The organism is Moraxella sp. K02 (genome assembly GCF_041154755.1).
Lineage (GTDB): Bacteria > Pseudomonadota > Gammaproteobacteria > Pseudomonadales > Moraxellaceae > Faucicola.
The window spans coordinates 1,441,782-1,499,452 of record NZ_AP031590.1 but is presented as its reverse complement, the minus strand read 5'-3'; the positions used below and the strand labels follow the sequence as shown (position 1 = coordinate 1,499,452).

Here is a 57,671-nt window from a genome sequence, read left to right as displayed (position 1 = left end):
TACAATCAACCGATTTTAAGCCATGACGCTACGGCCCACGCCGAAATAGTGGCAATAAGGCGAGCGTGTCAATATTTTGATAATTACCGTCTGCCAGCGGATTGTGAACTGTTTGTCACGCTTGAGCCTTGCACCATGTGTCTAGGAGCGATTATTCATGCCAGAGTATCGCGCTTGGTGTTTGCAGTGACAGAGCCGAAAGCAGGCATGATTGTCAGCCAACAGGATTTTAGCCAAGTGACGTTTTATAATCATTTTTTGACAGTAAAGCAAGGCGTAATGGCAGAGCAAAGCCGCGCGTTGTTACAGGATTTTTTTCGCCATCGTCGTGAGCAAAAAAAACAAATGCGCGAGCAGTTAAGGGTAAACCAATAACCAATGAGTCTCTCAAACCTATTCTTTAATATCAAAACCTTTCCTTAATATCAAAACCATTCTTTAAAATAAAAGCCATTGGATAAAAAAAGGCAACCCACCGGCTGCCTTGATTGATGCGAAAAACGGTTAGATTTTAAGACTTCAGCGCTCTCGATAATGTTATGACGCTTTTGGTATTAAACAGTTACGCTGCATCAGAAAGCCTTGCCAGCCAAAAAATCTAAAGTTACGGATATTGGCATGGTTTGTACCTTTTGGCTCTGCTTTAACACTGTCATAGTGCTCAGCAAACAGTTTTAGCGTATCTTGCTGGGTCAGGTGGTTGAGTAGCGCAAAGCCAAATACTTTCGCACTGCCTTCATTTTCGCCAGCCGCATTGTGCACTTCGCCATTGACAAACTTAGTTGGGCGATAGTCATAGTAACTATCGATAATAGCCAGTACGGAAGCAAAATCTAGCAATTTGTTTTCTAATTTAGCTAATAGTTTTGATAGTTCTAGCTTATCAATAGCGCTCATAGTTACTCCAAAAGTCAAAATAGCGACCGTCATTAACGATTAAAATAATCGTCCTCAAACGGATCAAACGCTGGGTTAAAATTATTGTTGGTTTGACCAAAACCGCGGTTTTCCACACGGTTTTCTAAATGACGCATTTGCTGATCGCTGTTGCGCAGTTGAGAGGGTTTACTGCGCTCTTGGGGAAAGGCCTCAAGACTGGCTGCCCCAAAACCACTGCGGTCTTGACCTATTCTATCATGGGCGGCAAAATCAACTGGGTGATTATCATAACCCATGCGTTCATGCCCAGTTCGTTCATGTAGAATTCTTTGATAAATCTCTTCACGGTGTACGGCAATGTCTTTTGGTGCATTGACGCCCAGTCTGACTTGGTTACCTTTTACACCCAGTACGGTGACACTCACTTCGTCACCTATCATTAACGTTTCGCCAACGCGGCGAGTCAAAATTAACATGCGTCACACTCCTTATGTCGCAACAAGTACCATCAATGTCCTATGATGATTCAACGATAAATTAGCTAAATTCGTCAAATATATTATCATGTATCATTGCCCAATGATACGTTAAAGACAGACTGCAAGGGCATAATTTAAGCGAGCTCATCATGCTTGGCGGCTATTTGCCAACAGTCAAAATAGGCATTGAGGGGTCAGTTGCGTTTGTGCCCAATAAACGAAATGCCATTATAAACGAAATGCGGAAGTAAAAAAAAGGTTAACACCCGCAAAACGCGGATATTAACCTTGTTTTTGTGGAGAATTACAAATTTATTATAATCCAGCAACCTTGCTTTCACCGTCTTCACGGTCAAGACCAAAAGCCGTATGTAATGCTTTAACCGCTTTTTCCAGTTGTTCTTCTTGAATCAGTACCGAGATTTTGATTTCGCTGGTAGAAATCATTTGGATATTGATGTTGTTTTCTGCCAGTGTTTCAAACATTTTGCTTGCCACGCCTGCATGTGAACGCATCCCAACACCCACCAGTGATACTTTAACCACATTGTTGTTGCTCACGATTTCTTTGCCGCCAATTTCAGCAAGATTGTCACCCAAAATCGCTAGGGTTTTATCAAAATCGCCACGGTTAACGGTAAAGGTAAAGTCGGTCAATCCGTTTTCTGCGATGTTTTGGATAATCATATCGATTTCGATATTGGCAGCACTGATTGGGCTTAAAATCGATGACGCAATACCAGGACGATCAGGCACTGCTAAGATAGATACTTTAGCTTCGTCACGGTTAAAGGCGATGCCCGAAATAATTGGTTGTTCCATGCTGTCTCCCTCATCGGTGGTAATTAATGTACCTACATTCTTTTTAAAATCATCATCGAATTTACCATCGGCGTTTTCATCAAAACTGGATAAAACACGCAGTGGTACTTGGTATTTTCCGGCAAATTCAACCGAGCGAATTTGCAACACTTTTGAGCCAAGGCTTGCCATTTCTAGCATTTCTTCAAAGGTAATTTTTGATAATTTTTTGGCTTTTGGTGTCACCCGTGGGTCAGTAGTATACACGCCGTCGACATCGGTATAGATTTGGCATTCATCGGCAGATAAGGCAGCAGCCAGTGCAACCCCGGTGGTGTCCGAGCCGCCACGACCTAAGGTGTTGATGTCACCTTTTTCATCCACCCCTTGGAAACCCGCCACCACAACGACCATACCAGCATCGAGTGCGGCGCGAAGCTGACTATCATCGATATGTTGAATACGGGCTTTAGTATGACTATCATCGGTACGAATCGCCACTTGTCCACCCGTCATTGACTTGGCGCTCACACCGATTTCATTGAGTGCCATAGCAAGTAAAGAAATCGATACTTGCTCACCGGTTGACACCATTTGGTCGTATTCACGAGCGTTCGGCTCTTTACTGATTTGACGTGCCAAATCAATCAAGCGATTGGTCTCGCCACTCATGGCAGAGACGACAACCACCACTTGATGACCATTGTCATGCCAACGTTTGACGCGCTGTGCCACATTTTTGATACGTTCGACACTACCCATCGACGTACCACCGTATTTTTGTACGATTAAAGCCATTGTCAATACACCCTATAATATCGTGCACGTTGTTTGCCATCGCTATCCAAGACTTGCCATACCAAGTCCTGATGGATTACTTAGCAGATTGTTTACAATGTCACGAAACGTAAATTAAACGGTACTTTATACCATATTTCCCAATTTTGGGGCAAGGCAAAATTGCCAAAAATCCCCAAATGACTGGCTGAAAATTGGATGGGTATCATGAACCAAAAGTTATCAGTTTAGGCAATCGGTTGTAGCGGTAGGGTTACAGCACGTTGCACGGCAGGACGGTCATGCAGGTTTTTTGCCCAGCGTTGTAGGTGGGTGTAGTTTTGCACTTGTAAAAACTCGCCAGCGTTATACAATTTGCCCAGTGCTAACTGACCATACCATGCCCAAATCGCGATATCCGCGATACTGTAATCATTACCTACCATAAACGTGTGAGTCGCTAGATGTTGGTCGAGTAAGTCCAGTTGGCGTTTGGTTTCCATGGTAAAGCGATTGATGGCATATTCAAACTTCTCGGGAGCATACGCGTAAAAATGCCCAAAGCCGCCACCGACATACGGCGCAGCGCCCATTTGCCAAAACAACCATGACAAACATTCGGCACGTTTGGCGGTGTCTGCTGGGATAAACTGCTCAAATTTTTCGGCAAGGTATAGCAAAATAGCGCCTGATTCAAACAGTTTAATCGGTGGATTAACGCTGTTATCCACCAGTGCAGGGATTTTAGAATTGGGATTGATAGCAACAAAATCTGAGCCAAATTGGTCGCCATTCATGATGTCGATTTTGTAGGCGTCATACTGTGCGCCTTCAATACCAAGCTCTGCCAATTCTTCAAGTAACATATTGATTTTGATGCCGTTTGGGGTGTTAAGGCTGTAAAGCTGCAAAGGGTTGTTACCAATCGGTAAGTGTTGCTCATGGGTCGCCCCTGCAGTGGGGCGATTGGTACTGGCAAATTTGCCACCGTTTTGGCTATCATTTTTCCAAATTTTGGGAGGCTGGTAATGATTGTCCATGATGTTTCCTTATTGATTATGAGTATTTTAAAGCTATAAGTGTGTTTTAAAGCTTTTTTGGTTGATAAGATGTTAGATATGATTATAGAAATGACTATAAGATGCGATTATAGAAACGATTATACACAATGTGCTTTAGGCTTTATGATACCGAATGTTTGGCTAAAGTAAATGGCGCTTTGATTAAGCCTGATTAAACTAACGCTTTATATAGCCGCGTAAAAAAAATAGCCGCATAAAAAAGCCGAATAAGTCATTCGGCGTTTTTTAGGGGTAGTTTTAATTAGGCAAGTCGTTCAGCCAACCAATTTGGTAGTGCTGCTAATACGGCTGGCAATCCTGCGACATCAGTTGCGCCGCCTTGGGCAAAGTCGGGTTTACCACCGCCTTTACCGCCAAGCTGCTCGCTTAAGTGTTTGATGATATCGCCCGCTTTGATTTTACTGGTTAAGTCTTTGCCAACACTGGCAGTCAAGGCAATTTTATCGTCAGCCACGCCAGCGAGCACCACGATGCCATCATGCAATTTTGACTTCATATCATCGGCAATCGTGCGTAATGCTTTACCATCCATGCCTTGTAAGCTTGCAATCAGCACTTTTTGTCCATTGATATCTTGCACGTTGTTAATTAAGTCTTTGGCTTGGCTGCTCGCCAATTTTTGCTGCAAACGCTCAAGCTGTTTTTCAAGGTCGCGTGTTTTGTCGGTCATTTGATTGACACGGTCGGCGATTTCGTCGCGCTTCGCTTTGAGCTGACTGGCAAGTTGATTGAGCTGTTTTTCACCTTGCTGCACATATTTGACTGCGCCCATGCCTGTCACCGCTTCGATACGGCGAATGCCTGCTGCGATACCTTGCTCACTGACGATTTTGAATAAGCCGATATCGCCCGTGCGTTGTACATGCAGACCACCACATAGCTCGATGGAGAAAGGCTTGCCGTCTTTATCTACCGTACCCATCGACAATACGCGAACCGTGTCACCATATTTTTCACCAAATAGTGCCATCGCGCCTTTGTCTTGCGCTTGCGTCATGCTGAGCATTTCTATAGTGGCAGGTTGGTTGGCAAGGATTTGTTGGTTAACGGTGTTTTCAATGGTGATAATGTCTTGCTCAGTCAAGGCTTTGTCATACGAGAAGTCAAAACGCAACACCTCACTATTGACCAATGACCCTTTTTGGGTGACGCCTGTACCCAGATGCTCACGAAGGGCGGCGTGCAGTAGGTGAGTGGCGGAGTGGTTTTTGGCACTCATGGCGCGTACTTGGCTTGCGACGCGTGCTTCGCTTGACTGACCCTGGCGGATACTGCCCATTTTGACCACGCCATGATGGATGATGGCTTGACCAGATTTTTTGGTGTCTTGGACTTCAAATACGCCGGTCTCGGTTTGGATATCACCTAATTCACCGGCTTGACCACCGCCTTCAGCATAAAAAGGCGTTGCCGATAATACGATGACGCCTTCATCGCCCTCCTGCAATTGCTCAGCCGATTTGCCCTCAAGGTATAAATGGGTGATAGTGCTGCTGTGCTCTGCTTTGTCATACCCCAAAAATTCAGTGGCACTGTCAACTTGAATCAATTGGTTATAATCAACGCCAAATTTACCTGCTTCACGGGCGCGGGCGCGTTGCTGCGCCATGCCTTGTTCAAAACCGGCTTCATCAATGCTGATGTCGCGTTCGCGCACGATGTCGGCCGTCAAATCGGCAGGGAAACCATACGTGTCATACAGTTTAAACACTGTTGCACCCGATAAAGTATCGCCAGATTTTAAGCTATCTAATTCTTGGGATAGCAGTTTGAGACCTTGTGATAAGGTTTTGGCAAATTGCTCTTCTTCTTTTAAGATAGCTTGCTCAATGTTGGCTTGCTGTTGCCGAAGCTGTGGGTAGGCATCGCCCATGATTTGGGCAAGTGGCGCGACGAGCTTATAAAAGAAGTTGTCATTAGCACCTAATTTGTTGCCATGACGAACCGCGCGGCGGATGATACGACGCAGCACATAACCGCGACCTTCATTGCTTGGCAGTACGCCATCTGCAATCAAGAAAGAAACGGAGCGGATATGGTCAGCAAGCACTTTGAGTGATGGCTCAGACTGTAAGTCGATATCGTTTGGCAAGCCAATCACTTGCGCCGCGTGTTGCATGAGATGGGTAAACATATCGATTTCATAGTTGCTATGCACGCCTTGCATGATAGCGCTGATACGCTCAAGCCCCATTCCCGTATCGACACTTGGCGCAGGCAATTTTTCAAGAGTGCCGTCTTTTTGGCGGTTAAACTGCATAAAGACGTTGTTCCAAATCTCGACAAAACGGTCGCCGTCTTCTTCAGGCGTACCTGGCAGACCGCCCCAAATATGCTCGCCGTGGTCATAAAATACTTCGGTACAAGGACCACAAGGACCTGTGTCACCCATTGCCCAAAAGTTATCCGATTGGTATTGACCACCTTTATTATCACCAATGCGGATGATACGCTCGGCAGGCAAGCCCACCACGTTATGCCAAATATCAAAGGCTTCATCATCGGTGTGATACACCGTCACGTAAAGTTTATCTTTGGGTAATCCAAGCCAATCATCAGATGTCAAAAACTCCCAACAAAATGGGATGGCTTGTTGTTTAAAATAATCGCCAAACGAAAAATTACCGAGCATCTCAAAAAACGTATGGTGACGCGCGGTATAGCCGACATTGTCAAGGTCATTGTGTTTACCGCCTGCGCGCACACATTTTTGCGACGATACCGCACGTTTATAATCGCGTTTGTCTATCCCTAAGAACACATCTTTAAATTGGTTCATACCGGCATTGGTGAATAGCAGGGTAGGGTCATTGTGTGGGACTAGGCTCGATGATGCCACTGGGGTATGACCATTTTCGGCAAAATAATTGATAAAAGCTTGACGTATATCGGCTGAAGAAAACGGACGGCTCACAGCGGCTCCTTAAGGTATTTCAAAATTAAATTTGGCATATATTATCAAAAAAATGTAAACATTGTATTTTAGCAGAATTCATTCGATGTGGATAATGCTTTTATAAACCGCACTTTTTAAAAACCCTATATGGCATCTAACACCGTGGGCATAAAGTATGGGGTTTGCAACGTTTTTCAGGGCGTTAAAAAAAGACCGATAGATACCATCGATCTTTTTTGACAATTTTTTTATAGCAATGTCGTTGGGGGCAAAAATTAGCGCTCTACTTGACTGACATCACGCACCGCGCCTGTATCCGCGCTAGTAGTCATCGCTGCATACGCCCGCAAGGCGGCTGACACTTGGCGCTCACGATTGACAGGTTTCCAAGCTTGGTTGCCATGGCTCACCATCGCCTCTCGGCGTTTTTCCAGTTCGGCAAAATCAACCGCCAAATGAATCGAGCGATTAGGGATATCAATCTCGATGGTATCGCCTTCATTGACCAGACCGATGGTACCACCTTCAGCGGCTTCTGGGCTGACGTGACCGATGGATAAACCCGACGTACCCCCAGAAAAACGACCATCAGTAAGTAGCGCACAGGCTTTACCCAGACCTTTTGATTTTAGGTAAGAGGTCGGATACAACATCTCTTGCATACCCGGACCGCCTTTTGGACCTTCATAGCGAATCACCACGATGTCACCTGCGACAATTTGGTCTGCCAAAATCGCTGCGACGGCGTCATCTTGACTCTCAAAAACACGGGCGCGACCAGTAAATTTTAGGATGCTGTCATCCACGCCCGCTGTTTTGACGACACAGCCACGTTCAGCGATATTACCAAACAATACCGCCAAACCGCCGTCTTGTGAGTAGGCAAATTCTTTGCTGCGGATACAGCCAGATTCGCGGTTGACATCAAGATTTGACCATGCATTGTTTTGACTAAAGGCTTGCGTGGTGCGTACCCCACCTGGGGCTGCAATATAACGCTCACGTGCCTCGGTATTATCAGGATTCATGATATCCCATTGGCTAAGCGCTGCTTTGAGTGAAGCACTATGCACGGTGGGGACATCGGTTTGCAGTAGGTTTGCGCGATCAAGCTCGGCTAAAATTGCCATCACACCCCCAGCGCGATGCACGTCTTCCATATGGTATTTTTGCGTTGCAGGGGCAACTTTCGATAGACAAGGCACACGGCGGCTTAGACGGTCAATATCCGCCATTTTAAAATCTACTTGCGCTTCATGGGCAGCGGCAAGCAAATGTAGAATCGTATTGGTTGAGCCGCCCATGGCGATATCAAGGCTCATGGCGTTTTCAAATGCCGCTTTGGTCGCAATTGAGCGTGGCAATACGCTGGCGTCATCTTGCTCATAATAACGTTTGGCAAGTGCCACGATACGACGACCTGCTTCTAAGAATAAATCTTTACGTTTGGCGTGAGTGGCAAGTAACGAGCCATTACCAGGCAGGGATAAGCCTAAGGCTTCGGTCAAACAGTTCATCGAGTTGGCAGTGAACATACCTGAGCATGAGCCACAAGTTGGGCAAGCAGAGCGCTCAGTTTGTGCCACATCTTCATCACTAATCAAGTCATCTGCCGCATCAATCATGGCGTCGACTAGGTCAAGTTTGCGAATTTTTTCACCCAATTCATTCATCACGGTTTCATGGGTGGTATGTCCATCGCCCAACGTGGATGCCAATACTTTGCCCGCTTCCATTGGACCCCCCGACACAAAAATCGTTGGGATATTGAGGCGCATCGCTGCCATCAGCATACCAGGGGTGATTTTGTCGCAGTTGGAGATACAAACCAGCGCATCGGCGCAGTGGGCATTGACCATATACTCCACACTATCGGCAATTAAATCACGGCTTGGCAAGCTATAGAGCATACCCAAGTGACCCATGGCGATACCATCATCCACCGCAATGGTGTTAAATTCTTTGGCAACACCACCTGCCGCTTCAATCTCGCGAGCCACCAACTGACCCAAGTCTTTTAGGTGTACGTGCCCGGGTACAAACTGGGTAAACGAGTTGGCAATCGCGATAATCGGTTTGTTAAAGTCCTCATCTGTCATACCCGTTGCACGCCAAAGTGCGCGTGCACCCGCCATATTGCGGCCAGATGTGGAGGTTTTTGAGCGATATTGTGGCATGGTTGTTCCTTATTTCTAACAGTCAATACAAGTGATAAATTTAGCACTTAGTGTACTCTGTCTCGACCAAAAGGGCTAGTCATGGCTCATGATAGATAGTTATAATTGGTTTTAAAGAATGGCATATTAGCCACCCTTATCATTGCTATATCACAGCTATCACTCAGCCGTATCTATCAACAGTATCTAATAAAAACTCATCAAAAGGATTTTATTTTGACCAATCCCACCTTAAGCATTACGGATGTCATCCGACAAAGTCTGGCATTTTTAAGTAAAGATAGCCTAAGCAAACATGATTTGAGCAAACACGATTTAAGCAAAGATAAAAATGCCGCATTAAAAAATCAGCCGTTCACTGGGCTGATTATTGGTGATGACACGCAGTTGGTTTTTAGCCAAATACAAGCCATTGATGAAACTATTGATCAAGCCGTGAGTTGGGAAGCGTTTGATTATCAAGCGTTTATCGCGCATCGGTTTGCCAAACGCTATGACTTGGCAGTGATAATATTATCAAACGATAGCGCTATCGACACCCAAATTATTCAGCGCTGTCGCGACTTGTTTGCCAAGCATTGTTTGGTGGTGCAAGACTTATCCCAGCCAGCAACAGGTATTGATGTGGTGAGCTTTGGCTTTAGCCGATTGCATGAGCAGCCGATTGTGGAAAATGACCAAGATCATCATATAACCAGCTACCAAGTATGGCAATTTAATCTGTTTGACTATAAACATTTGCCAGATTGGTTTAATAGCAAGTTTTGGGCAAACCCTGAATTATGGAATAAATTTCGTTGGTAGCGGTTGTAGACACAACTTTAGACAACTTGTTTTGTCACCACTAATCTTATCTTATAAAAGGTGATTTCTTCAGCTATTCGTTTAATCCAAAAATTAAACTACTTTGAGAATTTCGAGGAAAAGTTGGCTAAATTTACAGTAATACTGTTTACAAAAAGCGCGAGATTGATTTACTCTATCGAAAAGTAACAAACAAAATAGGTAAACGCGTTAAATAATAATTTTTGAGGAAAGACTATGAAATTAACGATACTAAAAGTAGTAAGCGCTGCTGCGATGATGGCAACCATCGCCTTAACAGGGTGTTCTGCCAAACGTACTGGCACGTCTGAAGTGGTGGTTGCGCCGATGGGCGTTCCCGGTGGTGTAGGCTACTATAACGGTGGCGCTGTGGTAACAAACTCGACGTCAGTCATCACTGCCGCGGGTGCTAACCCAAATACCGTGTATTTCGGCTTTGATAGCAGTGAAATCGACGCTCAAGGTCAAGCTGTGTTAAATCAACAAGCGCAATTCTTACAAGCCAACCCAAGTGCCCGTGTCGCCATTGCTGGTCACACCGATGAGCGTGGTAGCCGTGAATATAATCTGGCATTGGGTGAGCGCCGTGCCCAAGCCGCACAAGCCTATTTAGCTACGTCAGGGGTATCAGCTTCACGTATGGAAGCCATAAGCTATGGTGAAGACCAACCTGCCGATCCGGGTCATGACGAATCAGCATGGGCAAAAAACCGCCGTGCAGAAATTTCTTACTAAGTTTCTTACTAAATATTGCTTAGTGAATAAAAGACAAACAAAAAAACCTGTTGATTCAACAGGTTTTTTTGTGGTTAATAGCAGCTTATTTTACCAGTTGTACGGTACCGTTGGCAGTGACCGTAATGGTGCTATCGCCCGCTTGGAAGTTTTGGTCAGCGACTTTAGCACTGGCGGCTTCTAGCATCATTACACTGCCATACGCACGCGGTGCACGATAATCGCCCCCTTGACTAAACTCCAACGAAACTAATTGATAGCCTTTTGCGCCCCACACAGGCATTAGCGTTTGCGCTTGACGCTGGAAGTTTTTCGAAGCTTCCATCATCAATTCTTGCTCGGTGGCTTTGCGCGCGGCATCAGACACACTAAAGTCTAATCCATCAACCGTCATAAAACTTTGCAATTCGGCAATCAATTTGCTAGCTGCAACTGTGTCGGTGCTCTTTAAATTCAAGCTTGCAGTCCCCGTCCAACCAATGATTTTTTGGTTTTTATCATATTGCGGATAGGTGGTTTGGTTGCCCGTACTGACTTGCACTTGTGGGTATTTTTTGGCAATGGCTACCGCTTGGTTCAAGGTGGTAGCGATTTGATTAGCCACCTCACTACTTGATTTGTTTTGTACAGTTTTGCTAAGGGTAGCATTGATTTGGTCATTGCTGACTTTTTTACTCGCTGAGGCAGCAAAGTTAAGCAAGCCGTAGTTTAAAGTATTAGTCATTGATGGATTCGCAGGGGATGGGTTCACAGGGTAAGTAGCGGCTGAAACACTGGTAAAAGGTAATAGCGTCGCCACAGCAAGCAAGCTAGCTGCAATACCTTTGGTGACTGTATGATTGGCATGCATTTTATGATTGGGATGATTGTTAGTTGCGGTGCTTAAGTGTGTCATAGTGTTTCCTATTGTTTTTTTCCTAGTTTTTTCTAGTGCTTCTTTATATGGGTTGGCATGAATCTGTTGCTGATTAAACTACATTAGCTCATTCAATATGTTGTTGAATGGGCATTATAAAATATTTTGTAACATTTACAGCGAAAGAATTGTAGAAAAAGGGTAAAAAGGTGGACAAAAATTTACCCAAATGTTGCTTGGTGAGGGTTTAGCGTGTGTAAAAGTGAAATAAATACAAAAATTTGGCGTATATGATAAAAATAGTTTGCATTTGGTCGCCAAATTCTCTAGAATACCGCTTCGGTAACCCCATTGGTAGCTTCGCAACTAGCTGCTGTGAACCCCGCCAGGACCGGAAGGTAGCAACGGTAGCAGCCAGCCAGTGTGCCGAAGATGTGCTAGTGGGGTTATCACTTTTTTAAGTAGGTGTTTTTGATGCCTATTTCACTTGGTAAGTTTTTTAATTGCGAAAGAAAACTGACCAATAATGACTCATATACGCTAAGAGCAACGTCAATTTTCCAATTAATCTAGCTTATCCATCTGCCTATATATCACGCGCGCCACTGTAAGCGCTGATAATCTTCCGATGATAACCTAATATTTAGCATTGTATTTTTTTAAGCATTCTTGTGAATGCCGCGATACGAACTTTTTGATGGTTTTACTGTTTCAAAAGTTTTGATAAGTCTGACAGTAGGTTTTGTCGCTATTTTTATAGCGAAAATAAGTCTTACAGACACGATTACAATGCTTTAAAGCGATTAACACGATATTTGTGATTAATGATAGCTGATAATTTTGCCTATTCATTTTGCTTATCCATTTTGAAAGTGCAGTCAGCTTGAGGGCTTTTGCTTGTTGCGTGTTTTCAATCAAGGTTACCACCGACACTTTGATTAACTTATTTTTTAAGGACTTACATGACTGATTTTAATTCAACCACAGATTTTGCTGATAACTCAATCGATAATTTTTTTAGCCATACCCATAGCCAAGCCAACAGCAATCAGCCTACTGACAACGCCCCAGTTGACGACACAGAATCAACTGCGGCAACGTCTGATGATGCTAACCCTAGCGAAAATGGTTTTACTGCATTGGGTCTTTCAGGTTCATTACTAAAAAGTATTGTCGCAACGGGTTATACCACACCAACGCCTATCCAAGCGCGCGCGATTCCTGCTGCGTTAGCGGGTCGTGATTTGCTATTATCAGCACAAACAGGTAGTGGTAAAACTGCCGCGTTTGTATTACCAATTTTGCATCAATTAAGCGAACTACAAGCCAAAGAAAAAGCGGCAGAAAAGACCGCAAGTGGCAAACGTGGTCGCCAACAGCCAAAAGTCGTACAAGCCTTGATTTTGACACCGACGCGTGAGCTGGCCAACCAAGTTCAAGACAGTATCCGTCGTTATGGCTCAGCCATGAAAGATTTGTACAGTGTGCCACTTGTTGGTGGTGCGGCATACAGTGGTCAAATCCGTGCGCTAAAAAAAGGCGTACAAATCATCGTAGCGACGCCGGGTCGTTTGCTAGATCATATCAATGCCCAGCGTTTGAACCTATCTGATTTGACTATGTTGGTACTTGATGAAGCAGACCGTATGCTAGACATGGGTTTCGCCGATGATATCAATGCGATTTTGGAAGCCACACCCGCGCATCGCCAAACCATCATGTCATCTGCGACATGGGATGGTCCAGTCGGTAAAATCGCTGAAAGCTTTACCAAAGACCCAGAGCGTATCAACATCAAAGTTGAAACCGCACACATCGATGAAAAAGTGTATTTCTGTGACAACTTTGACCACAAAAATAAATTATTAGAGCAGCTGATCTGTGACCCAGAGCGTGGTCAAGCGATTATCTTTACTGCGACCAAACGCAGCAGTGAAGAAGTCGCTGAGCGCCTACAACAATGGGAACACAAAGCCTGTTATCTGCATGGTGACTTGCCACAAAGCAAGCGTAATCGTATTGTCTCAGATTTACGCAGTGGCAAATTTGACATCGTGGTAGCAACAGACGTGGCAGCACGTGGTCTTGATTTACCCAACATTACCCATGTATTTAACTATGATTTACCGCGCCAAGTAGAAGATTATGTTCATCGTATCGGTCGCTCAGGTCGTGCCGGTCGTACTGGTATTGCTATCAACCTATGTAGCCGCGATGACCGTCGTCAATTTGGCAATATTGCCCGTTACCTAAAACGTGATATCAATGAAGCGCAAGTTGAAGGCTTAGAACCGCGTTTTGTGGAAAAATTTGAAGGTCGTGGTAAGCCTAATGGTCGTGATGGTCGCGGTCGTGGTCGCAGCGGCAGTGATAGCCGTGGCGGTCGTGATGACCGTGGCAGTCGCTCACAACGTTTTGGTGGTTCAAGCGACAGACCTTCAAGCGAGCGTCGTTTTGCGGACAAGCCACGTTTTGACAACCAAGAACGTTATGGCAAATCAGCGAGCAACGACAGTTCAGCACGTTTTGAAAAACGTGAGCGTTTTGACAAAGGTCACCAAGGCAACAGCGATAGTCGTTTTGGGCGTGATGATGCGAGTGCGCCGCGTCGTCACCGTGATTCAGATAACCGTCATGGCAATAGTCAGGGCGATTTTCACCGCGCCGCTAAATCATCGGACAAACCAAGCTTTGACCGTGATTCACGCCAAGGCAATCGTGAGCCTCGCCAAGGTGAGTATGCAGATCGTCGCCGCGATGATAACCGTAGCTTCAACAAAGATGGCTTTAAAGGCTATCAAGGTGATAAACCACGTTACAACACTGACCGTAATAGCAGTGAGCGTCATGGCGAGCGTCCTAACCGCTTTGAAAAAAATGACCGTTTTGGTGACAAACCTTTTGCCAAAAAGACCGAACGCTCTAGCGAGTTTCGTGGCGATGACCGCACTCGCAAGCCACGTCCAGTCGTAGAAGAAACCTTTGGTCAACCGCTTAAAAAACGTAGCGACAGACCGTATCCGGCAAAAGATGGCCAACGTGCGGGCGATTCACGCTCAAACGGGTTTAAATCTGAGGGTTTCAAAAAATCAGATAAACCATTTGCCGGTAAATCGTCAAGATCGGAAGGATTTAAGTCATCATCTGACCGTTATGCTTCATCAACCAAGCCATCCGCTAAACCGGCTGGCAAGCAAGATGGTTGGGATGCGCCAAAACGTAGCCGCCGCAATAGCACAGGCAAACCGCTATAAGTTATAAGCAATAAAAAAAAGCACCTAATTGGGTGCTTTTTTTATGAGTGTTTTTCATGAAACTTAAAACTATTTAACATCATCGCCTGATTGGGTATAAATAGCGTCAAGCTGCTCAGAGGTAAGTAACTCTTGAGCCAATGGAAAAACTTCACGCTCTTCAAAGCGAATATGCTCGTATAAGGCATCGCCCAAATCGCGTAAATCTTCAATAGTCGGGTTGGCTTTATCGGCTAATCGTTTTAATTCTTCGTGTTGAGCCGTCAGTTGCTCACTTAACTCTATCACTTGTGGATTATCTTTGTGGTAAGTCATTAAAGGTTTCACCAAATAGTTTTCTTCCACCCCAAAATGCGCAGTAAATTCATCACGGATAAAAGCGGTTATTTTTTGCCATTGGTCTTGGATGTCTGCTTCAGAAGATGACATAGGAAATTGACCGGCTTTTAAGCCAAGATTGAGTCCCAAGTGATGTTGTCGTGATAGGGGGCGAAGTTGTTCAGCACGTTGCATATTTATTCCTTAGAAGTTAAAAGTTAAGCTTGGCAGAATTTACCAATTTTTTGGTATAAAGCTTTACATTGCTCTGGGCAAAGATTTTCCATATTTAAAAATGCATGAGGCATATCGGCAAAATGGACGAGTTGGGATGGCGCGCCTGCGGCTTGTAATACGTCATGATAGCCGATATCTTCATCACGTAGCGGGCAATAACCGGCCGTTAGGTGCAGTGTCTTTGGGGCTTGATACGGCGAATGATGCAGTAGGGTAGCCATATCAGTCCAAAATGGTGAGCTCAGCTCACGGTCATCATATGCTGAAAAATAATTGTCAAAATACCAGTGGATTTTGCTGGATTCTAGTAAATAACCCGTGCCATTTTCCTCAATCGAAGGCTGTGACATGGTGTAGTCTAGACTGGCATAAATCAAAATTTGATGGGTGATAGCTAGGTCTGTGCTCACACGGTTGGCAAGCCAATCTTGCACCAAGGTGGCAGTAATCGCACCGCCAGCGCTATCACCCGCTATGATAAGCTTACCGTTACAGTCATAACCGACTTGCTGTAGGGTTGCTGTTAAATAAGTTAAAATCGCGTGAGCATCATCAATCGCGGCAGGGTAACGATTTTCTGGCGCAAGGCGATATTCCGGCGCTACCACCACGCAGCCTGTTGCTTCGGCCAATTTTTTATAGAGTTTATCATACACAGTGACGCTACCTGCCATGCCGCCACCGCCATGAAAATATACCATTACCGGCACGTCAGCCGTTGCTTGTTCATTTGGCAGCGGACAGTTGCTCGGTACAAATAGCCTAAGTGGGACGTTATAACCCCGAAAATTGCTTGGCGTCACCAGCACCGTATCGATGATTTTTGCCATGTTGGGTGCGTCAGTGACAAATGCGGTTGTTAAATTGGCTAACGCTTCACGTGCGTTGATGGCATTGGGCTTAACCCCTTGCGCTAACAGATACGGCACAATCACTTCATGCAACTGTGTCAAATACGCTTGCATGGCAGCGGGCATTGGCTGTTTTAAATTCTCTGGCATAATTCAATCCTATTGATTTTAAGTTTAATTACCACAACGTGCTAAATATTACTGCAATTTTGTCATGGCTGGATAGTCATGTTTTGAAAAATACTGATGTTTTGGCAAATAGTCATGGGTCAAAAATATTACACTCTAGGGCGCCAAATTTGGCATTGAAGGCCTTGCCAATACCCCTCAATTCAGGTGATTGGGTTGAAAATTACAGTTTGAGGTTAAACTTCTTTTAACAATAAATAGCGCGCTTTAGTGCTAGTATAGGCATTTCTTTGACGGGCACTACTCTGTAAAAAGGTCACCTATGACTTCTCAACCACAACATGCCACTGAGCATTTGGATTCTTCCAATCATTCCACTGACGCCGATACTGATACTCACACACTAATATCAAGTAACTTAACTAGCCGCAATCCATCCCATAGCCAACCGCAAAATCAACTGCCTTCTCAACAACCGAATACCAAACCACCGATAACGCCACCCTCATTGATAGTCAAAATCATGATTGGCATGATTGGCGCGTTTGCATTTTTGCAAGTCTATTCGATTCAAGCGATTTTGCCGATTATGATGCAAGCATTCTCAGCGACCGAAACGCAAGTGGGCATGACAGTTGGCGCAACGGTGATTGCCATTGCCATCATGTCACCGTTTATGGGGATGTTGTCTGATGCTGTGGGTCGTAAAAATATCATTGTGGCATCCATTGCCTTTATGGCAATACCCACGATGATGATTGGGCTGTCTGACTCACTCTCCAGTATCATTATTTGGCGATTTATGCAAGGGTTGGCGGTACCTGGCATTACGGTGGTGACGATTGCCTATGTCGGGGAAGAGTACGCCGGCAAAGAGATGGCAAAAATGATGTCCTACTATGTCTCAGGTACAGTATTTGGGGGATTTTTAGGTCGCTTTATCTTGGGGCATTTAGAAGAGCTTATCGGCTGGGAAAAAGGCTTTGTGTTCATGGGCGTGTTGACGGTGTTAGGCGCTGCCTTGGTGGCTTGGTTATTACCGCGCTCACGTCATTTTCATGCCAACCCAAATTTTACATCGGCGCTGCACATGCTGAGTAAACATGTGCGCAACCGTTATGTGGTGACCGCAGGACTGCTTGGCGCGTGCGTGTTATTTTCATTAGTGGGCTGTTTTACCTATGTTAATTTACACTTGGCAGATACACCCTACAATCTATCGAGTGCAGGGCTTGCTAACATTTTTGCGGTGTATTTGATTGGGGTCGTGGTCACACCGATTGCAAGTAGTTTGATTGCCAAATACGGCGCTGCCCGTATGGTGCGCGTAGCGGTGTTGATTTCGATGATGGGCGTGCTGATGACACTGGCTGCGCCTATTTCTTTGGTCGTTGTGGCGCTTGCGGTGATGTCAACTGGGGTATTTATTACCCAATCGGCGACCATTACTTATATCGCGGTGAATGTCAAAGAAGGGCGGTCGCTAGCGTCAGGTTTATATTATATGGCGTACTACATCGGTGGTAGTATCGGGGCGTGGGCGTGTGGTCTGGCATATGCACAAGGCAAATGGTTATATACAGTCTATACGCTGCTGGCTGTACAAGTCATCGCTTTATTGATTGCGTTTTTTGGGTTAATTAAAATCCCAGTCAAAAGATAATAATTCATCACAAAAATAAACCCCAGTCAATGGGGCTTATTTTTTTAACGACTGTCAAGTGAACGCATTGAAGCATTCACATATTAAAATTAGGGTACAAAGCGATCATGGTTAGGATGTTCGCCAAATTCTTTACGGTACTTGGCTGAAATTTCATCCCAAACTGGCGCATTGTGTACGCCATTGGCGCGCGCATCATAGATAGGATCTTTGCCTTGTTTGACCTGTGCTTCATAATCGCGCAGTGCGGCAAATGCAGGTTTTTGCAAGAATAAGATACCAATGATGTTGAGCCAAGCCATCAAACCAACGCCCAAGTCACCCAGTGCCCATGCCAAGTCGGCGGTTTTTAAGCAGCTATAAATTACCACAAATAAAATCACTACTTTGAGTACAGGGATTGCCCAATTTAGCTTCATGCTACGAGTGAGATAACGGATATTGGTTTCTGCAATATAGTAGTACGCCATGATGGTAGTGAAAGCAAAGAAGAATAGCGCAACCGCCACAAACACTGCGCCAAAACCTGGCATGATGTTTTCCATCGCAGTTTGCACGTAACCTGGACCTGCGGCAACGCCTCTAACACCTTGATACAAGAAGGCTTCTTTGTTGGCGGGGTCTTGTACGTTGTACATACCAGTAATGATTAGCATGAAACCTGTCGCCGAACAAACAAATAGCGTATCGACATACACTGAAAACGCTTGTACTAAGCCTTGTTTGGCTGGGTGTGACACCTCAGCGGCTGCCGATGGGTGAGGACCTGTACCTTGACCTGCTTCATTTGAGTAAACGCCACGTTTCACACCCCATTGGATGGCAAGACCCAACACAGCACCAAACGTAGAATCCATACCAAACGCAGAGCGGAAAATCAACGCTAACACATCAGGTAATTGACCGATATGCATGATGATGATAACAATCGCCACGATGATGTAGGCAAGTGCCATAAAAGGTACAATCAACTCAGCAGAGGAAGCAATACGCTTGACACCACCAAAGATGATAAAGCCAAGTAGTGCCGCAATTACCGCGGCTGAAATACTAGGTGCGATACCCAGTGAATTGTTCATCGCTTCAGCAATCGAATTGGCCTGTACGCCAGGTAACAATAAACCACAAGCGGCGATTGCCGATATCGCAAATAACACCGCGTACCATTTTTGCCCTAGTGCTTTTTCAAAATAATAGGCTGGACCACCGATAAAGAAGCCTTTATCATCACGTTCTTTATAAATCTGCGCAAGTGTTGACTCAACGAATGCGGTACTGGCACCCAAGAACGCTACCATCCACATCCAGAATAATGCACCAGGACCACCAAAAGTAATCGCCGTTGCCACACCGGCAATATTACCTGTACCCACACGACCTGCGAGTGACATAGCGAGTGCTTGGAATGAGGACACACCCTGATCGCTGCTTTTGCCGTCCATCAGTAATCGAATCATGCGACCAAAATGGCGCACTTGTAAAAAACGACCACGAATTGAAAAATATAAACCAACCAATAAACATAGATAGATTAATGCGGGACTCCATACCCAATCATTAATCGCATTGACAAAATCTTGCATAACCTTATCTCCCACTACCGTAGAAAGCTAAAATCCCATAGGATTTTTGACTATTTGCCAATTGTTTAATTTATAGAAACGATAACCTATCACCCAATAAAAGTTTCTACAAACTTGCTGAATTATTACAGTCTCCTTATCTTATAAGAAACAATTGGTTTTGCAAATGGTAATGATAAAAATTGGCGATAAATAATGCGATAAAAAGTGATTGACTAACCTGTTTTTACCCCAAACATTTCACCGATAAGGTTGGTGGTAACCAATGCGACAACGCCCCAAATGACTACACGCACAATGGCAGGAAAAATTTTGGCACCGCCCAAATACGCCGATAACCAGCCCAAAAATGCTAATCCTATCAAGGTCACTGTGCCCAAACCGCCGACCAAATATTGCTTTGGTAACAGCCAAATACACAGCACCGGTAGTAGCGCCCCTGTGATGAAGGATAAAGCCGATGCCACGGCTGCCTGTAGGGGATTGGCGGAGGCGGTATCGGTAAGTCCAATTTCATCGCGTGCGTGCGCTTCTAGGGCATTGTGAGCAGTGAGTGCTACCGCAACATCATGTGCCATAGCAGGCGTTAAGCCACGCTGAACATAAATATGCGTCAGTTCTTTTAGCTCGCGGTCTGAATTGTGCTCAAGTTCATAGGCTTCTTTTACCAAGTCGGCTTTTTCGGTGTCGGCTTGCGAAGATACGGAGACATATTCGCCCGCTGCCATACTAATTGCGCCAGCAATCAGCGATGCCACCCCTGTCAACAGCAAGGTGTGACTGTCCACTCGCGCTGCCGCAACCCCCATCAATAGACTGGCAGTGGAAATCAAACCATCGTTGGCGCCGAGCACGGTTGCGCGTAGCCAGTTGTTGCGATTACTAAAATGCGGTTCATGATGTGCTGAATACATGGTATTGCCCTCAAAAACAAAAAAATTGACATAGATTAAAAGATAGATTAAAAGGTAAAAATAACAAAATTAGCTTAATAAATTCTTATAATGGGCTAAAAACTATCTAGCCTTAATAAGACTAGATAGTTTTTAGCCAAGTTTTTTTATCATGCTTGTAGGTTGATAAGTCAGCGTCTTAGTTGCCGTGATAATTGCCAAGCTGCCTCATCGCGCAGCTCATGTGACTGCTTGGCAGACACAGTGGTTTGTCTGCCTGTGTTGAGCGATGACCATTCGGGCTTACCCCGCGCTTTTTTGAGCAAACTTGGCAATCTATCAACTGACCAAGGCGCGAGCAATTGGTTCGCCATGATGCTATCAGTCGCCGCATGACCACGATGGCGTAGTGCAGTCAGTAAGTCCATCGCTCGAGTCGCCAGTAAAGTCAGGGTGGCAGGGTCTATGTGCAGCCGTTTGACACCGCTAATTTTGTCGGCAATCGCGCTGGTGTTTGACAGTAAGCCACCTGCCAAACCACCAAGCGCCGTACCTAGCCCCAGTGATGTGCCAAGGGTGGCGACATCAATACCCAGTCCAATCAGCGCGCCTGCCGCTGCACCCCCTGTGGTACGAATCCCATAACTGGCTAGTACCTCTTTATCAAAAGGATCGCGGCGATATTCAGTCAGCTCAAGCGGTGTCGTGGTGACGGTATTGTCATAAAATTTATACAGGTTTAGCAGTTCATCTTGCATACTGCGTTCAGCTTGGCGTACTTTTTCTTGCATTTTTTGTAAGGTAGGCAGCGGATCATCCTCCTCATGAATGGTTTCAACAAAGGCGGCAACGTTTAACAAAAAATGCGCAATGATAATATTGGCATCATCGTACAAATCATCCCAATCGGCTTTACGACGCTCGATCAGCTGTTTGATAATTTCAGGTTGTATCAGCATGGTTTCTAAGTTTTGCCACAGTTTGATTTCATCATCAAATTCAAACGCCACTGAGTCAAACCGCGTGGATACATGTAAGTTGCGGCGCGCGAGCATCTGCTGCCATTCATTGATATTGCTATCTTGACCCTTGGTAAAGTTAAATACGGGCATGACGGGGATGGCTGACCATGACAGCACCGTCAACTCATCTTTATATTTGCCGAGCACAGGCTCACGCGCATCAATCACATACACGGCCATGTCACTGGCAATCAGCTGACGAATGACCTTGGCTTCTTGGCTAAACTCGTCTTGCGCAGGGGCACTTGCCAAAAATTGCTGTAACCGCTCCACACCGTCACGGCGGGCAGCGGTGTTGTCTTCTAACCAATCAAGTAGCCCTGACGCATCTTCTAGACCTGGCGTGTCATACAGTGCCACCAAGCCTTGCCCCGTTTGGCTGTCATTGATCATGGCTTTTTCCACATGGCGGGTAGTGGCAGGCGCATTTTTGACTTCGCCGAAGTACATATCACGCAACAGGGTGCGTAGCAGCGAAGTTTTACCGGTATTGGTATGCCCCACGACTGCCAATTTTAACGCTTCATTTTCGCCAATGCTGATTTTGCGGCTTGGATAGGGGTTTTGTTCAGCTTGGGCTAATGGATGGTTGATTGGCTGCGTAGCAATGTCACCGCTTGGATGGGTCGCACTGTCAGTAGCCGTCGCTGGCAAATAATCTTTGGTTAAATCAATTGTCAATTTTTCTTGGGTGGTTATGTCTTTGTTATCCATTATTTATTAACCTTTATGTATTCAGCGCGAGCTATTTTTGGCAAGTTCTTTTGGCAAGTTCTAAGGCATGGGTGACATGATTGAAGGCAGTTTGGGTCAGTGGATGTGCCAGCCAATCATCAAAACTATGGGCAACATCATCTATGTTTTCGCTACTATCTTCTGCCAGCTGGTCATAATAATCCAAATAGCCTTCCGCAGTTAAAATCACCCAACCATCACTCACTGCAGATTTTTCTTCCATGGCTGTCAAAGATAGATAAAACCCAAGCATATCGAGCATCAGCAAAATCGCGTCACTGGTGCTATGTGGATAGCTATCGCCCATAGCAAACATGATGTCATCGAGCGCATTTAGCGCCTGTTCGATGCTATCGGTTTGCCAAGTTTGCCTGTTTATGATGTCAAACAGGGCTTGATAGTGCGGTTTTTCACTGTCAAGTTCATTGTCAAGCCAATCGGCTGGCAAATTTTGAATGAATTGACGCAGTAGATTTTGCACAAAGGCGCTTTGCGCTGCGAGCGTAAGCTGTAAAGCAGTCTGGGCAATGCTATTAATCACATCGGCATAGCTTGTCGTGGCATTCATGGTTAATTTTCTCTTACTAGGGCAATTTGGCGTTCTGCCAACGCGGTTTCCCATTGTAGTTGACGGGCTTTGATGGTTTCAATTTCGCTCGGACTTGGCAGGTAGCCTTGATTGGCATCGAGCAGTTGCACAATCATACCGCCTTTTGCCGCGCTTGCGATATTATCGAGTTTTCGCAGGGTGCCACGGTCGGGGAGTGCGAGATTGGAGATACCGACGAGCACTTGAACAGGGTTGCTTTGAAGGTAAGTAATGAGTTTTTCCAAGTCATCACGATCATCGATACGACCAAAGTTTTGCGCCGCCATACCAACGGTTTTGGTATACCATTGCGGGTTGGCTTGCGGGTATTCGAGTAACACGGCGAGTTTATTGGCTAGGCTGATTTGGGCAGTGGGTGCGATAGGTTTTTGCTCAGCCGGGCTGTCATCGGGGTCAATCACTTTGCGCTGCCAAAAGTCGATAATTTTTTGATAGTACGGCTGTTTGATATCAAGCTTCATACGGCTTGAGCGCACCATCATCAGACAACATAGCCATGCGAGCAAACGCGGCACGATACCGTACATCAGTAGGCTACCGATTAATAACATCGCCCAGCGAAACGAAATCATCTGTGGCGTGGTTTCAGGATTCATTTGCGCGGTGATAATATCTTGCGCTGTTGGCGTAGGAAAGCCTACCCAATGGGGGAGCCAAGACATCAGCTTGACCACTTCCACCACGTTGCTGTCTTGTAGTAGGGTTGATTCCCATACAAAATTGTAGTTTTTGACCAATAACAATAGAATTAATGAGACCAACATCCCCGATAGACTGGCTAACCAAAACTGGTGGCTGATACGACTGACGTACCATTTGGTGCCAGCGTGATTGAGCTGGTCTTGATACAGTTCAACCGCTGTTTGGGTAACAACATCTTTGCCACGCACTAGGGTTGCCGGGGTAAAAAAAGTACCAAAAAAACTGGGTTTGTTGCGCGGTGAGAACAGCATCCAGCCGAGCCAAACCAGTAAGATAATGGTATTAAACCCTAATAAACTGGCTAGCACATAAAAAAAGTTCACCACCTGCGCTTGCATCAAGCCAAATAACGCGACAAAGCCCAAAATAAACCACAGCATGGTCAATCCCCAAATTACGCCATTGACGCGGGTGTCAATGGTGGTGAGTAGCTGCGCAAGTTTACCGTCATTATCAATGCGTGTGGCACGGCGGTGCAGTTTGGTCAGTGGGTTGGCTTGTTCGGGTTGCAGTTTTTCGGTAATTAAAATCGGGTCGGCAGAAAAAACATGGTTTTTTTCTTCAAGGCGGCGAATGAGTTCGGTGAGTTGGTCTTTAGATGTATACATTTTTTTATATTCTAGAAATAATTTGTCTTATGATAACAGAATTTATTTTGAACTTAATAATTAAAGACTGATTAAAAAATCTATCAATTTTCATATTGATAAATATATTTTAAAAAGATAGAATATCGATAAATTATAGATAAAAAATTTAAAGGTAATAATGTAAGTGCATAATATTAGTCAATCAGATTTAATTGAAAATTTAAATTTCGACAACCTACTTAAAGGTTGTTCAAGTTTGAATGATATTTATTTGACTTTAGAACTAAGTGGTTTGAATACCACTAAATGGCTTCCAATTGAATTAAATAAAGAAAATTACTCTGATAAAGAAGCGATTAAAAAAAGTATATGCGATTTATTGAATAATGTTAAAAATAATATAAGAAAAAATATAGAATATTTAGATTTAACTCTTAGTCTATTTCTAGAAGTTATTAGTAAAGCTGGAAACGATATCACAAGATATGGCATCTATAATAATGAGTATTTTTTTCAACTTTTAAAAAATTTAAAAGCTAAATTTTCAAATCGTAGTTATCAATGTGACATTGAGTTTATATTAGTTTTTTTCAGTAACTTTAGAAAATATTATCAAAAACTAGTTGTTAACTTTACAGAGTACATTGTGGCTGAATACATTCATAATATTTCTTTTAATAAAGTGTTTAGTTTAAAAGTCAATTTATTAACTTCTAATCATTTATTAAGAGAAAGAATTTATGCGAGAAACCAAAAATTTAGATATATCAATTAATACTTTTAATTTCAAAAATTGTAATAATTTTCAAATCAATCAAACCATTATTCTTACGTCTGAATTGGCTGAGACTGATGTGAAAGTAGTTGCAATAGAAGATATTGAAGAAAAGGCAAAAAAGCTAGAAGTTTTAGCGTCAGTCATGAATATTGTAGCTACTATTTCGCCAATAGTATTGCCATTTTTTATGAGTATAACTGTTTAATTTAACATGATAAGTGCATTTCTAAGAAACAGTAATGCACTTATTTTAAGGTAATAGAATGTCGGCTAAAAAAGAAGATACCCAAACTAAAGCTCAAAGAATCCAAATTGATTTATCACCCAAAGCAGTAGAGACGTTAAAACGTCTTAAAGAAGAAACGGGCTTAAGTACCTATAGTGCTATTATCGCTCAATCGTTAAGTTTCAAAGACCAAATTATGAAAGAATTGGCGCGAGATGATAGTAATCGCTTATTGATTGTCAATGATAAGGGTGAGGCAACTCAAATCCTTATTACTTAATATTTTGTAGTCGTTTCATCCCAATAAAATACCGACTAAACTGATAAGCCACGCGCCCGGAGCGTCCACCGCGTTCACTGGCAAAGCGTAAGGCAGCTGCTTTTGCTGCCTCATCAAAGGGCAAACTTGCTTGCGCCAAATAATGCGCACAAATATCCAAATACACAGGCTGGGTCATCGGATGAAATGACAGCCACAGCCCAAAGCGGTCAGACAACGACACGGTTTCATCAATCGTCTCATACGGATTGACTTCATCGGTTTGCCCATTATAAATGCTCACATTGTCTTTCATCAGTTGCGGCAATAGATGACGGCGGTTACTGGTCGCATAGACGAGTAGTTTGTCTTGCTCGCTATCTAGCGCGCCATCGAGCACACTTTTGAGCGTGCGATAATTCTCATCTTGCCCATTGAACGCTAAGTCATCACAATACACCACATAATGACAGCCATGATTGGGCTGGGCTGTATGAAGGTCTCGTACCGCTTGGCGAATCGGCTCTAACATCACCAAATCATCTCGTGACACTTCGATAATACGAAGACCGTCCGCTTTATATTGATTGAGCAATGCCCGAATGAGCGAGGATTTTCCTGCGCCACGCGTGCCTGTCATGAGTACATGATTGGCAGGTAAGCCTGCTAAATATTGGCGCGTGTTTTGAATTAGCTTATTTTTTTGCCCATCAATGCCAAGCAAATCATCCAACGTCAATCGCAAATCCACGGTTAAAGGCACCAGTTCACCGCTGCCCGTGCGGCTATTGGATTGCCAGCGGTAGGCAAGCACACTGGGGTCAAGTTGTATGGGCTTGGGCAGCTGCGACTGTAAAAATTGGGTGAGTAAGTGTTCTAAATTAGCGGGTAAACTAAGGTTAGCGGGTAAACTAAGATTAGCGGGTATACTAAGTTGCGACATACAAGGGTTCTTCTGACTGGTTTTTAAGTGATTGGTTTTTAAATGAGTAGTTTTTAAGCAATTTTGCGGTATTTAATCCGTATGATAGCAAAACTCCGTTAGATTACCCATTATCTTTGTAAACATTGCAGCATAACACTGGCTTTTTGTTTACAAAAAAAATCAATTCAGTTATAAAGATAGGCTCTATAATAAAATTTGTTAAGGAAGCTCAATGAATGCGCAACAAGCCATCGCCTTTAGTATCAAGCCTCTCACTTTTGCCATCGTCTTGCTGGGGATTCACGGCTGTGCCACACAGCCTAGCGCGAGTCAGCCGCTGTCTCAACGTGTGTTGCAAGCCAACCAAAATTTGCTCAGTCGCCAAAGCTATGCTTATGACTATCGAGTCAATGTGGTACGCCCACCGCTACGTAGTGCACAAGCGTTACCTGCAAGCCCTAATCGTTTAAAACTTATCCAGCAGCTTAGCGCAGCACAGCACCTTGATTCTCGCCAACAAGCCTTGGTCACAGAGGGGGTCAATCACCAAACCCGTGAACAAAGCGAAGTGGGGCAAGTGATGGATATTTTAACCAAGCGCTTTGAGTTTGCCTCCACAGGTGTGGTAGATCTTCGCCGGGGGCAAATGTCAATCGTGCCTGAATTTCGCTACGTGCAGAACAATGCAGGGGCGTTTATCAAAGTGCCGCTTGCGGCTGATTTTGCGCGCTCCAAAGTATATGCTGACTTGTCGGGACTCTCTGAGTTTGCCACCGACCCGCAATATGATGGACGCTACATTGAATATGACTATAGCAAACTGCTAAAAGATAAAAAGATAGATAAAAGAGCCTTATTCAAGGTATTTGAACAGATGTCACTGCTAAATGCCACCCTTGCCAAAGAAAGCGATTATCAGCCATTGGCTTTGACTACTGAAGATAAAGCCAAAGGTGTGAGCCAGCGCATTGGCTACCGCATTGGCTACAATCAAATGCTAGCCGAGTATTTGCTGTTCTTTCACGTCAATGAGCGCTACCTAAAATCATTCATCAATCCAGCTGATTTTGCCAAAGATGATGAGCTAAAGCAGCTTGGCAGTCTTGCTGTTAGCCCACGGTATCTGATGAAAAAAGCCTTTGACAGCCATGGGTTGGCAAGCGTTGAAGAAAAAGCGTATGAATCTGCCATGCGCCTGTATGAAGCCATTGATAAAATGCGTGCACAATCAGATGAAAGCGCTGCTGATCCAGCCAGTGCCGATGCTGCAGAGGCAATGGACAGTTTAGAGAATCAAACAGCCACTGATGAGTCGACCAGTGAAGAATTAGCTCAAACTGCAAAAGCCTTAGCAGCCTTTGACAAATACCAATCAGACAAATTGGTCAGTGCCGCTGCCCAGCTGATTTTGCCAAAGATGATGAGCTAAAGCAGCTTGGCAGTCTTGCTGTTAGCCCACGGTATCTGATGAAAAAAGCCTTTGACAGCCATGGGTTGGCAAGCGTTGAAGAAAAAGCGTATGAATCTGCCATGCGCCTGTATGAAGCCATTGATAAAATGCGTGCACAATCAGATGAAAGCGCTGCTGATCCAGCCAGTGCCGATGCTGCAGAGGCAATGGACAGTTTAGAGAATCAAACAGCCACTGATGAGTCGACCAGTGAAGAATTAGCTCAAACTGCAAAAGCCTTAGCAGCCTTTGACAAATACCAATCAGACAAATTGGTCAGTGCCGCTGCACTGGCAAAAATCATCGACGCCAATCCGCAAGCCTTTAAAGCGCTGCAAGCTGAAATAAGCAAAGAGGCAAATAGCAGCTTTATCTCAATGGATGATGACATCCGTATCAGCTATGGACTCAACCGCCAAAATCAATTACTCAATGTGGTAGCAATGAGTGATTTGCCAGCATTTGAAAAAACCACGCCGACTACCAATCAGCCCAAGACCCAAATGCGCACAGTGGTTAATTTTTACGATTATGGCAAAGCCCGCGTCAATCCTGATATCTTCAACAAGGCAATCACTTGGCAACAAGCATCAAAAGATAACAATCTATGGGCGGCGACAAAACAATCCAAAGTCTTTGACAGTGATAAGAATTTAGAAGCCTTGTCCTATAGCCTACTTAAACAAAATAAAGGGTTTGTCGAGACGTTTGTCACCCTTTATACCTACCAGTTTGTGTTGCAAAAAGATGAAGCAAGCCTGGGTGAAATAGATATGGCAGCGCTAAACGCCGCTGCAAGCAAACTTGCAAAAATACAAGCCGATAATTATGCAGTCATGAATACTGATAGCCGTCAGCAAGAGGCGGTTACAGACGCTGATGCGTATGTCGATGAGGAACTTGCTGAACATATCGCAGGGATTGTTGATAAAACCTATCGCAATCAACAATACTTGCAACAAATTGCTAGACTTAAAGCCCAAGGCAAATCTGACGCCCAGATATTTAGCCAGTTGTATCAAAGTATCAGCGACAAACCCAGTGATGTAGCCAGCGATGTAGAAAGTGCAGCTGCAGCGGCGGTGGAAGCTGCAGCGGCAGTAGATGTGGTTGAGGAAAGCGAAGAACAACAAGCTTGTTCGGTGCTCTTGGAAACAGATAAACTTGACAAAAAATCACGTACCCGCCTTGCCAAAATCTGTGAAAAAATCGACACAGCCACCGCCCAAGAACAGGCAGCGAGCCAACAATCTGGCTACGCTGATACTGCATCACGCGACGCGGCTGCATCCGCACCCGTCCCCATGACGGCTGCCGATATTGCCAAGCAAAAGCAGGCGCGCGATAAGTTTAATCAATTACTGGGCGAAATCGCTATCGAAGACATGCAGACCCAAGCCAAGCATATCAGCCTATCTGACGAGGGGGATGATGAGTTAATTGAAAAACTCAAACCTCACTTTGAGGCGAGCTATGATTTCGATTATGATGCCTACAAGGCTGCCTATCAGTTGTTGCTTTTGAGCCAATAATTGGGCAAACAAAGCATCAACTGCTGATGACCTATATAAAACAGATAAAAAAAGCGGGATAACTGATGTATCCCGCTTTTTTGTAAGTTAATCACTCGTGCCATTTTTAACCATGACAGTTTTATAAAACGGTACGAATACTCGCCGCTTCATCCAGCATTTTATACAAGCTATTGACTTGCTCGGCGTCTGTCAAATACACATTGGCACGTACGGAGTGGAAACGACCGGTACGCGATGGATTGATAGTCAAACTTGCCAAATCAAATTCGGGAAATAAAGTACCCAAAATTAATTTTACTTCATCGAGTAGCGTCTCTTTGTGACCCTCATGACCGATGATACTCAACGGATAATCCATCGGAAAATTCCACAATTCTGGATGCTGGATATCCGTAGGTTTCGCCGCTCGCATACCACAGGCAGCGGCTTCTAAGTTATTAAGCGTAATTGTTTTATTGTTCATAGCATCACCTAAGGTTGTATAAATTTCTTTAGGGTCTAAATGAGGGTAAAACCGATAATTTCAAGACGTTGCAGTTTGGCGTTGAAAAAAGCGCCATTCGTAAAAAGCCCTATTCATAAACCCGCCCATAAAAAAACCGAGAACATTGTCTCGGCTTTTTTGGATGGAGATAACATTAATCATTCTCTAGGAATGAACGTAAATGTTCCGAGCGAGAAGGGTGGCGCAGTTTACGCAGTGCTTTGGCTTCAATCTGACGAATACGCTCACGGGTGACATCAAATTGTTTACCCACTTCTTCTAAGGTATGGTCAGTAGACATATCAATACCAAAACGCATTTTAAGCACTTTGGCTTCACGTTCAGTGAGGTTGGCTAACACTTCACGGGTAGCTTCTTTTAACCCTTGTGCTGTTGCTTCATCCACTGGGCTTGAGATGCTCGAATCCTCAATAAAATCACCCAAGTGACTGTCTTCATCATCGCCGATTGGGGTTTCCATTGAGATGGGCTCTTTGGCGATTTTGAGCACTTTACGGACTTTGACTTCGTCCATCTCTAAGCGTTCGCCCAATTCCTCAGGGGTAGGCTCACGTCCCATTTCTTGTAATAACTGGCGCGACACACGGTTGATTTTATTGATGGTTTCAATCATGTGCACGGGGATACGGATGGTACGCGCTTGGTCAGCAATCGAGCGGGTGATAGCTTGGCGAATCCACCAAGTGGCATAAGTGGAGAATTTATAACCACGGCGATATTCAAATTTATCTACCGCTTTCATCAAGCCAATGTTACCTTCTTGAATCAAATCAAGGAACTGCAAACCGCGGTTGGTGTATTTTTTAGCAATCGAGATAACCAGACGTAAGTTCGCCTCAACCATTTCTTTTTTGGCGCGGCGGGCTTTGGCTTCCCCCACAGACATGTTACGTGCGACCACTTTCATTTGGTCGATGCTCATGCCAAGATTTTGCTCATGCTGCTGGATACGCCCTTGATACTGTAACACTTCGTCAAGTACCCGCTCTAACGTGTCGGCAAAGGCAGGTTTGCCTGCGATACGGTTAGGGAGCCAGTCAAGGTTGGTTTCATTATGCGGAAAGGTTTTGCGAAACTCATCTTTTGGCATTTTACCGCGGCGAATCACCAGTTTCATGATGTGACGTTCGTTTTTACGCACGTCTTCATACACTTCACGCATCATATCCATGATATTGTCAGAGACGCGGCTATTGAGCTTAAATAGCATAAAGCAGTTGGCAAGCTCATTCATCGCCGCTTTGACCACGTCGCTATCACGGTCATGGGTGGCCAATAAATCTTTGACCTTACTGAACAATTGCTCTAATTCTTCAAAGCGCAGACGCACTTCTTCAGGGTCAAGACCGCTGGCTTCTTCGGTATCGGCATCTTCACTGACTTCACCATCGGCTTCTTCGATTTCATCGGCGTTTTCGGCTTCATCATCGAGTTCATCCTCGGCTTCGTCGTCTTTGACTTTAGGTTTGATAATCGGTAACGCGATTTCTACCTCTTCGTCATCGGCAAGCGGGATGACATCAGCGGCTTCAGGGTCAAGAAAACCGGTAATAATATCCGAGACTTTCTTTTCACCTTCAAAGGTTTGGTGGTATTCATTAATGAGCATGGCCACGGTACCTGGCCAAAAGGTCATGGCATGTTGTACATCTCGGATACCGTCTTCAATACGCTTAGCAATCGCAATCTCGCCTTCACGGGTGAGTAGGTCAACCGTACCCATCTCACGCATATACATACGCACAGGGTCGGTGGTGCGACCTGGCTCAGATTCTACTGAGGCAAGTACCGCGGCGGCTTCATCGACAGCAATTTCGTCATCATCCGCATCATCGCTAAGCATAATGTCGTCTTCATCAGGCGCGGTCTCAAAAATCTTGATGCCAACGTCTGTGAGCATTTGAATAATATCATCAATTTGGTCACTTTCAGTTACCGATTCGGGGAGTTGGTCATTAATCTCAGCATAGGTGAGATAACCTTGCTCTTTACCTAATTGAATCAGCGTGGCTAATTGAGAAGTTGAATGTTCGCTCATGAGGGCTCGCTTTGATATTGGTTAAAAAAATAAATAATGTAATAGCACGACAAATAAGCTAATGACTGTATTTCTTCATTTTTATCAAGGGATACACCCTGCAAATGACAGTCGAGGACTAAATAAAGATTTAGTATGATTAAAAAGCGGTAGTCAACCTATTATTATAACGGATTATATGAGGTTCGCGGGGAGAAAATTAAAGGCAAAACGGGTAAGTTTTCGCTTTATGCGGCATTTCGCGCAGTTTTTGGCGGGTTATTTTGGTAAATCAATCGATATCAAGCTCGATTGCCCCTCTGACTTGACAACAGCAGGGTAAGATTTCATCATCGGCTAACATCACCAGTGGCGGGTGAATATAGTCGATACGGGTGTCATGGTGGCGACGGCGGTATTTGAGCTTACAAGTACCGCAATAACCTTCAAGGCATTGATGATTGGCAGAGATTTTTGAGCGAAGCATACCTTGTAGCAACGTCTCGGCGTCATGCAGATAAAACTGCGTGTTGTTGGTAAAAATCCATGCCATAATCGATTATATTGCCTAAATAAAATAAGCGTATGACGAACTATAATTCAAAATCATCAAACGCATCATCACTGAGCTCTGCGTCAATTTGACCCACCAAATAAGAGGTGATTTCTGACTCTTGGGGCGCGACTTGCACGTTGTCTGAGGACAGCCAAGCATTGATCCATGGAATTGGGTTGTTTTTAATTGCCGCAAAAATAGGGGGTAAGCCAATGGCATCCATACGTAGATTGGTAATGTACTCAACGTATTGCACCAAGATATTTTCATTCAAGCCAATCATTGAGCCATCTTTAAACAAGTATTTTGCCCATGCTTTTTCTTGTTCAGCCGCGTCTTTGAAAATTTCAATGGCTTGCTGTTGGCAATCTTGGGCGATTTCGACCATGTCAGGGTCATCTTTGCCCCATTGCATCAAATTAATCATATGCTGGGTGCCGTTTAGATGAAGCGCTTCGTCACGGGCAATCATTTTGATGATTTTGGCATTACCTTCCATCAGTTTGCGCTCAGCAAAGGCAAATGAACAAGCAAACGACACATAAAAACGAATCGCTTCTAGCACATTGATAGCCACCAAACATAGATACAATTTGGTTTTAAGCAGGCGTAAATTGACCTCGACGGGTTTGCCCTCGATGACATGACGACCCTCACCGTATAGGTTATATAGCTGAGACAGTTGATACAGCTCGTCATAGAACTTGGCAATCCCTGTGGCGCGCTCTAGGATAAAAGGATTGTCAACGATATCTTCGAATACTTTGCTTGGGTCATTGACCACGTTACGAATAATGTGGGTATAGCTACGAGAATGGATGGTCTCAGAAAATGACCATGTTTCAATCCACGTTTCTAGCTCAGGAATCGACACCAGCGGCAGCAGCACGACATTGGGGCTACGACCTTGAATCGAATCAAGCAAGGTTTGGTACTTTAGGTTGCTTAAGAAAATATGCTGTTCATGCACCGACAAGTTGCTAAAATCCAAACGGTCTTTGGAGACATCAATTTCTTCTGGACGCCAAAAAAACGACAATTGCTTTTCAATCAACTGCTCGAAAACAGGGAATTTTTGTTGGTCGTAACGTGCCACATTGACAGGCTGACCAAAAAACATCGGCTCAAGTAATGGGTCATTTTTGGTTTGGCAAAAGATGGAATATGACATAGCGGTGAATCTTCTTCAATCAAAGTTCAAGACAAGTGGCGTAGCAGTATCAGTTTACAAATAAATCAGCTAACATATAAATCAGTTGAAAATGAGCAACTGGCTAGTGTGCTTGGCTATTATAGATAACAACATATAGAAATTGCAATCCACCCAAGGATTTGATTTTTAAGGATAAAATTTATAAGATATTGAAATATATACATATTTGTATATAAAAAAATTAGTAATTAAATTTATTGACATTTGAAAATCTATATATTGTGTTTTATTTTACCACGCAATAAAAAAGACGACTGTCAAAGCCGTCTTTTTGGTCAGATGGGACGATTAGCCAAGATAGGCATTGTACATCCACACCAATTTTTCTTGTTCTTGCACATAGGCAGTCAATTGGTCGGCAGTACCTTGATCGTCATCTTCGTCCGCTAAGTCAATGATTTCACGTTCTTTAGCGATGGTCATAGTCAGACCCGTTAAAATACCTTTCACACATGCCACACCATCAGAGACGTTTTTGTCTTCTTTGATGCTTGAGATTTTTAAGAAATCGCTATAAGCATGTAGTGGTGTACCTTGTAAGGTCAAAATGCGCTCAGCAATTTCATCAATCTGGATTTGCAGCGCAGTATATAACTCTTCAAACTTCACATGGAGGGTAAAGAAATCTGAGCCACGCACATTCCAGTGATAGCCACGCACATTGGTATAAAACACATGATAGTTGGCTAATAAGGTATTTAATTGCTCAACAATGGCGCTCATGTCGGCAGCGGCTAAGCTGATATCACGTGTTTTACTTGAGGCAGATTTGGAAGCGGTAGATTTGGAAGTAGTCACTTTTTCACCTGATTTATCGGTATTGTCTAATTGTTCTGAGTCTTGTTTGGTTGCTGGTTTTGCCATGTTGTTATCTCCTAAAATGATGATTTTTATTTGTTTAGGACTTAATTGTAAGCCTAAACAATCTGTTATTAAAATTAATCGTTTTTATCTATATATTTAATTTTATCAATTAAAATATGCGATATTACCCTAAAAATAATATCAAACATTTGGTACAGCTGTGTGCAAATTTGGTAAATAGTTTTGCTTGCCGCCATAAAAAAACTGCAGTTTTTTGGCTGCAGTTTTTGTGGTCATCGATAATTAGTTTTTTCTTAACTGTTGTCTTAATCTTAATTATTTTCTGGGAAATATTTATCAGTCGGTTTGTCGGTTAAATCAAAACCTGGTTTTCCGATGTTTTGCTGTAAATGATGGCGTAAGGTATCAATCGGGAATTTTTGATTAACAAGGCGTTTGGGTACGATTTGGCTGCCTTGTTGGCTTTCACCCGTTTTTGGATTTTTGACATCAAACATCATAAAAATATAATCAGGCGTTTCTTGCCAGTTGGTGACATTGTCCCATTTGATAACCGCTTGCTGCATACCGCTGCTACGTACCAAAGGCTGATTGTAGCCGCGTGGCATGGCGGGCATGTTGGGTGCAGGCATGGACATCACTACCCCGTGCTGCTGTACGCCAAGCTTGATTTGTTGCATCTCTGGGGGCATACTTTGGCTTGCCATTTGTTTTTCAAATTCTCGTTTGACATACCATTTAAGACCGTAAGTACGCGCCAACAAATAAATCACCACACCCACGAGCATCAACCAAAAAATAATGGTGGAATAACCGTGCACAAAAATCAGACCTAAAATCGCTAGCACCACGATGACTGCCAAAATTGCCCAAGTTTTTGGGGTGATTTTGGTCAAAGTTTGGTTATTGGCATCAAACAGCTGTAGCTGTGCTTGACGAAACTCGTCCTCGGTCAGATTCAAATCCACAGGTTGTAGGGTGTAAGGGTACAGCGCCATAAACAATTCACTCACTATCAAACGATAGTTACAAAACGATAAAAGAAGGCTTATCTTACCCAACCTTGACCCAAAAATAAACCTAACAACGCACTTTTTGATAAATTTTTGTTTTACCGCAAGTGTAGCGAAGGCCTAACGCCGGTAAGCTCATACCGATAAATTGTCAATTTGCCGTGTATTTCTAGTCGCTACCGTGAAAAAACGCTGCAATCTTGGTATCATACACGCTGATATCAACAGCCATTTTGCTGCTTTAACTCAAGTTTGAACAATTTAAGGAACTTATCGCCATGATCGACCCAAAATTACTGCGTACAGAACTAGACACGGTCGCCGAAAAACTTGCCAAACGCGGCTATGAGCTTGATAAAGCATTTTGGCAGCAGGTCGAAGAACAGCGCAAATCCATTCAAGTCAAAACCGAAGAACTACAAGCCAAAAAAAATGCGGGCGCCAAACAAGTCGGTTTGATGAAACGTAATGGCGAAAATACTGACGCCTTGATGGCAGAAATGGCAACCATCAGTAGCGACATGAAACAAGCGGAAGACGCGCTCAAAGCCTTGCAAGATAAAATTCTAGCAGCAGCTTTAACCATCCCAAACTTGCCTGATGACAGCGTGCCCGCAGGTAAAGATGAAAACGACAATGTCGAAATGCGTCGATGGGGTGAGCCGCGCCAATTTGATTTTGACGTCAAAGACCATAGCGACTTGGGCGAAGATTTGGGGCTACTTGATTTTGAAATGGCGGCAAAACTGACTGGCTCACGGTTTAGCGTGCTAAAAGGTCAACTCGCCAAACTCAACCGCGCCTTGATTGCCTTTATGCTTACTACCCATACCGACAAATACGGCTATACGGAAATGTATGTACCGTATATGGTGAATGCCGACAGCCTACTTGGTACAGGGCAGCTACCAAAGTTTGAAGAAGATTTGTTCAAATTGCGCGGTGAAAAAGAGTATTACTTAATTCCTACGTCAGAGGTACCGCTTACCAACAGCGTGCGTGACAAAATCCTAGACCCCGAAGCTCTACCCATCAAAATGACTGCCCATACCCCCTGTTTTCGTAGTGAAGCGGGTAGTGCAGGGCGAGATACTCGCGGCTTGATTCGTCAGCACCAGTTTGAAAAGGTCGAAATGGTGCAAATCGTCCATCCTGAGACTTCAATGCAAGCCTTAGAGGACATGACAGGACAAGCGGAATATATCTTGCAGCAGCTTGGCTTGCCGTATCGAGTGATTGTACTGTGTGGCGGTGATATGGGCTTTGGCGCGGTGAAAACCTATGATATCGAGGTGTGGCTACCGTCTCAGACTACCTACCGTGAAATCTCTAGCTGCTCAAACTGTGGCGACTTCCAAGCGCGCCGTATGCAAGCCCGTGTCAAAGATGGCAAAAAAACTGAGCTGGTGCATACGTTAAATGGCTCAGGTCTTGCGGTGGGTCGTACCTTGCTTGCTATCATGGAAAATTATCAAAATGCGGATGGTACTATCACGGTGCCTGAAGTGTTACGTCCGTATATGGGCGTTGATGTGATTGGTTAGTGGTAAAATTGAAAAACAGCCAGTTGATTGACTGGCTGTTTTTTGATTTGGCTAAAATACACGAAATATCCAAATTTTTCTAGTTTGAGAGATAAGCTTTGAGAGATAAGCATTTAAACTAAAAGCCGAGCATTTATCATACTCGGCTTTTAAATTTAGAACAATGTTTTAGGCTTGACTTTTAATTAAAACTTAAGCCACTTCACCTTTTAAGAAATCTTGCGCGAATTTCTGCAGCACACCCCCAGCATTGTAAGTATCCACTTCCGCCTGCGTATCAAGACGGCAGGTCACAGGCACTTCAAGCGGCTGCGAGCCTTCTTTATTAATCACCAGCGTCAAATCACAACGTGGCGAGATGTCACCACTCACATCATACGTCTCAGTCCCATCTAGCCCTAGCGTGATACGCGTCGTCCCAGCTTTAAATTCAAGCGGCAGCACACCCATACCGATAAGATTGGTACGGTGAATCCGCTCAAAACCTTCCGCCACAATCGCTTCCACCCCAGCCAGACGCACACCTTTGGCAGCCCAATCACGGCTAGAGCCTTGACCATAGTCCGCCCCGGCGATGATGATGAGTGGTTGCTTACGGTTCATGTAGGTCTCAATCGCTTCCCACATCCGCATCACTTGACCTTCAGGCTCAACACGAGCCAGTGAACCTTGCTTGGTACTGCCATCGTCATTTTTCACCATTTCATTAAACAGTTTTGGATTGGCAAAGGTCGCACGTTGCGCGGTTAAATGGTCGCCACGGTGGGTGGCATAGCTGTTAAAGTCTTCTTCGGGTAAGCCCATTTTTGCTAAGTATTCGCCTGCCGCTGAGCTTGCCAAAATCGCATTGGACGGCGACAAGTGGTCAGTGGTGATATTGTCAGGCAAGATGGCGAGTGGACGCATACCTTTGAGGGTGCGTTCGCCCGCTAGCGCGCCCTCCCAGTAGGGTGGACGGCGGATATAGGTTGACATGGGTCGCCAGTTGTAAAGTGGGCTGTCAGCTTTTTCGCTGCGGTCAAGGTTGAACATCGGGATATAGATTTGACGGAATTGTTCAGGTTTGACGTGTTTTGCCACGATCGCGTCAATCTCTTCATCCGATGGCCAAATGTCAATCAGGCGGATTTCTTTACCATCGGCAGTCGTGCCAAGCACGTCTTTTTCGATGTCAAAACGAATCGTCCCTGCAATCGCATACGCCACCACCAGCGGCGGGCTTGCTAAGAAGGCTTGTTTGGCATACGGGTGGATACGTCCATCAAAGTTGCGGTTGCCTGACAACACTGCAGTGGCATACAGGTCACGGTCGATGATTTCTTGCTGAATCGCTGGATCTAACGCACCCGACATACCGTTACAAGTGGTACAGGCAAATGCCACAATACCAAAGCCCAGTTTTTCTAGTTCTGGCAATAGGTTAGCATCTTGCAAGTACAGTTCAGCGACTTTTGAGCCCGGGGCGAAGGATGATTTCACCCAAGGTTTACGGGTCAAACCAAGTTCGTTGGCTTTTTTGGCAAGTAATGCGGCTGCTACCACGTTACGAGGGTTTGAGGTGTTGGTACACGAGGTAATAGCCGCGATAATCACCGCACCATCAGGCATTAAGCCATTCTCTGATTCAGGCACCGCTTCACCTTCGGCATGGGCAATGCCTTTGGCAGAGAGCTCGGAAGTCGATACGCGCGCGTGGGGATTTGAAGGACCTGCCATGTTACGGGTGACGAGTGACAAATCAAACTCAAGTACACGCTCATAGTCGGCATTGACAAGGTCAGATGACCACAGCCCGGCGGTTTTGGCATAGTTTTCTACCAGTTCGACTTGTTTGTCTTCACGACCTGTGAGGCGTAAATAGTCGATGGTTTGCCCATCAATATAAAATAACCCTGCGGTTGCGCCATATTCTGGGGTCATGTTGGCGATGGTGGCACGGTCACCGATGGATAGGCTATCTGCGCCTTCACCGAAAAATTCCACATAGGCACCGACCACGCGCTCTTTACGCAAAAACTCAGTCAATGCCAACACAATATCGGTGGCGGTGATGCCTGCTTGGCGTTTGCCTTTGAGATGTACACCCACGATATCAGGCAGGCGCATCATCGATGGGTGACCGAGCATCACGGTTTCTGCTTCCAGTCCACCGACACCCACCGAAATCACCCCCAGCGCATCCACGTGTGGGGTGTGGCTGTCTGTGCCCACGCAAGTATCTGGGTAGGCGATGCCGTTTTGGACTTGGATAACAGGTGACATTTTCTCAAGGTTGATTTGGTGCATGATGCCGTTGCCTGCTGGAATCACATCCACGTTTTCAAAGGCAGTCTTTGTCCAGTTGATAAAGTGAAAACGGTCTTCGTTGCGGCGGTCTTCGATGGCGCGGTTTTTTTCAAACGCATCTGGGTCATAACCACCACATTCCACAGCGAGCGAGTGGTCAACAATCAGCTGAGTTTGTACCACAGGGTTGACCTTGCTTGGGTCACCGCCTTGCTCAGCGATAGCATCACGCAAACCTGCCAAGTCCACAAGGGCCGTTTGACCCAAGATGTCATGACACACCACACGCGCAGGGTACCAAGGAAAGTCTAACGTACGCTCACGGTTGATGAGCTGTTTGAGCGCAGCGGTCAGTTCGTTTTGGTCGCTGACTTTACGCACCAGTTGCTCGGCTAAAATACGCGAGGTGTAGGGGAGTTTGTCATACGCGTTTGGGGTGATGTCATTCACCGCTTGGCGGGTGTCGTAGTATTCCAAATCAGAATTGGGTAAGGGTTTGCGGTATTGGCTTGTCATTTGGCTTAACCTTAAAATTAATAATCCATTAGAAAAAAAGCCTTTCAAATCAATGAGTAGGCTGACCTGAAAGGCTTTTTATACGATTAAAACGCTAATTATTGACGCTCATCGAGCGGTACAAATTTTTGGTCATCAGGGCCTGTGTAGTTGGCAGAAGGACGGATGATTTTGCCATCGGCACGTTGCTCAAGCACGTGCGCTGACCAACCTGCGGTACGCGCAATTACAAATAATGGGGTAAACATGGCAGTGGGCACGCCCATTTTGTGGTAGCTGACCGCTGAGAACCAGTCGAGATTTGGGAACATTTTTTTGTTGTCCCACATCACGGTTTCTAGGCGTTCTGCCACATCAAATAGGGTCATGTCGCCCGTTTCTTTGGATAAATTACGTGCCACTTCTTTGATGACCACGTTGCGTGGGTCGCTCACGGTGTACACAGGGTGACCAAAGCCAATGATAACTTCTTTTTTCTCAAGACGCTCAAGGATGTCTTTTTCTGCATCGTCGGCATTGCGGTAGCGTTTTTGGATATCATACGCCACTTCATTGGCACCGCCATGTTTTGGACCTTTTAACGCACCGATTGCGCCTGAGATGGCGGAGTACATATCTGAACCAGTCCCTGTAATCACACGGCTGGTAAAGGTTGACGCATTGAACTCATGCTCAGCGTACAAAATAAGCGAGATGTGCATGGCTTTGATATGGCTGTCACTAGGGGCTTCACCCTGTAGAAGCTCAAGGAAGTGACCGCCAATGCTGTCTTGGTTGCTCTCAAGGCTGATGACTTTGCCATTGTGGCTATAGTGATACCAGTACAACAGCATTGAGCCTAATGAGGCGATAAGCTTGTCGGCGATATCACGGGCTTCTGCCACAGGCTGGCTTTCACGCTCAGGCAAGGTGCAGCCCAGTGCCGATACGCCAGTACGCATCACATCCATCGGGTGGGCGTGAGCAGGCAAGGCTTCTAACACCGCAAGTACATTGACGGGCAAGTTACGCAGGGTTTTGAGTTTTTTCTTGTACGCCGCTAGCTCATGACGGTTTGGCAAATGACCATGAATCAGTAGGTGCGCTACTTCTTCAAACTCGCTGTCTTTTGCCAAATCCAAAATGTCATAGCCACGATAGCTTAAGTCATTGCCTGTACGACCTACGGTACATAGGGCAGTGTTACCGGCGGGTACCCCTGATAGGGCAACGCTTTTTTTGGGTTTTGGTTTGTTGTCGGTCGCGTCTGTCACTGGGGTGTCTTTTGACATGGTAAAACTCCTTTTTCGCTTTATTAAGTGTTTAGCCTTAAATGTTTGGCATTAAGTGTTGAGCCTTAAATATTTGGCATAGTTCGCCAATTATTTTTTTGATTTAAATAATGCGTCCAATTTTTGCTCGTATGAGTGGTAATTTAAGAAATCATACAATTCCATACGGGTTTGCATGGTGTCGACCACGGAGGTTTGTACGCCTTCATCTTTTAACGCTTGGTAGACATTGAGGGCGGCTTTATTCATGGCACGAAACGCAGATAATGGGTAAAGTACCATGTCAACGCCCACGTCAAACAGCTCTTTGGTGCTGTAAAGGTCGGTTTGCCCAAACTCAGTCATGTTGGCAAGCACGGGAATGTCTAACACGTCGGTAAATTTGCGGTACATGGCGATATCGGTCAATGCTTCAGCAAAAATCATGTCCGCGCCTGCTTCTTGAAACGCCACCGCACGTTCAACCGCAGCATCCAAACCTTCCACTGACAGCGCATCGGTTCGTGCCATCACCACAAAATCTGGGTCAACTTTGGCATCCAGTGCAGCTTTTAGACGGTCAACCATTTCAGCGGTTGAGACGATTTCTTTGTTAGGGCGATGACCACAGCGTTTTTGCGCCACTTGGTCTTCAATATGGACCGCGGCAACGCCTGCTTTTTCCATTTGTTTGATGGTTTGGGCAATGTTAAATGCGCCGCCCCAACCCGTGTCGATGTCAACCAATAATGGCGTGTCAACCGCATTGGTGATACGGGTAGCATCGGTCAATACATCGTTAAGGCTCGTCATACCGAGGTCAGGCAAACCGAATGAGGCGTTAGCAACACCGCCACCTGAGAGATAAATCGCTTTATGACCGACTTGGCTTGCCATCATGGCAGTATAGGCATTGATAGTGCCAACGATTTGAAGGGGACGACCTTCGGCTTTTTCAGACTCGATGGCGTCACGGAATTTACGACCTGCAGAGATAGGTGCCATGTTGCTTCCTTTTTACATGATTGAAGGGGAAAATAGCAAAGTTAGTGTTAATCAGCCCTGCTTTAGGTTTAGGGCAGGTTATTTGCTGCTTTGCCTTAGTATATCCATAAGTATACGCACAAAAAAACTGGCTGTCAGTACGCCATTTTTAAAAATTAAGTTAAGTAAAAGTAAAAGTATGCAAAAAATGAATAGTAAACTTCTATTTTTACATAACAAGTCACTCTAACTTTAAAAAGGTGAATATTTTACCCAAAGTATGAATCATTTATTTACATTTATTTACAATAAACAGGCGCTCGTTGCTACATTCTTCTAAAATAAGTTTAGCAAACTAGGCATGATATACGGATTAAAATTTGAGGAATTACTTATGGCACAATCAACGCTACCAAGTCATATCAAACAACTGGTCGATAAAAAAAACTACGTCATCGCCATCAAAACCCACGCACAAGAGCAGGGGATTAGCTTAGACGAGGCAAAACAACAAATTGATGCGTATGAAAGCCAAGCGTTATCGGCAAATACCCAAACGCCGTCTACAGCCCGTCCTGCGCCATCAGTAGAGACTAAAGAGCAAGGCTTTAGCACATTGACACAAGGATTAGATAATCATCTTAAACAGGAAAATATCACCCTACCGTTATTGCCAAGATGGGTGAAACGCGTGAGTGTGATTATCTTGGTCATCCTGATAATAGGTTGGTTGTTTTATCGATTGTTTAAATAATTAATTGTTCAAATAATTGCGGGTTTAGATGATAAGCGCGGCAATAAAAAAAGCGTATGACGATTCAATACGCTTTTTTAATGAAATGCTCGTGTTGTTGGACTGCAATCAATTGCCAATTTGCATATATTTTTGGAAGTTTTCGGCATAATCATCAATATTATCCGACAGCATACGCTCAAAATTCTTGGTGAAATGTTCAATAATATCTTGCTTTTCTTTGGCATAATCAGCGCCTTTGACAAAGCCCGTTGCCGCTGTCCATGCGCTAAAACGCGCCACCGCATACAGCATGGAGGCATTGATTTTACCTGCGTGTATATCATCGGTGCGAAGGGTATTGGCAAGCTGGATAAACTCATCAGCGCGCTCATAAAACGCGTTCATTTCTTCTGTGATTTGGTTAGTGTTTTCGCTCATAACTTTTCTCTACAATTTTCTACCATCAATTAAACGTTAAATCAATTAAACGTTAAAAAGGTGCGTAAAACGCACCCTACAAATCTTGTATTTCGTCAATAAAATTATAAACCCGCGTCTGCTCTAAGTAGTGCCGCGCGGTCGGTACGCTCCCAAGTAAAAGCGGTTTCAGTGCCTTGGCGACCAAAGTGACCATAGCTCGCTGTTTGCTCATACATGGGCTGGAGTAGGTTAAGCATACGCGTGATACCATACGGACGTAAATCAAAATGCTGGCGGATAAAATCGACAATCTTGTCATCGCTGATTTTGCCAGTGCCAAAAGTGTTGACAGAAATAGAGGTTGGCTCTGCCACCCCAATGGCATAACTTACTTGAATTTCACAGCGCTCCGCCAGTCCTGCCGCTACGATATTTTTGGCAACATAACGCCCTGCATAGGCTGCACTGCGGTCAACTTTTGATGGATCTTTACCTGAGAACGCACCGCCGCCGTGACGCGCCATGCCGCCATACGTGTCTACGATGATTTTACGACCCGTCAAACCCGCATCCCCCACAGGACCACCAATCACAAATAACCCGGTTGGGTTGATATGATACTTCGTGTCTTTGTGCAGCATTGCTTCTGGAATGACAGGCTTGATGATTTCTTCCATGACCGCTTCATGCAAGTCTTTTTGCGAGATACTTGGATCGTGTTGGGTTGATAGTACCAGCGCATCAATAAACGCAGGTTTGTCGCCATCATAGCGTACCGTGACTTGTGCTTTGGCATCGGGACGCAGCCAAGCCAATGTGCCGTCTTTACGTAATTGCGCTTGCTTTTCCATCAAACGATGGGAAAACTGAATGGGGGCAGGCATCAACACATCTGTCTCATGAGTGGCATAACCAAACATCAAGCCTTGGTCACCGGCACCTTGCTCTTCAGGGCGCGAGCGGTCAACGCCTTGGGCGATTTCGGGAGATTGTTTGCCAAGCATATTGATAACCGCACAGGTGGCGCCATCAAAGCCCAATTCTGAGCTGTTGTAACCAACGCGCAGGACGGTATCACGCACGATTTTTTCAAAATCAACATTGGCGGTGGTGGAGATTTCACCCGCCAGCACCACGCCGCCTGTTTTGGTCAAGGTTTCGCACGCCACACGCGCATGGATGTCTTGCTCAAGGATGGCGTCAAGGATAGCATCAGAGATTTGGTCAGCGAGTTTGTCTGGGTGACCTTCACTGACGGATTCAGAGGTAAATAGTTGATATTCACGCATTTAATTTTCTCATTACATCAAGGGTGATAGAAAATTAATCGCTTTGCAAACCTATCTCTATTTTACATTTTAAAACGAGAACAAAGCAAAAATAGAAAGTCACGGACTGCAATACAGCACGAGCAAGTTTGCAAAATGATTAACGAAAAAATGATTAATATGACTAATAGCAAAATGACTCATACAAGTCATTGCCGCTACAGTGGAAAAAGTCAGGGGATATTATAAGGGATTTTGCCAAATTAACCTAATGCTTTTAAATGCCTAACTGGAATAGGCTAATGGGGTAATTTAAACAAGTTTGATGATGGCTGGTTTGTTAATGGGTGGTCTTTTTCGATACAACCAGTCACTGATATAATATTTCGGGTTATTTTGCTTTAACTTCTCACCCATTAACCCCATTATTTAGCCATCTGTGACTACGATAAAGACAATAAAATGCGACCACCTCAATCTTCCCGCTCCGAACGTGAACTTAGCCAACTTGCCCGCCAAATCCAAGATGATGCCCAAATCACAGGTGTCAATGCCAGTGGCACCCAAATCTCAAGTAAACCCTTTGAAATGGTGACCGAATTTGAACCCTCAGGCGACCAACCGCAAGCGATTGCCAAATTGGTTGATGGCATTGAGCGCGGCATGCACGGTCAGCTGCTCTTAGGGGTGACAGGCTCAGGTAAAACCTACACCATGGCAAAAGTGATTTCCCAATGCCAGCGTCCCACCATTATCATGGCACACAACAAAACCCTTGCCGCCCAGCTATATGGCGAGTTTAAGGCATTCTTTCCCCACAATGCTGTGGAGTATTTTGTCAGTTATTATGACTATTATCAGCCTGAAGCATATGTACCTGCCAGCGATACTTTTATCGAAAAAGACAGCGCCATTAACGACCATATCGACCAAATGCGACTGTCCGCCACGCGTGCGCTACTCGAACGTCGTGATGCCATTATCATTGCATCAGTGTCTTGTATCTATGGTTTGGGTGACCCAGAAAGCTACCTAAAAATGCTCCTCCATATCGTGGTGGGTGACAAAATCGACCGCACTGCCATGCTCAAACGCTTGGTGGAGCTGCAATATACGCGTAACGAGCTTGACTTTGGGCGAGGTACTTACCGCTTGCGTGGCGAAGTGCTTGATATTTACCCCGCTGAGTCTGAACAGCTTGCGGTGCGTATCAGTATGTTTGATGATGAAGTGGAAAAAATCACTTGGTTTGACCCGTTGACAGGCAAGAACGTGCGCAGTGTGCCACGCATTACCATCTATCCAAAATCACACTACGTCACCCCACGAGACAAGTTAGAAAGAGCCAGTGGCACTATCAAAGCCGAGCTTGAACAACGCCTTGAGTATTTTCGAGCGCATGACAAACTGATTGAAGCCCAGCGTATCAAAGAACGCACCACTTATGATTTGGAAATGATTCAACAGCTTGGCTACTGTAACGGCATTGAGAACTATTCGCGCCATTTATCGGGACGCCCTGCGGGTGAAGCGCCGCCGACCTTGTTTGACTATATTCCGCCCGATGCCTTGCTATTTATTGATGAAAGCCATGTAACCGTGCCACAAGTCGGCGCGATGTACAAAGGCGATAGAAGTCGTAAAGAAACTTTGGTCAATTATGGCTTTCGCCTACCGTCTGCGATGGATAACCGCCCGCTGATGTTTGAAGAATGGGAGCGTATTACCCCTGCGACCATTTTTGTGTCGGCGACCCCTGCCCAATACGAGCTTGAGCATAGCGACCAGGTCGTAGAACAAGTGGTACGTCCAACAGGTCTGGTCGATCCGATACTAGAGATTCGCCCTGTCTTGACCCAAGTTGATGATGTGCTATCAGAAATCAATATTCGTAAAGCCAAAGATGAGCGAGTGCTGATTACCACGCTCACCAAACGCATGGCAGAAGATTTGACCAGTTATCTAAAAGAATACAATATCAAAGTCGCTTATTTGCACTCGGATATCGATACGGTGGAGCGGATGAAAATCATCCACGAACTGCGTACAGGCGTGCATGATGTGCTGGTCGGTATCAACCTGTTGCGTGAGGGTTTGGATATGCCTGAGGTGAGTCTGGTGGCGATTTTTGATGCGGACAAAGAAGGCTTTTTACGCTCGGAGCGTTCGCTCATTCAGACCATCGGTCGTGCCGCGCGCCATGTCAATGGTAAGGCGATTTTGTACGCCGACAGCATTACCCCAAGTATGCAAAAGGCGATTGAAGAAACTGAGCGTCGCCGTGCCAAACAGATGGCATATAACGAAGAACATGGTATCACGCCGACATCCGCTCGTCGTCAGATTACCGACAAAATCGACACAGGCGAGGCAGAAGCCCCGAATGATAACCAAGCGATTGCAGTGACCCATGCGTTCCCCGATGTGGACATTTCGATTTTGCGTTCGCCTGATTTGCTTGCCAAAGAGATTGCACGGTTAGAAAAAGAGATGAAAGCCTTGTCGCGTGATTTAAAGTTTGAGGAAGCGGCAAAAGTGCGCGATAAAGTAGTAAGTTTACGGGAGTTTGTGCTGCAATAATGGTGGACGATGGGTGTTGCATTAGCGGTTTTACCCCAAGAATAGTTACAGCTTTTCTTGGGGCAAGTTTAAGCTGTCATCCAACTTTTTACATTAAACATCATCATTATCCTTGCTAAGTTTTTGTTTTAACGGACTAACAAAATAAAAAATCCCTACCATAAACACACTAATCAACACCGCAATCTCTAGCCGTCCCATCGCCACTGCCACGCCCACACAACCTGCCGCCCAAATCGCTGCCGCCGTTGAGGTGCCTTCAATACGGTCATCTTTTTGTAAAATCGCGCCGCCTCCCACAAAACCAATGCCAGTGATAATTCCGCCTAGCACTTCCCCCATTAGACTATCATCATCGCCATTTAATTCAAAACCCAACAAGGTAAAACAGCAACTTGCCAAACTCACCAAAGGAAAAGTGCGTAGCCCGATACTTTGTCGGCTGCTCTCACGGTTAAACCCAACCGGCAATACCAACCCAAACGCAAGCACCATTTGAACGGTATACGCCAACATGACGTCCCAATCAAAATCAAATAAACTCTCTAACATCCCTATCATGACACCACCAAATTTAACGATCGTAACAAAACATTAGCACAATTAGCAGACAGGTTCGTTGCGCAAAGGTTATCAGAATCTATCCACTTGTGCTAAATAGACTGCAATTTTAGCAAGTTAGCACAGATTTTAAAATCCGCTGTTGAACTATGGCATAATAACCGCACATTGATACATTATGAGTAAAAAAAAGAGTTCACCATGACCAACGTCACCGAAACCAACCAAACCGAAAATCCCCAGCTATTAAATACCGAAATGCCCGATGTACCTGTTAATATACCCACGCCAGACCCCAGTTTAAATAATCACCAATTAAATAGTAACCAATTAAATACTAACCAGCCGCAAAAAATCTACCTAAAAGACTACACGCCGCCGGTCTTTAGTGTCAATCACATTGACTTAAAAATTGAGTTGTTTGACGGCGCTGATAAAAAGCATGCAACCGTCACCGCCAATCTTGACATGACAAGAAACACGGCAGGCGATTTGGTGCTCTTTGGACGAGAATTACAACTTGAATCAATTAGCTTAAACGGCAAAATTTTAAGCGAAAGCGACTACCAACTAGACCAAGAAAGCCTAACGATTGTTAACGCGCCAGACACTTGTCAGATTACCACCGTTGTCACCATCGTGCCGCAAACCAATACCAGTCTTGAAGGCTTATACCAAGCAGGGGAAGAGGCGGACAAAATGTTCTGTACCCAATGCGAGCCAGAAGGGTTTCGTAAAATTACCTTTTATCCGGACCGTCCCGATGTGCTTGCTACCTTTACCACCCGTATTGAAGCCGATAAAACTTACCCAACGCTGCTTGCCAATGGTAACTTAATCGACCAAGGCGAGCTTGCGGGCGACCGTCATTTTGCGGTGTGGCAAGACCCTACTAAAAAACCGAGTTATCTATTCGCTTGCGTGATGGCAGATTTGGACGTATTGACCGATCAGTATGTCACCAGTGAAGGGCGTGAGGTGCTGCTTGAATTATATGCCAAGCGTGAGAACATCGAGCAGTGCCATGTCGGCATGCAAGCGTTAAAAGACTCAATGAAATGGGATGAAGACAACTACGGACGGGCGTATGACCTTGACCGCTATATGATTGTGGCGGTTAGCCAGTTTAATATGGGCGCGATGGAAAACAAGGGATTAAATATCTTTAACACCGCTTGCGTCCTATCTAGCCCAGAGACCACCACCGATCGCCGTAACTTTAATGTCAAAGCGGTGATTGCCCATGAATACTTCCATAACTGGACGGGCAACCGTATCACCTGCCGTGACTGGTTTCAGCTGTGCCTAAAAGAAGGCTTTACCGTATTTCGTGACCAGTCTTTTTCCGAAAGTCTGCATTCCCCTGCGGTACAGCGGATTGATGATGTGGCAACATTGCGAGCGGCGCAGTTTCCTGAAGACGCTAGCCCATTGGCGCACCCGCCACGCCCTGACCATTTTGTCGAGATTAATAATTTCTACACTGCCACAGTGTACGAGAAAGGCGCAGAAATCGTGCGCATGATTGCCAATACGCTTGGCAAAGAAAAATTCCGCCAAGGCACGGACGAATATTTTCGCCGTTATGACGGGCAAGCGGTAACAGTAGAAGACTTGTTGTCGGCATTAAGTGTCGCTGATAGTAGTATCAACCAATTTATCGATTGGTATACACAGCCAGGCACACCGACGTTATCAGGGTATTTTGAAAAAACAGCTGACAAGCTTATTTTGACGCTAAGCCAACACACGCGCCAAGTGGCAGGCTATCCTGCGCCAAAAGCTTTGCCAATTCCTATCAAAATGGCGATTTTTAACCGTGCCAATGGACAACTGGTACAAGAAGATTTGGTGGTACTGCGCGATGACAGTCAAACGTTTAACTTTGACGGTTTGTTTACCACAGCGGATTTTGACCCTGTGGTGTCATTGCTTCGTGATTTTTCCGCGCCTGTTCAGCTCAATTTTGAGTATAGCAATGATGATTTGGCGTTTTTGATGCAGTATGAGACCAATGGCTTTAACCGTTGGCAAGCGGCACAGTTGTTGGTCAATCGTATTTTATTGCAAAATGCCGATACCGATGCCTATATCACGGCATTAAAAGCCAGTTTGCCAGCGCTATCAGAGACCGATCCCATGCTAGCGGCGCGGTTACTAGATATGCCAAGCGAGCGAGAGCTGGGCAGTGCGATTCAGACCGACTATGACCCTAGCCAAGTTCGTGCCCGTCATCAAGCGGTCAAAAAAGCCGTGGCGGTAGAGCTTAAAGACATTTGGCAAAGTGCGTATGCCAAACTGCCGATTACCGCGTATGAAGATACAGCCGAAGCCATGGGCGTGCGGGCGTGGCGAAATGTGGTGCTGGATATGGCGTTATTGGCAGGCGTGAATGATGCCAAACATTGGGCGATTACCCAATACCAACAAGCGTCTTGTATGACTGAGCGTTTAGGCGCGTTAAATGCGGCGGTGACGCATGGTCTGCCGCAAAAAGCCGAATGGCTGGCCGATTTTTACCAACGCTTTCATCATGATGCATTGGTGATGGATTTATGGTTTGGTGTCCAAGCCAATGACAGCCAGGCGAGCGTTGCCGATATTTTTGCGTTAACCTCCCATCAAGATTTTGATATCAATACCCCAAACCGTGTGCGTGCGGTACTGGGCGGCTTGCTCGCGCAGCCTACCAAAATTTGGACACAGCAGGGTATTGAGCAGTATTTGAGCATGATGCAAGATTTGGATAAACGTAACCCACTGTTGGCGTCACGTTTGATTCAAGGTTTATCAAATTGGAATGCCTTGGTAGCAGACAAAAAGTCAATGGTTAACGAAGCTTTGATATTAAGCCAAGCTAATATGTCGTCCAAAAATGTGAAGGAAACCTTGCAAAGTATGCTCAACAATCTTTAAAATGCAAGCTTAAACGCTGACAAGCTGTGTCAATAAAATCAAGGGGTAACGCAAAATGTCACAATCTGACCGACGACAGATTATATTTTGCTTTATCCTAGCGAGTACCGCACTTGCGGTGGCGATGGGAATCGGGCGATTTGCCTTTACACCGATTTTGCCTTTGATGATACAAGAAGGCACGGTCCATCTTGCGCAAACGGCGTGGTTATCAAGTAGCAACTATAGTGGCTATTTGGTCGGGGCGCTGTCACTGCTTAAAAGTAACCGACATCCGCTTTTTGTCGTGTTAGGTCTCAGCTTAGTCACGCTTACCACTTGGCTGGCTTCGCTAAGCAGCTTTGGCTGGTTGCTGGTGTTACGTTTTTTGGCGGGTGTGGCAAGCGCTTGGGTGCTGGTATCTATCAGTGCGTTTGCAATCAATTGGTTAAAATCAAGACAGGTAGCCAGTGGCGGCTTGATTTATACGGGTGTCGGGATCGGTATCACCCTCACAGGATTGATTTGTAGCTATTTTATTGTTGAATCAGCGACAGTAAATGCCGCTGCTCAGTCATCATTGAGTCCATTATCGAGTCGATTATGGCAGTATCTAAGCGTGATTGCGCTGCTCGCCACCCTGCTTGTCACCTTTTTGCTGGCGAAAATCAACTCGCAGTTTGCCACAACAGCCGCTGCCAAAGCCAACCCTACCCATACCAAAGCCAACCATACCTCTTCTAGCATACCCCCACCTGCCAAGCTAAAATTAGCGAATGTATTAACCGCCTATGGTTTATTCGGGTTTGGCTATATTTTACCTGCGACTTTTTTGCCACAAATCGCCAAGCAATGGTTATCGGGGCAAAGTTATTTGCTGATTTGGCCGTTTTTTGGGTTGGCGGCGGCTTTGTCGGTGGTGTTGTCACAGGGATTACAACGCCGTTATAACAATGTTTCTTTGTTCGACGTTTGGCGAGTGTCGCAAATCATCATGGCGGTCGGTACGTTATTGCCTGCGCTTTGGCAGTCGTTGGCAGGTTTGATGTTGTCAGCGCTGATGGTGGGCGGCACCTTTATGGTGGTGACGATGGCGGGGCTGCAAGTGGCGGCAAGCCAAGTCACCCACTACCCTAAATACAATTTAAGTGCGCTGATGACCGCAAGTTTTGCGTTTGGGCAGCTTATCGGACCCTTAACCGCGCTAGTTGCAACAGGCAACAATATTTGGCTTGCGTTGTTACCCGTTTCTGCCATCGTTTTGCTTATTGGGGTGGCGCTACTTTGGCGACCGTATCAACATCAACAATCATTAAATCATGTTTAAATCACTTTTAACGGGGCAATCATGAATAACCAAGCTAAGAGTAATCAAACTGTGAGTAATCAAACCATTGAACTTTTACAAAATCATCGGGTGTATCGAGAATTTGACAGTAGCGCCACTGTCCCAGATTCGCAATTAAACGACATCATCAAATGCGCCCAGCAAGCGCCAAGTTGGCAAAACGGACAGCACTACAGCATTATCAACATCAGTGATAAAGCGTTGCGTCAAAAAATCGTCGATTTGCAACCGCGCAACCCACAGATAGCCCAATGTAGTGTATTTTTGGTATTTGTGATGGATGGCTATCGCGCCTATTTGAGCAGTCAAGCGTATGACGGCAGCTTTGAGGGGTTTAAGGATAGTGATACATTGATTACGCTGGCTACCGATACGGCATTGGCGGCGCAAAATGCCACGGTGGCGGCAGAGAGCTTGGGTTATGCCACCTGTCCGATTGGCGGTTTGCGTATGATTGCCAATGACTTAATCGAACTGCTTAAGCTACCCAAATATACCTATCCAATTTTTGGCTTATGTATCGGTAAACCTAGCGTGGAAATGCGCCTAAAACCGCGTTTACCAAAATCTGCGGTGTATTTTGAAAACCAATACAATACTGAAAACTTGCCACAAATGCTCGCCGATTACGAGCAAACCATTTTGGCGTTTAATGAAGCGCGTGAGCGTAAGCCATACCGTCAAAAATTTGCCGATTACTATAGTCAACCGTATGTCGCTGCTGCAGAAGATTGGCTCAAAGCACAGGGTTTTTTGACAAAACAAAAATAACGTGTAAAATTCGCGCAGTTGACAGATAAGAGCAAAATTATGGCAAATTCGCAAAGACAACCCACCCATCAAAATACCGGTAACGATAGCGGCTGGTTCCCAAAATGGCAGCCTTATGATGGGCATTTAGATCATCATCCTGTGCGTATCCACGAGTATTTACCGGCTGATAAAAGTGTGCTACTTGGGCTGCAACATGCGTTTGCGATGTTTGGGGCAACGGTGCTTGCACCGTTATTGATGGGATTTGATGCCAACCTTGCGATTTTGATGGCAGGGCTCAGTACTGTGCTGTTTTTCTTTTTAACCGGTGGGCGAGTACCCAGTTATTTAGGATCAAGTTTTGCCTTTATCGCGCCAGTGATTACCGCAACGGCTTATACAGGTTCAGGCTTTAACGGTAATTTATCCGTGGCGCTCGGTGGTATTTTTGTCTGTGGTATTTTTTATGCCATGGTCGGATTATTGGTAATGAAAACAGGGGTTGGCTGGATTGAGAAACTCATGCCGCCTGTGGTAACCGGTGCGATTGTGATGATTATCGGACTAAATTTGGCGCCAGTGACTATCAAAGGCGTGTCGGGGAACCAGTTTGATAGTTGGGTTGCGTTGATGACGGTGCTGAGTATCAGCGCGGTCGCTGTGTTTAGCCGCGGTATGCTACGTCGTTTGTTGCTACTGATTGGTTTGGTATTGGCGTATATGGCATATTTTGTGCTCACCAATGTGCTTGGCTATGGCAAGCCGATTGATTTTACCCCAGTTGCCCAAGCAGCTTGGGTTGGATTACCCAATTTTTATCACCCGACATTTGATATCAACGCAATGATTTTGATTGCACCAGTCGCCTTTATTTTAATCGCCGAAAATTTAGGACATATCAAAGCGGTGGAAGCCATGACAGGACAAGCGGTATCGCCCTATATGGGGCGGGCTTTTTTCGCCGATGGTCTATGTACGGCGATGTCATCGAGCATGGGTGGTACGGGCGTCACAACCTATGCGGAAAATATCGGCGTGATGGCAGTGACCAAAGTATACTCGACCACGGTTTTTGTGGTGGCAGGCTTGATTGCTGTGCTACTGGGGCTGTCACCAAAATTTGGCGCGATTATTCATACCATCCCAGCGCCATTATTGGGCGGTGCTTCCATTGTGGTGTTTGGGCTTATCACGGTAGCAGGGGTCAAAATTTGGCTGGATAATCACATTGATTTTAGCAAAAATGCTAATTTAATCATTGCTGCGGTGACCGTCATTATGGGGGCTGGCGATTTTAGCTTACATATTGGACAATTTAATTTGGGTGGTATCGGTACGGCGACAGTGGTCGCCATCGTGTTAAATTTACTGTTTAGCCGCAGTGAAAAAGCCAAATTGACGGTTTTAAAATAAGCTAAAAAACGCGCTACTTTGGGTAGGGCGTTGTTGCTTGATAAGCTGTTTGATAAGCTGTTTCATAAGTTATTTGCCAAAAAGAAAAATATGTCAGCAAAAATTGACGAAAAAGGATGTCACATGAGCGAAAACAATGTAGTAAAACCCAAGGGATTGAGCGCAACCAGTTATTTGTTTGTACCCGCCATCAATATTGAGCGGGTGGAAAAAGCCTTTGCCCGTGGCGCAGATACGGTGATAATTGACTTAGAAGACGCGGTCAGTGATAGTGTCAAAATGCAGTCGCGTGACAATGTGGTCAATTATTTAAGCGGCGCCGATGCTAAGCCTGTTTGGGTGCGTATCAATGCCGCAAGTAGCAACCACCAAGCGGGCGATATTGAGTTGCTCAAATCTTTGCCAGCGTCCGCAATGAACAATGTGATTGGGGTAGTGCTACCCAAAGTCGAGCACGCCATAGAGATTGACCGCGTCCGTCATGCGCTCGCCAAACCCATGATTGCCCTGATTGAGACACCCAAAGGCATGGCAAATATTCCCGACATCGCCGCTGCCGCAGGATTGACTGCGCTCAGTTTTGGCTTTTTGGATATCTGTGAAAAATTGGGCGTGCGTGCAGACAGCGAGGCAGGGCAGATGGTTGCCAACCAAATCCGTTATCAGCTAAGCTTGCATAGTGCCATCAATGCGCTCACCCCACCGATTGAATGCGTATACCCGCCTTTTAATGACGATGACGGCTTGACTGAGCGGGTTAACGGGTGGCGCGATTTGGGTTTTTCAGGGATGCTATGTATTCATCCAAACCAAGTCGCCATTGTCAATGCACTGGCTAGACCGAGCCAAGCACAGCTTGCCTTTGCCAAAAAAGTGGCTGACCATTATGCACAGACAGGGCTTGCGGCATTTGCCCTGGATGGACAGATGGTCGACACCCCGGTGATTGTGCAAGCGCAAAAGCTGATTGAAAAATACCAACCCTAAGGCTAATCAAACCCTAAGCCAACTTATAACAACACAAACCATAACAAGGCAAACTATAACAAGGAAAATCATGACAACGCATAGTGAGCATAGTAACAGTAAACCCACCCTAGAGACGATACTCAATCATCGCTCGATTCGCAAATTCACCAATCAGCCAATAGATGCAGCGACGTTTGAGCAGCTTATCGAAGCGGGGATGGCAGGCTCATCATCGGGGTTTTTGCAGTCAGCAAGCATCATTCGGGTGACAGATGCAAAGCAGCGCTATGACATCCGCCGTATTTGTGCCGATGCCCAGCACGCCAAAGACGGGGAAAAATACGGTCATCCCTATGTGGAGCAGTGTGCCGAGCTACTAATTTTTTGTATGGACAACCACCGCCACCAAACCCTTGTACCCAACGCGCAAATTGATTGGACTGAAGTCACCATTGTGGGTGCGGTTGATGCAGCTATTATGGCGCAAAATCTGCTACTAGCGGCTGAGAGCATGGGATTAGGTGGTGTGTATTTGGGCAGTATCCGCAATGACATCAGACGGATGGGTGACATACTCAAGCTGCCACAAGGCGTGGTGCCGCTATTTGGCATGGCATTGGGTTACCCTGACCAAAACCCTGCCATGCGTCCACGTTTGCCAAAGGCATTGGTGGTGTCAACCAACCAATATGAACCCGCTGACAAATCCGCATTATACCAGTATAACCAAACCGTTGCAGACTATTATGCGGCGCGGGGTCAAGCAGGGGCAGATTGGGTGCAAACCATTGAAAGTTATTTGGATAAACCCGTTCGTCCCGACGTGCTGCCTTATCTTAACCAACAAGGCTATGCCAAAAAATAACCCAAAGCTCAATCAACGAATTTATCTAAAAAAAATTTATCTAAAAAAATCGTGTAAAAAAAGGACGCCTAAGCGTCCTTTTTGATTTTTGATGAGCGAAAAAGTCTTATTTTAATAAAATTTTTAAGTTTTTGGCTTGCTGTGCTGCATTACCTGTATAAGTGGCAGGGGTCAAATCAGCCAAACGTTGACGCTCAGCTTCTGGCACGGCTGCCAGTTCATCGCTATTGACGAAGTTGACCATCATCTCACGGGTCATGGCTTGACCGCGGGTCAAGGCTTTTAGTTTCTCATAAGGTTTTTCAATATTGTAGCGACGCATCACGGTTTGGATTGGCTCCGCCAATACTTCTTGTGCAAGCTCCAAGTCTTCATTGAGACGATTGGCATTAAGCTCTAATTTGCCAATACCTTTTAAGCAGGCGTCAAAGGCAATCAGACTATGGGCAAAACCCACTCCCATATTGCGAAGGACTGTCGAGTCGGTCAAGTCGCGCTGCATACGAGAAATCGGCAATTTTTCACCCAAATGCGCGAGCACGGCATTGGCAATACCCAGATTACCTTCTGAGTTTTCAAAGTCGATTGGGTTGACTTTGTGTGGCATGGTGGATGAGCCCACTTCGCCATCTTTGAGTTTTTGTTTGAAATAACCCAAGGAGATATACGTCCATACATCACGGTTAAAATCAATCAAAATGGTATTGTAACGGCGCAGCGCGTCAAACAATTCGGCGATATAGTCGTGTGGCTCAATTTGGGTGGTATACGGATTAAAGGTCAACCCAAGACTGGTAACAAAGTCTTCGGCATTTTTCGCCCAGTCAATTTGTGGGTAGGCTGACAGGTGCGCGTTGTAGTTGCCCACCGCACCATTGATTTTACCTAGCAACTCTACATTATTAAATTGCTTGAGCTGGCGATGCAGACGGTATGCCACGTTTGCCATTTCTTTACCCAAAGTCGTTGGGCTCGCGGTTTGACCATGCGTGCGTGACAGCATGGGTTGGTCGGCATGGGTTTCGGCGAGGGCTGCAATCTCATCAATGATTTTTTGCATCGATTGCGCCAGTACGTCGCGACCTGATTTTAACATCAACGCGTGCGATAAGTTATTGATGTCTTCAGAGGTACAGGCAAAATGGATAAATTCACCCGCGTCTTTTAGCGCATCGATGTCAGCAATTTTTTCTTTTAAAAAGTATTCAACGGCTTTGACATCATGGTTGGTGGTGCGTTCGATGTCTTTGATACGCATCGCATCTGCTTCGCTAAAATTGGCTACAATCGCATCCAAGCGCTCATTGGTCGCTGCCGAAAAAGGCTGAATTTCATGAATTTCTGCATGATTGGCAAGGGTCTGCAACCAGCGCACTTCCACCGTCACACGGGCATGAATCAAGCCAAATTCTGACAGGTAAGGACGTAAACTATCCACTTTACTGGCATAGCGACCATCAATAGGTGAAAGAGCGGTCAAAGTATTCATCAAATAATCCTAATCGGTTAAATAAAGGGTTAACGTAAAAGTGCCTGCATTATAGCAAACTATCACAACGTGGACTACCGCTAGCGTTGCTTGGCAAACAGCACAAGCCCAATAATCACCAACGCAATCCCCACAAAACTTAAGCCTGATGGCATTGGCGTGTGCAGCAGCAACATACCGCCTAGCAACGCAAAAATAATTTCACTGCCTTGTGTGGCATCGACGGCAGCCAGTTGTTGTGGCTGTTTGGCAAGACTACGGGCATGTAAAAAAGTGGTCGTACCGAGCACACCTGCCATCAACGCAACCAAAAAACTAATGGTCATTTGTGAGACACTGGGCGCGGGCGGTTGTACCAGAAAGCCTAATACCAACCACATTGGCAATGACCCTAGCGA

Annotated in this window: 47 protein-coding genes, 1 other RNA gene and 1 pseudogene (2 of these 49 cut by a window edge); 20 read left to right on the top strand and 29 right to left on the bottom strand. The window is 45.2% G+C overall.

The window, feature by feature from the left end; genetic code table 11:
• A protein-coding gene (tadA, locus tag ACAM39_RS06705) for a tRNA adenosine(34) deaminase TadA (RefSeq protein ID WP_369627098.1) crosses the window boundary here: on the top strand, positions 1–375 show its 3' portion. The gene continues 174 nt to the left of window position 1, outside the view; the window shows 375 of its 549 coding nt (coding positions 175–549); its start codon lies off the left edge, out of view; the stop codon is at positions 373–375.
• 162 nt (positions 376–537) lie between these two features.
• Here the strand turns inward: tadA and ACAM39_RS06700 are convergent, their stop codons facing one another.
• From ACAM39_RS06700 to ilvD, 6 genes and pseudogenes are all read right to left on the bottom strand, one after another.
• Positions 538–897: a HopJ type III effector protein gene (locus ACAM39_RS06700; RefSeq protein ID WP_369627097.1), complete on the bottom strand. Its 360-nt coding sequence runs from the start codon at positions 895–897 to the stop codon at positions 538–540.
• A 275-nt stretch (positions 898–1,172) separates the two neighbouring features.
• Positions 1,173–1,355: pseudogene (gene csrA / locus ACAM39_RS06695) on the bottom strand (carbon storage regulator CsrA); the annotation flags it as partial.
• A gap of 318 nt (positions 1,356–1,673) precedes the next feature.
• Positions 1,674–2,957, bottom strand: coding sequence for an aspartate kinase (locus ACAM39_RS06690; protein WP_007115684.1), 1,284 nt, complete (start codon positions 2,955–2,957; stop codon positions 1,674–1,676).
• Between the two features lie 227 nt (positions 2,958–3,184).
• On the bottom strand, positions 3,185–3,976 hold the full coding sequence (gene yghU / locus ACAM39_RS06685) for a glutathione-dependent disulfide-bond oxidoreductase (protein ID WP_369627096.1): 792 nt from the start codon (positions 3,974–3,976) through the stop codon (positions 3,185–3,187).
• A 283-nt stretch (positions 3,977–4,259) separates the two neighbouring features.
• Positions 4,260–6,932: an alanine--tRNA ligase gene (gene alaS / locus ACAM39_RS06680; protein ID WP_369627095.1), complete on the bottom strand. Its 2,673-nt coding sequence runs from the start codon at positions 6,930–6,932 to the stop codon at positions 4,260–4,262.
• 257 nt (positions 6,933–7,189) lie between these two features.
• A complete protein-coding gene (gene ilvD / locus ACAM39_RS06675) occupies positions 7,190–9,091 on the bottom strand; it encodes a dihydroxy-acid dehydratase (RefSeq protein WP_159770946.1) in 1,902 nt (633 codons plus the stop codon).
• A 216-nt stretch (positions 9,092–9,307) separates the two neighbouring features.
• Here ilvD and ACAM39_RS06670 point away from each other — a divergent pair, with 216 nt between their 5' ends.
• On the top strand, positions 9,308–9,895 hold the full coding sequence (locus ACAM39_RS06670; RefSeq protein ID WP_369627094.1) for a DUF6231 family protein: 588 nt from the start codon (positions 9,308–9,310) through the stop codon (positions 9,893–9,895).
• A 237-nt stretch (positions 9,896–10,132) separates the two neighbouring features.
• Positions 10,133–10,651: a peptidoglycan-associated lipoprotein Pal gene (gene pal / locus ACAM39_RS06665; protein ID WP_007115689.1), complete on the top strand. Its 519-nt coding sequence runs from the start codon at positions 10,133–10,135 to the stop codon at positions 10,649–10,651.
• A gap of 85 nt (positions 10,652–10,736) precedes the next feature.
• On the opposite strand, the gene ACAM39_RS06660 is transcribed toward pal, so the two are convergent.
• The gene (locus tag ACAM39_RS06660) at positions 10,737–11,546 is read right to left on the bottom strand and encodes an SIMPL domain-containing protein (protein WP_369627093.1); all 810 of its coding nucleotides are present in this window, start codon (positions 11,544–11,546) and stop codon (positions 10,737–10,739) included.
• 310 nt (positions 11,547–11,856) lie between these two features.
• Here ACAM39_RS06660 and ffs point away from each other — a divergent pair.
• Together ffs and ACAM39_RS06650 are read left to right on the top strand one after the other, a co-directional pair.
• An RNA gene (ffs, locus tag ACAM39_RS06655) (signal recognition particle sRNA small type) lies at positions 11,857–11,953 on the top strand.
• Between the two features lie 516 nt (positions 11,954–12,469).
• A complete protein-coding gene (locus ACAM39_RS06650) occupies positions 12,470–14,761 on the top strand; it encodes a DEAD/DEAH box helicase (RefSeq protein WP_472828126.1) in 2,292 nt (763 codons plus the stop codon).
• Positions 14,762–14,830: 69 nt separating this feature from the next.
• Here ACAM39_RS06650 and ACAM39_RS06645 read toward each other — a convergent pair whose 3' ends face one another.
• A complete protein-coding gene (locus tag ACAM39_RS06645) occupies positions 14,831–15,274 on the bottom strand; it encodes a hemerythrin domain-containing protein (protein WP_369627092.1) in 444 nt (147 codons plus the stop codon).
• A 23-nt stretch (positions 15,275–15,297) separates the two neighbouring features.
• Positions 15,298–16,317: an alpha/beta hydrolase gene (locus ACAM39_RS06640; RefSeq protein ID WP_369627091.1), complete on the bottom strand. Its 1,020-nt coding sequence runs from the start codon at positions 16,315–16,317 to the stop codon at positions 15,298–15,300.
• A gap of 502 nt (positions 16,318–16,819) precedes the next feature.
• On the opposite strand from ACAM39_RS06640, the gene ACAM39_RS06635 reads away from it, so the two are divergent.
• Positions 16,820–17,959 (top strand): MFS transporter, encoded by a 1,140-nt coding sequence (locus ACAM39_RS06635; protein WP_369628582.1) that lies wholly within the window; start codon positions 16,820–16,822, stop codon positions 17,957–17,959.
• Positions 17,960–18,048: 89 nt separating this feature from the next.
• On the opposite strand, the gene ACAM39_RS06630 is transcribed toward ACAM39_RS06635, so the two are convergent.
• The 5 genes from ACAM39_RS06630 to ACAM39_RS06610 all read right to left on the bottom strand — a co-directional run bounded on the left by ACAM39_RS06630 (position 18,049) and on the right by ACAM39_RS06610 (position 24,112).
• Positions 18,049–19,542: an alanine/glycine:cation symporter family protein gene (locus ACAM39_RS06630; protein ID WP_369627090.1), complete on the bottom strand. Its 1,494-nt coding sequence runs from the start codon at positions 19,540–19,542 to the stop codon at positions 18,049–18,051.
• A gap of 215 nt (positions 19,543–19,757) precedes the next feature.
• Positions 19,758–20,456 (bottom strand): VIT1/CCC1 transporter family protein, encoded by a 699-nt coding sequence (locus ACAM39_RS06625; RefSeq protein WP_369627089.1) that lies wholly within the window; start codon positions 20,454–20,456, stop codon positions 19,758–19,760.
• A gap of 170 nt (positions 20,457–20,626) precedes the next feature.
• Positions 20,627–22,171, bottom strand: a complete 1,545-nt coding sequence (locus ACAM39_RS06620) for a DUF3482 domain-containing protein (protein WP_369627088.1) — start codon at positions 22,169–22,171, stop codon at positions 20,627–20,629.
• 31 nt (positions 22,172–22,202) lie between these two features.
• The gene (locus ACAM39_RS06615; RefSeq protein WP_369627087.1) at positions 22,203–22,760 is read right to left on the bottom strand and encodes a hypothetical protein; all 558 of its coding nucleotides are present in this window, start codon (positions 22,758–22,760) and stop codon (positions 22,203–22,205) included.
• 2 nt (positions 22,761–22,762) lie between these two features.
• On the bottom strand, positions 22,763–24,112 hold the full coding sequence (locus ACAM39_RS06610; protein ID WP_369627086.1) for a DUF2868 domain-containing protein: 1,350 nt from the start codon (positions 24,110–24,112) through the stop codon (positions 22,763–22,765).
• 238 nt (positions 24,113–24,350) lie between these two features.
• On the opposite strand from ACAM39_RS06610, the gene ACAM39_RS06605 reads away from it, so the two are divergent.
• The 3 genes from ACAM39_RS06605 to ACAM39_RS06595 are packed head-to-tail and all read left to right on the top strand — an operon-like array spanning position 24,351 to position 25,378.
• On the top strand, positions 24,351–24,869 hold the full coding sequence (locus ACAM39_RS06605) for a hypothetical protein (RefSeq protein WP_369627085.1): 519 nt from the start codon (positions 24,351–24,353) through the stop codon (positions 24,867–24,869).
• Entirely contained in the window at positions 24,835–25,077 is a 243-nt protein-coding gene (locus ACAM39_RS06600) for a hypothetical protein (protein ID WP_065263843.1), read from the top strand. Before ACAM39_RS06605 ends, ACAM39_RS06600 begins: the two co-directional genes overlap by 35 nt.
• A gap of 58 nt (positions 25,078–25,135) precedes the next feature.
• The gene (locus ACAM39_RS06595; protein ID WP_065263842.1) at positions 25,136–25,378 is read left to right on the top strand and encodes a hypothetical protein; all 243 of its coding nucleotides are present in this window, start codon (positions 25,136–25,138) and stop codon (positions 25,376–25,378) included.
• Here the strand turns inward: ACAM39_RS06595 and ACAM39_RS06590 are convergent.
• Positions 25,371–26,300, bottom strand: a complete 930-nt coding sequence (locus tag ACAM39_RS06590) for an ATP-binding protein (RefSeq protein WP_369627084.1) — start codon at positions 26,298–26,300, stop codon at positions 25,371–25,373. The genes ACAM39_RS06595 and ACAM39_RS06590 overlap by 8 nt on opposite strands.
• A gap of 214 nt (positions 26,301–26,514) precedes the next feature.
• On the opposite strand from ACAM39_RS06590, the gene ACAM39_RS06585 reads away from it, so the two are divergent.
• Together ACAM39_RS06585 and ACAM39_RS06580 are read left to right on the top strand one after the other, a co-directional pair.
• Entirely contained in the window at positions 26,515–27,711 is a 1,197-nt protein-coding gene (locus ACAM39_RS06585; RefSeq protein ID WP_369627083.1) for a hypothetical protein, read from the top strand.
• A 38-nt stretch (positions 27,712–27,749) separates the two neighbouring features.
• Positions 27,750–29,264: a hypothetical protein gene (locus tag ACAM39_RS06580; RefSeq protein WP_369627082.1), complete on the top strand. Its 1,515-nt coding sequence runs from the start codon at positions 27,750–27,752 to the stop codon at positions 29,262–29,264.
• Between the two features lie 121 nt (positions 29,265–29,385).
• Here ACAM39_RS06580 and ACAM39_RS06575 read toward each other — a convergent pair whose 3' ends face one another.
• The 6 genes from ACAM39_RS06575 to ACAM39_RS06550 all read right to left on the bottom strand — a co-directional run bounded on the left by ACAM39_RS06575 (position 29,386) and on the right by ACAM39_RS06550 (position 35,381).
• Complete coding sequence (locus ACAM39_RS06575; protein ID WP_369628581.1) at positions 29,386–29,679, bottom strand: YbeD family protein; 294 nt, start codon at positions 29,677–29,679, stop codon at positions 29,386–29,388.
• Positions 29,680–29,905: 226 nt separating this feature from the next.
• On the bottom strand, positions 29,906–31,810 hold the full coding sequence (rpoD, locus tag ACAM39_RS06570; protein ID WP_369627081.1) for an RNA polymerase sigma factor RpoD: 1,905 nt from the start codon (positions 31,808–31,810) through the stop codon (positions 29,906–29,908).
• A gap of 271 nt (positions 31,811–32,081) precedes the next feature.
• On the bottom strand, positions 32,082–32,342 hold the full coding sequence (locus tag ACAM39_RS06565; RefSeq protein WP_369627080.1) for a 2Fe-2S iron-sulfur cluster-binding protein: 261 nt from the start codon (positions 32,340–32,342) through the stop codon (positions 32,082–32,084).
• Positions 32,343–32,382: 40 nt separating this feature from the next.
• Complete coding sequence (nrdB, locus tag ACAM39_RS06560; RefSeq protein WP_248146020.1) at positions 32,383–33,516, bottom strand: class Ia ribonucleoside-diphosphate reductase subunit beta; 1,134 nt, start codon at positions 33,514–33,516, stop codon at positions 32,383–32,385.
• Positions 33,517–33,846: 330 nt separating this feature from the next.
• Positions 33,847–34,281 (bottom strand): Dps family protein, encoded by a 435-nt coding sequence (locus tag ACAM39_RS06555; protein WP_060994298.1) that lies wholly within the window; start codon positions 34,279–34,281, stop codon positions 33,847–33,849.
• A gap of 413 nt (positions 34,282–34,694) precedes the next feature.
• Positions 34,695–35,381, bottom strand: a complete 687-nt coding sequence (locus tag ACAM39_RS06550; protein WP_369627079.1) for a YcxB family protein — start codon at positions 35,379–35,381, stop codon at positions 34,695–34,697.
• Positions 35,382–35,674: 293 nt separating this feature from the next.
• Here ACAM39_RS06550 and serS point away from each other — a divergent pair, with 293 nt between their 5' ends.
• Complete coding sequence (gene serS / locus ACAM39_RS06545; protein ID WP_369627078.1) at positions 35,675–36,940, top strand: serine--tRNA ligase; 1,266 nt, start codon at positions 35,675–35,677, stop codon at positions 36,938–36,940.
• A gap of 192 nt (positions 36,941–37,132) precedes the next feature.
• Here the strand turns inward: serS and acnD are convergent, their stop codons facing one another.
• The 3 genes from acnD to prpB all read right to left on the bottom strand — a co-directional run bounded on the left by acnD (position 37,133) and on the right by prpB (position 41,997).
• A complete protein-coding gene (acnD, locus tag ACAM39_RS06540) occupies positions 37,133–39,742 on the bottom strand; it encodes a Fe/S-dependent 2-methylisocitrate dehydratase AcnD (RefSeq protein ID WP_369627077.1) in 2,610 nt (869 codons plus the stop codon).
• Between the two features lie 98 nt (positions 39,743–39,840).
• Positions 39,841–41,013, bottom strand: coding sequence for a bifunctional 2-methylcitrate synthase/citrate synthase (prpC, locus tag ACAM39_RS06535; protein ID WP_369627076.1), 1,173 nt, complete (start codon positions 41,011–41,013; stop codon positions 39,841–39,843).
• A gap of 90 nt (positions 41,014–41,103) precedes the next feature.
• Positions 41,104–41,997, bottom strand: coding sequence for a methylisocitrate lyase (gene prpB / locus ACAM39_RS06530; protein WP_050325521.1), 894 nt, complete (start codon positions 41,995–41,997; stop codon positions 41,104–41,106).
• A 373-nt stretch (positions 41,998–42,370) separates the two neighbouring features.
• Here prpB and ACAM39_RS06525 point away from each other — a divergent pair, with 373 nt between their 5' ends.
• A complete protein-coding gene (locus ACAM39_RS06525; protein WP_369627075.1) occupies positions 42,371–42,730 on the top strand; it encodes a hypothetical protein in 360 nt (119 codons plus the stop codon).
• Between the two features lie 108 nt (positions 42,731–42,838).
• On the opposite strand, the gene ACAM39_RS06520 is transcribed toward ACAM39_RS06525, so the two are convergent.
• Together ACAM39_RS06520 and metK are read right to left on the bottom strand one after the other, a co-directional pair.
• Positions 42,839–43,150, bottom strand: a complete 312-nt coding sequence (locus tag ACAM39_RS06520) for a DUF3144 domain-containing protein (protein WP_065263831.1) — start codon at positions 43,148–43,150, stop codon at positions 42,839–42,841.
• Positions 43,151–43,254: 104 nt separating this feature from the next.
• Positions 43,255–44,421, bottom strand: a complete 1,167-nt coding sequence (gene metK / locus ACAM39_RS06515; protein WP_369627074.1) for a methionine adenosyltransferase — start codon at positions 44,419–44,421, stop codon at positions 43,255–43,257.
• Between the two features lie 441 nt (positions 44,422–44,862).
• Here metK and uvrB point away from each other — a divergent pair, with 441 nt between their 5' ends.
• Entirely contained in the window at positions 44,863–46,980 is a 2,118-nt protein-coding gene (uvrB, locus tag ACAM39_RS06510; protein WP_369627073.1) for an excinuclease ABC subunit UvrB, read from the top strand.
• Positions 46,981–47,073: 93 nt separating this feature from the next.
• Here uvrB and ACAM39_RS06505 read toward each other — a convergent pair whose 3' ends face one another.
• Positions 47,074–47,541 (bottom strand): MgtC/SapB family protein, encoded by a 468-nt coding sequence (locus tag ACAM39_RS06505; protein WP_369627072.1) that lies wholly within the window; start codon positions 47,539–47,541, stop codon positions 47,074–47,076.
• A gap of 201 nt (positions 47,542–47,742) precedes the next feature.
• On the opposite strand from ACAM39_RS06505, the gene pepN reads away from it, so the two are divergent.
• From pepN to nfsA, 6 genes are all read left to right on the top strand, one after another.
• Positions 47,743–50,457, top strand: coding sequence for an aminopeptidase N (gene pepN / locus ACAM39_RS06500; protein WP_472828120.1), 2,715 nt, complete (start codon positions 47,743–47,745; stop codon positions 50,455–50,457).
• 55 nt (positions 50,458–50,512) lie between these two features.
• Entirely contained in the window at positions 50,513–51,763 is a 1,251-nt protein-coding gene (locus tag ACAM39_RS06495; RefSeq protein ID WP_369627071.1) for a YbfB/YjiJ family MFS transporter, read from the top strand.
• Positions 51,764–51,784: 21 nt separating this feature from the next.
• A complete protein-coding gene (locus ACAM39_RS06490; protein WP_369627070.1) occupies positions 51,785–52,555 on the top strand; it encodes a nitroreductase family protein in 771 nt (256 codons plus the stop codon).
• Between the two features lie 39 nt (positions 52,556–52,594).
• Positions 52,595–53,950 (top strand): solute carrier family 23 protein, encoded by a 1,356-nt coding sequence (locus ACAM39_RS06485; protein ID WP_369627069.1) that lies wholly within the window; start codon positions 52,595–52,597, stop codon positions 53,948–53,950.
• A 123-nt stretch (positions 53,951–54,073) separates the two neighbouring features.
• Positions 54,074–54,937 (top strand): HpcH/HpaI aldolase/citrate lyase family protein, encoded by an 864-nt coding sequence (locus ACAM39_RS06480; RefSeq protein ID WP_369627068.1) that lies wholly within the window; start codon positions 54,074–54,076, stop codon positions 54,935–54,937.
• Between the two features lie 70 nt (positions 54,938–55,007).
• Positions 55,008–55,784, top strand: a complete 777-nt coding sequence (nfsA, locus tag ACAM39_RS06475) for an oxygen-insensitive NADPH nitroreductase (RefSeq protein WP_369627067.1) — start codon at positions 55,008–55,010, stop codon at positions 55,782–55,784.
• Between the two features lie 106 nt (positions 55,785–55,890).
• Here the strand turns inward: nfsA and purB are convergent, their stop codons facing one another.
• Together purB and ACAM39_RS06465 are read right to left on the bottom strand one after the other, a co-directional pair.
• Positions 55,891–57,273: an adenylosuccinate lyase gene (gene purB, locus ACAM39_RS06470; RefSeq protein ID WP_369627066.1), complete on the bottom strand. Its 1,383-nt coding sequence runs from the start codon at positions 57,271–57,273 to the stop codon at positions 55,891–55,893.
• Between the two features lie 80 nt (positions 57,274–57,353).
• Positions 57,354–57,671 carry the end of a multidrug resistance efflux transporter family protein gene (locus tag ACAM39_RS06465; RefSeq protein WP_369627065.1) on the bottom strand. Its footprint extends 726 nt past the window's final position, so 318 of the gene's 1,044 nt are visible here — the last part of the coding sequence; its start codon lies off the right edge, out of view — the gene reads right to left on this strand; its stop codon occupies positions 57,354–57,356.

Coding starts and splice junctions, on each gene's coding strand:
- ACAM39_RS06630 (WP_369627090.1), bottom strand. CDS start 19,542: ATGCAAGATTTTGTCAATGCGATTAATGATTGGGTATGGAGTCCCGCA.
- ACAM39_RS06495 (WP_369627071.1), top strand. CDS start 50,513: ATGTCACAATCTGACCGACGACAGATTATATTTTGCTTTATCCTAGCG.
- uvrB (WP_369627073.1), top strand. CDS start 44,863: ATGCGACCACCTCAATCTTCCCGCTCCGAACGTGAACTTAGCCAACTT.
- ACAM39_RS06550 (WP_369627079.1), bottom strand. CDS start 35,381: ATGGCGCTGTACCCTTACACCCTACAACCTGTGGATTTGAATCTGACC.
- ACAM39_RS06610 (WP_369627086.1), bottom strand. CDS start 24,112: ATGTATACATCTAAAGACCAACTCACCGAACTCATTCGCCGCCTTGAA.
- ACAM39_RS06600 (WP_065263843.1), top strand. CDS start 24,835: ATGCGAGAAACCAAAAATTTAGATATATCAATTAATACTTTTAATTTC.
- ACAM39_RS06575 (WP_369628581.1), bottom strand. CDS start 29,679: ATGCGAGCGGCGAAACCTACGGATATCCAGCATCCAGAATTGTGGAAT.
- pepN (WP_472828120.1), top strand. CDS start 47,743: ATGACCAACGTCACCGAAACCAACCAAACCGAAAATCCCCAGCTATTA.
- ACAM39_RS06480 (WP_369627068.1), top strand. CDS start 54,074: ATGAGCGAAAACAATGTAGTAAAACCCAAGGGATTGAGCGCAACCAGT.
- ACAM39_RS06490 (WP_369627070.1), top strand. CDS start 51,785: ATGAATAACCAAGCTAAGAGTAATCAAACTGTGAGTAATCAAACCATT.
- purB (WP_369627066.1), bottom strand. CDS start 57,273: ATGAATACTTTGACCGCTCTTTCACCTATTGATGGTCGCTATGCCAGT.
- yghU (WP_369627096.1), bottom strand. CDS start 3,976: ATGGACAATCATTACCAGCCTCCCAAAATTTGGAAAAATGATAGCCAA.
- ACAM39_RS06485 (WP_369627069.1), top strand. CDS start 52,595: ATGGCAAATTCGCAAAGACAACCCACCCATCAAAATACCGGTAACGAT.
- ACAM39_RS06645 (WP_369627092.1), bottom strand. CDS start 15,274: ATGCAACGTGCTGAACAACTTCGCCCCCTATCACGACAACATCACTTG.
- prpC (WP_369627076.1), bottom strand. CDS start 41,013: ATGTCAAAAGACACCCCAGTGACAGACGCGACCGACAACAAACCAAAA.
- ACAM39_RS06580 (WP_369627082.1), top strand. CDS start 27,750: ATGAAAAAAGCCTTTGACAGCCATGGGTTGGCAAGCGTTGAAGAAAAA.
- ACAM39_RS06620 (WP_369627088.1), bottom strand. CDS start 22,171: ATGGATAACAAAGACATAACCACCCAAGAAAAATTGACAATTGATTTA.
- ACAM39_RS06650 (WP_472828126.1), top strand. CDS start 12,470: ATGACTGATTTTAATTCAACCACAGATTTTGCTGATAACTCAATCGAT.
- ACAM39_RS06585 (WP_369627083.1), top strand. CDS start 26,515: ATGAATGCGCAACAAGCCATCGCCTTTAGTATCAAGCCTCTCACTTTT.
- ACAM39_RS06625 (WP_369627089.1), bottom strand. CDS start 20,456: ATGTATTCAGCACATCATGAACCGCATTTTAGTAATCGCAACAACTGG.
- ACAM39_RS06700 (WP_369627097.1), bottom strand. CDS start 897: ATGAGCGCTATTGATAAGCTAGAACTATCAAAACTATTAGCTAAATTA.
- ACAM39_RS06505 (WP_369627072.1), bottom strand. CDS start 47,541: ATGATAGGGATGTTAGAGAGTTTATTTGATTTTGATTGGGACGTCATG.
- nrdB (WP_248146020.1), bottom strand. CDS start 33,516: ATGTCATATTCCATCTTTTGCCAAACCAAAAATGACCCATTACTTGAG.
- ACAM39_RS06595 (WP_065263842.1), top strand. CDS start 25,136: ATGTCGGCTAAAAAAGAAGATACCCAAACTAAAGCTCAAAGAATCCAA.
- nfsA (WP_369627067.1), top strand. CDS start 55,008: ATGACAACGCATAGTGAGCATAGTAACAGTAAACCCACCCTAGAGACG.
- pal (WP_007115689.1), top strand. CDS start 10,133: ATGAAATTAACGATACTAAAAGTAGTAAGCGCTGCTGCGATGATGGCA.
- ACAM39_RS06615 (WP_369627087.1), bottom strand. CDS start 22,760: ATGAATGCCACGACAAGCTATGCCGATGTGATTAATAGCATTGCCCAG.
- ACAM39_RS06525 (WP_369627075.1), top strand. CDS start 42,371: ATGGCACAATCAACGCTACCAAGTCATATCAAACAACTGGTCGATAAA.
- ACAM39_RS06660 (WP_369627093.1), bottom strand. CDS start 11,546: ATGACACACTTAAGCACCGCAACTAACAATCATCCCAATCATAAAATG.
- ACAM39_RS06590 (WP_369627084.1), bottom strand. CDS start 26,300: ATGTCGCAACTTAGTATACCCGCTAATCTTAGTTTACCCGCTAACCTT.
- serS (WP_369627078.1), top strand. CDS start 35,675: ATGATCGACCCAAAATTACTGCGTACAGAACTAGACACGGTCGCCGAA.
- metK (WP_369627074.1), bottom strand. CDS start 44,421: ATGCGTGAATATCAACTATTTACCTCTGAATCCGTCAGTGAAGGTCAC.
- ACAM39_RS06565 (WP_369627080.1), bottom strand. CDS start 32,342: ATGGCATGGATTTTTACCAACAACACGCAGTTTTATCTGCATGACGCC.
- ACAM39_RS06690 (WP_007115684.1), bottom strand. CDS start 2,957: ATGGCTTTAATCGTACAAAAATACGGTGGTACGTCGATGGGTAGTGTC.
- ACAM39_RS06635 (WP_369628582.1), top strand. CDS start 16,820: ATGATTGGCATGATTGGCGCGTTTGCATTTTTGCAAGTCTATTCGATT.
- ACAM39_RS06520 (WP_065263831.1), bottom strand. CDS start 43,150: ATGAGCGAAAACACTAACCAAATCACAGAAGAAATGAACGCGTTTTAT.
- rpoD (WP_369627081.1), bottom strand. CDS start 31,810: ATGAGCGAACATTCAACTTCTCAATTAGCCACGCTGATTCAATTAGGT.
- prpB (WP_050325521.1), bottom strand. CDS start 41,997: ATGGCACCTATCTCTGCAGGTCGTAAATTCCGTGACGCCATCGAGTCT.
- ilvD (WP_159770946.1), bottom strand. CDS start 9,091: ATGCCACAATATCGCTCAAAAACCTCCACATCTGGCCGCAATATGGCG.
- ACAM39_RS06555 (WP_060994298.1), bottom strand. CDS start 34,281: ATGAGCGCCATTGTTGAGCAATTAAATACCTTATTAGCCAACTATCAT.
- acnD (WP_369627077.1), bottom strand. CDS start 39,742: ATGACAAGCCAATACCGCAAACCCTTACCCAATTCTGATTTGGAATAC.
- ACAM39_RS06640 (WP_369627091.1), bottom strand. CDS start 16,317: ATGCCAGAGAATTTAAAACAGCCAATGCCCGCTGCCATGCAAGCGTAT.